This is a genomic window from Jejubacter calystegiae, assembly GCF_005671395.1.
GTDB lineage: Bacteria > Pseudomonadota > Gammaproteobacteria > Enterobacterales > Enterobacteriaceae > Jejubacter > Jejubacter calystegiae.
Window position 1 is genome coordinate 683,029 of the sequence record NZ_CP040428.1, and the last position, 53,747, is coordinate 736,775.

The window sequence follows — 53,747 nt, forward strand, 5'->3', positions numbered from 1 at the left end:
TGGAGGCATACTTCGAAAATTTTGCGTAACCAGAAATAAAAGAGCTGACAGAACTATGTTCGAACAACGCGTAAATTCTGACGTACTGACCGTTTCTACCGTTAACTCTCAGGACCAGGTGACTCAAAAGCCCCTGCGTGACTCGGTAAAACAGGCACTGAAGAACTATTTTGCTCAACTGAATGGTCAGGACGTTAATGACCTGTATGAGCTGGTACTGGCTGAAGTAGAGCAGCCCCTGTTGGACATGGTGATGCAATACACCCGCGGTAACCAGACCCGCGCAGCCCTGATGATGGGTATCAACCGCGGCACGCTGCGTAAGAAACTGAAAAAATACGGCATGAACTGATTATCCGTTACATGTTGATAAAAGGCGCTGACCGGCATGGGAAAGCGCCTTTTTTATTGCCTGTATCCCTCGCTCCCCGGTCCCCAAAGCCAAAGGCTCCATCCTTACCTGATGCTCGTTAAAACGCTACAGAAGGCACCAGGGCATCACAATACCCAACTTGTCCAGGGACCCTGCTACCCGCAGGAAAGCACAAGCAGCCTGACACATTACCTCCGCAGTTCCGTCTGAGCGTGGTCCAATGCCACGTTAAGGTCTTTATAGGCCTTTAGCTATTGTCCTGCCGCATGGCCTGATAAACCGTCACACCGGGTATGAGGGAGCTCAATGACAGAGCGGGAATATGATAAGAGGTTTTACGGTAGATGACGTGGAAGAATTTCAACGTCAGTAACGAAAAAGGCCCGGTCAGATGACCGGGCCTTTTTCTTAATTGATGTCTGGCAGTTCCCTACTCTCGCATGGGGAGACCCCACACTACCATCGGCGCTACGGCGTTTCACTTCTGAGTTCGGCATGGGGTCAGGTGGGACCACCGCGCTCTCGCCGCCAGACAAATTCTTTTCTTAAGCGCCGAACTTTAACCGAATAAAGTGGTGCTGATACCCAGAGTCGAACTGGGGACCTCACCCTTACCAAGGGTGCGCTCTACCAACTGAGCCATATCAGCACACTAAATTTGATGCCTGGCAGTTCCCTACTCTCGCATGGGGAGACCCCACACTACCATCGGCGCTACGGCGTTTCACTTCTGAGTTCGGCATGGGGTCAGGTGGGACCACCGCGCTCTCGCCGCCAGGCAAATTCTGTTCCGCTTACCGCCACACACGGCCATAAACGTTTATCCGTCACAAGCTGATTTGATTCTGTCTCTCAACATCACACCAAAACATCTTTGGCGTTGTAAGGTTAAGCCTCTCGGGTCATTAGTACCGGTTAGCTCAACGCATCGCTGCGCTTACACACCCGGCCTATCAACGTCGTCGTCTTCAACGTCCCTTCAGGAGACTCAGGGTCTCAGGGAAGACTCATCTCGGGGCAAGTTTCGTGCTTAGATGCTTTCAGCACTTATCTTTTCCGCACTTAGCTACCGGGCAATGCAATTGGCATCACAACCCGAACACCAGTGGTGCGTCCACTCCGGTCCTCTCGTACTAGGAGCAGCCCCCCTCAGTCTTCCAGCGCCCACGGCAGATAGGGACCGAACTGTCTCACGACGTTCTAAACCCAGCTCGCGTACCACTTTAAATGGCGAACAGCCATACCCTTGGGACCTACTTCAGCCCCAGGATGTGATGAGCCGACATCGAGGTGCCAAACACCGCCGTCGATATGAACTCTTGGGCGGTATCAGCCTGTTATCCCCGGAGTACCTTTTATCCGTTGAGCGATGGCCCTTCCATTCAGAACCACCGGATCACTATGACCTGCTTTCGCACCTGCTCGCGCCGTCACGCTCGCAGTCAAGCTGGCTTATGCCATTGCACTAACCTCCTGATGTCCGACCAGGATTAGCCAACCTTCGTGCTCCTCCGTTACTCTTTGGGAGGAGACCGCCCCAGTCAAACTACCCACCAGACACTGTCCCCACGCCAGATAATGGCGCCAGGTTAGAACATCAAACATTAAAGGGTGGTATTTCAAGGTTGGCTCCACGTGTACTTGCGTCCACGCTTCAAAGCCTCCCACCTATCCTACACATCAAGGCTCAATGTTCAGTGTCAAGCTATAGTAAAGGTTCACGGGGTCTTTCCGTCTTGCCGCGGGTACACTGCATCTTCACAGCGAGTTCAATTTCACTGAGTCCCGGGTGGAGACAGCCTGGCCATCATTACGCCATTCGTGCAGGTCGGAACTTACCCGACAAGGAATTTCGCTACCTTAGGACCGTTATAGTTACGGCCGCCGTTTACCGGGGCTTCGATCAGGAGCTTCTGGTTACCCATAACCCCATCAATTAACCTTCCGGCACCGGGCAGGCGTCACACCCTATACGTCCACTTTCGTGTTTGCAGAGTGCTGTGTTTTTAATAAACAGTTGCAGCCAGCTGGTATCTTCGACTGACTTCAGCTCCACCCGCAGGGGCTTCACCTACATGTCAGCGTGCCTTCTCCCGAAGTTACGGCACCATTTTGCCTAGTTCCTTCACCCGGGTTCTCTCAAGCGCCTTGGTATTCTCTACCTGACCACCTGTGTCGGTTTCGGGTACGATTCGTTGTTACCTGAAGCTTAGAGGCTTTTCCTGGAAGCAGGGCATTTGTCACTTCAGCACCGTGGTGCCTCGTCATCACGCCTCAGCCTTAACTCTCCGGATTTGCCTGGAAAGTCAGCCTACACGCTTAAACCGGGACGACCGTCGCCCGGATGACATAGCCTTCTCCGTTCCCCCATCGCAGTAACACCGAGTACGGGAATATTAACCCGTTTCCCATCGACTACGCCTTTCGGCCTCGCCTTAGGGGTCGACTCACCCTGCCCCGATTAACGTTGGACAGGAACCCTTGGTCTTCCGGCGAGCGGGCTTTTCACCCGCTTTATCGTTACTCATGTCAGCATTCGCACTTCTGATACCTCCAGCATACCTCACAGTACACCTTCAACGGCTTACAGAACGCTCCCCTACCCAACAACACCTAGTGTCGCTGCCGCAGCTTCGGTGCATGGTTTAGCCCCGTTACATCTTCCGCGCAGGCCGACTCGACCAGTGAGCTATTACGCTTTCTTTAAATGATGGCTGCTTCTAAGCCAACATCCTGGCTGTCTGGGCCTTCCCACATCGTTTCCCACTTAACCATGACTTTGGGACCTTAGCTGGCGGTCTGGGTTGTTTCCCTCTTCACGACGGACGTTAGCACCCGCCGTGTGTCTCCCGTGATAACATTCTCCGGTATTCGTAGTTTGCATCGGGTTGGTAAGCCGGGATGGCCCCCTAGCCGAAACAGTGCTCTACCCCCGGAGATGAATTCACGAGGCGCTACCTAAATAGCTTTCGGGGAGAACCAGCTATCTCCCGGTTTGATTGGCCTTTCACCCCCAGCCACAGGTCATCCGCTAATTTTTCAACATTAGTCGGTTCGGTCCTCCAGTTAGTGTTACCCAACCTTCAACCTGCCCATGGCTAGATCACCGGGTTTCGGGTCTATACCCTGCAACTTAACGCCCGGTTAAGACTCGGTTTCCCTTCGGCTCCCCTATTCGGTTAACCTTGCTACAGAATATAAGTCGCTGACCCATTATACAAAAGGTACGCAGTCACACCCATAAAGAGTGCTCCCACTGCTTGTACGTACACGGTTTCAGGTTCTGTTTCACTCCCCTCGCCGGGGTTCTTTTCGCCTTTCCCTCACGGTACTGGTTCACTATCGGTCAGTCAGGAGTATTTAGCCTTGGAGGATGGTCCCCCCATATTCAGACAGGATAACACGTGTCCCGCCCTACTCATCGAGCTCACAGCATGTGCATTTTCGTGTACGGGGCTGTCACCCTGTATCGCCGGACTTTCCAGACCGTTCCACTAATACACACGCTGATTCAGACTCTGGGCTCTTCCCCGTTCGCTCGCCGCTACTCAGGGAATCTCGGTTGATTTCTTTTCCTCGGGGTACTTAGATGTTTCAGTTCTCCCGGTTCGCCTCATTAACCTATGGATTCAGTTAATGATAGTGTGACGAATCACACTGGGTTTCCCCATTCGGACATCGTCGGTTATAACGCCTCATATCAGCTTACCGACGCTTTTCGCAGATTAGCACGTCCTTCATCGCCTCTGACTGCCAGGGCATCCACCGTGTACGCTTATTCGCTTAACCTCACAACCCGAAGATGTCTTCGCGTTGTAAGCTTGAGAGACCCATTAAACGGTTTTCCCGTTTATGGATTATCAATTTTCAGCTTGTTCCGGATTGTTAAAGAGCAAATATCTCAAACGTGACTCACTGAGCCAGTTTTGAGATATATTAAGGTTGGCGACTTTCACTCACACTAACCAGCAAGTGGCGTCCCCTAGGGGATTCGAACCCCTGTTACCGCCGTGAAAGGGCGGTGTCCTGGGCCTCTAGACGAAGGGGACACTAAAGTCGGCTTCGCAGACGCCTTGCTTCTTTACTTTCATCAGACAATCTGTGTGGACACTGCGAAACCTGTATCCAAAGGTAAGGAGGTGATCCAACCGCAGGTTCCCCTACGGTTACCTTGTTACGACTTCACCCCAGTCATGAATCACAAAGTGGTAAGCGCCCTCCCGAAGGTTAAGCTACCTACTTCTTTTGCAACCCACTCCCATGGTGTGACGGGCGGTGTGTACAAGGCCCGGGAACGTATTCACCGTGACATTCTGATTCACGATTACTAGCGATTCCGACTTCATGGAGTCGAGTTGCAGACTCCAATCCGGACTACGACGCACTTTATGAGGTCCGCTTGCTCTCGCGAGGTCGCTTCTCTTTGTATGCGCCATTGTAGCACGTGTGTAGCCCTGGTCGTAAGGGCCATGATGACTTGACGTCATCCCCACCTTCCTCCGGTTTATCACCGGCAGTCTCCTTTGAGTTCCCGACCGAATCGCTGGCAACAAAGGATAAGGGTTGCGCTCGTTGCGGGACTTAACCCAACATTTCACAACACGAGCTGACGACAGCCATGCAGCACCTGTCTCACGGCTCCCGAAGGCACAGTCTCATCTCTGAGACCTTCCGTGGATGTCAAGACCAGGTAAGGTTCTTCGCGTTGCATCGAATTAAACCACATGCTCCACCGCTTGTGCGGGCCCCCGTCAATTCATTTGAGTTTTAACCTTGCGGCCGTACTCCCCAGGCGGTCGACTTAACGCGTTAGCTCCGGAAGCCACGAGTCAAGCTCACAGCCTCCAAGTCGACATCGTTTACGGCGTGGACTACCAGGGTATCTAATCCTGTTTGCTCCCCACGCTTTCGCACCTGAGCGTCAGTCTTCGTCCAGGAGGCCGCCTTCGCCACCGGTATTCCTCCAGATCTCTACGCATTTCACCGCTACACCTGGAATTCTACCTCCCTCTACGAGACTCCAGCTGGCCAGTTTCAAATGCAGTTCCCGGGTTGAGCCCGGGGATTTCACATCTGACTTAACCAACCGCCTGCGTGCGCTTTACGCCCAGTAATTCCGATTAACGCTTGCACCCTCCGTATTACCGCGGCTGCTGGCACGGAGTTAGCCGGTGCTTCTTCTGTCAGTAACGTCAATGTATGAGCGTATTAAGCTCACACCCTTCCTCCTGACTGAAAGTACTTTACAACCCGAAGGCCTTCTTCATACACGCGGCATGGCTGCATCAGGCTTGCGCCCATTGTGCAATATTCCCCACTGCTGCCTCCCGTAGGAGTCTGGACCGTGTCTCAGTTCCAGTGTGGCTGGTCATCCTCTCAGACCAGCTAGGGATCGTCGCCCAGGTAGGCCATTACCCTACCTGCTAGCTAATCCCATCTGGGTTCATCTGATGGCGTGAGGCCCGAAGGTCCCCCACTTTGCTCTTTCGAGATTATGCGGTATTAGCCACCGTTTCCAGTGGTTATCCCCCTCCATCAGGCAGATCCCCAGACATTACTCACCCGTCCGCCGCTCGTCAGCAGAGAAGCAAGCTTCTCCCTGTTACCGCCCGACTTGCATGTGTTAGGCCTGCCGCCAGCGTTCAATCTGAGCCATGATCAAACTCTTCAATTAAAGTTTGATGCTCAAAGAATTAAACTTCGTAATGAATTACGTGTTCACTCTTGAGACTTGATATTCATTTAGCGTCTTTCGACGTTCAGGATATCAGTGCTTTCGAGTGCCCACACAGATTGTCTGATAAATTGTTAAAGAGCAGTTGCGACAAGGCGTTAAGCTCACCATCGCGAGGTGGCGTATATTACGCTTTCCTCTTTCAGAGTCAACCCTGATTTTCAGGATTTTCTCTTTCTGACCGGTGCGCCGTAAGGCGTTGTTCCGTGTCAGTGGTGGCGCATTATAGGGATCCCATTTTTTAGCACAAGCCTTTTTTCGATCTTTTCTTTCAACTGATGTTTTTTCAGCCTTTCCGTAGAGATCCTGAACGATCTGCCGCAGATTTGTCACTTTTCATCCTTGCGGTGCACCAGAAATGCGCCCAAAGTCTTGATGAAGTTTGTTTAACAAAGAGGTAGCTATGGCTGAGGTTCTCCGCCCTTATAAGGATCTTATTCCCCGGATTGGTCAGCGTGTCATGCTGGACGCATCCAGCGTGGTGATCGGCGATGTCCGGCTGGCCGACGATGTCAGCATCTGGCCACTGGTCGCAATCCGCGGTGACGTCAACACTGTTTCAATAGGCGCGCGTACCAATATTCAGGATGGCAGTGTATTGCATGTGACTCATAAATCTTCCAGGAATCCCGAAGGCAATCCATTAGTCGTAGGAGAAGATGTTACCGTCGGACATAAAGTGATGCTGCATGGCTGCATCATAGGTAACCGGGTTCTGGTGGGAATGGGATCAATTCTACTGGATGGCGCCACCATTGAGGATGATGTCATGATCGGCGCTGGCAGCCTGGTACCGCAGAACAAGCGACTGGAGAGTGGTTATCTCTATCTGGGAAGTCCGGTAAAGCAGATCCGTCCGTTGAAGCCGGAAGAGCGCGAGGGACTGAAGTATTCCGCCAACAACTACGTCAAATGGAAAGATGATTATCTGGCTCAGGAGAGCCAGAGCCACCCGGACTCATCCTCTTCCTGATCCTGTATGCGCTGTTCCGCCTCCTCTTCAAGATCCCAACGCCGGGTCCGGAACAGCGCAAGTGGCTCATCCACATTTCCATAGCGTGCCGCCAGCGTTGCGCCGCGAATGGCGCAGGTGAGTTGCATCCCCCCCACCAGCGCAGGGAAACAGACGGCCTGACGCGCTTCATCCCAGGTTTCACGATCCGGAAACTGGATAGACTGGTTCATTGCGCTAATTCCAGTTTCAGTGCTGCGATAACCGACTCTATCTCTGGCAATTTACCATGCCATAACAGGAAAGCATGCGCCGCCTGGCCCACCAGCATGCCCAGACCGTCGGCATACTGCTGTACACCGCCATCCACGCACCAGTGCAGGAAAGGCGTTAATCCCTGCTGGTAAAACATATCGTAGCCGCGAACGTGATGGCTCAGTATTGATGTCGGCAGTGCCGGTACCTCACCGCTTAAGCCGCTGGAAGTGGCGTTGATAATGAGATCGAACTCATGGCCTTCAAGTGCAGACATCTCCAGCGCGCTAACGCTACCAGTATGACTGAAAAGCCGGGCCAGCTCCTGGGCTCGGACAAAGGTTCGGTTAACGATCGTGACCGGGCAGCCCAGCGACAGCAGCGGCAGAAGCGCGCCCCGCGCCGCACCTCCGGCCCCCACCAGCAGGATTCGGTCGCCCGGGCGGATCAGTTGCAGACGTTCCAGATCGCTGAGCAGCCCCACACCGTCAGTGTTATCCCCCAACAGTCGCCCATCGTCCAGACGCTTAAACGTATTGACGGCACCGGCCAGCGAAGCGCGCTCGGTCAGTTCATCGGAGCGAGCAAATGCCTGCTCTTTAAAGGGTACAGTGACGTTAGCCCCGCGACCGCCAGTCATAAAAAAGCGCTCCAGCGTCGACACAAAGTCGTCCATCGGGGCCAGTACCCGACCATAGGGATGCGTGATGCTCAGCTGTTCGGCAAACTGGCGCTGAATAAATGGCGATTTGCTGTGTGCAATCGGATTACCGAAGACGGCATAGGTTTCCATGCTATTACCCCTGACGAATGAGTTCGCCGGTTAAGGCATCACGAATTTCAGAAGGGTTCAGACGGCCACCGGTTTCCCCTGCCAGTACGGGGAAGTCCACCCCGAACTGCGCGATAACCTCCTGCGCGTTACGGCACGGCGGCTGCCCGCTAAGATTCGCACTGGTTGAAACCAGTGGCTTACCGTATGTCTGACACAGTTTCACCACCAGCGGGTGATCGGTAACCCGTACCGCCAGCGAGTCGAAACGGCCCGTCAGCCAGCGCGGTGTCGTGGATTTTGCCGGGAAAACGAAAGTCACCGGTCCCGGCCAGCGGGAAAATACAGACTCACGCTGCGATGCATCAAGCCGACTGTCATCGATATACGGCATAAGCTGCTGATAGTTTGCCGCTATCAGAATCAGCCCTTTCTCTACCGGACGCTGTTTCAGGGTCAGCAGGCGGTTAACCGCTTCTTCACTATCGGGATCGCAGCCAACGCCAAACACGGCTTCCGTCGGGTAGGCGATGACCTGCTGTTGATTAAGGAGAGCGATAATCTCCTCAGGGGTCATTTCAGGGGGGTTATTCTTCACAGGTTGATTGGGCCGGAACCGGCTTTCCACATTGTTTGCTCGCACAATAGCGTTTGACGCCATGCGCGGTCTTCTTCTCGATAAGCAGCGGGTAGTGACATTCAGGGCACTCCCCCACTACCGGTTTAAAATTGGTGGCGAACTGGCAGGCTGGATAACGATCGCAGGAATGAAAGGTTTTGCCATAGCGAGAACGCCGCTGCACCAGATGTCCCTCACCGCACTGAGGACAGGGAATCGCAGTGTCATCGGGTTTATCGATAAGCTCAGTATGGCCACAGGCAGGATAGCTGGCGCAGCCAATAAACATCCCGAAACGCCCCTGGCGCAAAACCAGCTCGCTACCGCAGGCCGGGCACTGCTGCCCCTCCAGTACCTTAATGACATGTCCGTCCGTCTGATTCTTCAGCGGTCGGATATAGTCACAGTCCGGATAGTGGGAACAGCCAAGAAACGGACCATGTTTCCCGGAGCGTATAACTAACTCTGCCCCGCAGCGGGGGCAGGGTTCCTGATGACTAACATCAAATAATGCCGGTTTGGCCATATGGACTTATCAGACCGCCGCGTTAGTGCAGCTGGCCTTCGCTGGTTTCAAACAGTAACTCTTCCATTTGCTGATAGGCGTTTTCACACCCCGGGAGGTTAAACAGCACCATCAGCACCACCCATTTAAGATCTTCGAGATCGAACTCGTCGGCATCCAGCGCCATAATGCGCTCAATCACCATTTCACGCGTTTCGAGGTTCAGCACCTGAATCTGCTCAAGAAACAGCAGGAAACCCCGGCAGTCGGCATCTAAGCGACGGCTCTCATCCTCAGTGTAGATACGCATGGAGAGCGGATCGGCAGCCAGTTGCATCGGCTCTGCCAGTCCGTCCTGATAGTCGGCCAGTTTTTCAAGCCACATCAGGGCGTTATAAATATCTTCCCGCTCAAAACCGACATCCGTCAGATCACGGGTCAGTTTGTCCTGATCCACGCGCGCTTCCGGCTCAGTATGGATATAGGTTTCAAACAAATACATTAGTACGTCGAACATGGCCTGCCCTCCTCAATCGGACATAGCCGCCGGGTACAGCTGCGATCCATCCTGCTAACTCCAGTTCAAGTAATTGAGCCACTGTCACTGGCACAGGTTGGCCGGCACGTTCAGCGACGACGTCAACAGGTGTAACCTCATCTCCTACGTTAGCCAGGAGGTGGGCAAATGGCAATGGGGGGACTTCGCGATCTGTGGGATTATTGCCCGCATTCGTTAAAGAAGGGAGCCAGCATAGCTCATTTTGTAAATGATCGATAATATCCTGAGGCTCGGTGACCGCCACCGCGCCCTGCTTGATCAGCCAGTGGGTTCCTTCGCTACCGGGGCTACCGATAGCACCGGGCAGTGCGAACAGCTCTCTTCCCTGCTCCAGTGCGTAACGCGCCGTCGTTAAAGATCCGCTACGCAACGATGCCTCAACCACCAGCACGCCGCGGCTAAGCCCGCTGATAATTCGGTTACGCCGTGGAAAATGATAAGGCAGCGCAGGTGCATCCAGCGGGAACTCCGAAATAATCGCACCGCCCTGTTCGATAATCTGCTCCGCCAGGTGCCTGTGGCGGCGCGGATAGAATGTCCCCAGTCCGTTACCCAGTACCGCCAGCGTTTTGCCTTTCACCGCAAGCGTAGCCCGATGGGCAACGGCATCAATACCTAATGCCAGTCCACTCACAATAGAGAAACCAGCCGCCGCCAGCGCACGGGCGAAGTGCTCTCCCCAGCGAGCGCCATACCAGGAGTGGTTGCGGCTGCCAACGATTGCCAGCTGTTCACTTTGCAGCAGCGCCGTGTTGCCTGTGACCATCAAAGCGCCAGGGAACCAGTCAATCGCCCGTAACTGTACCGGATATTCCGGCGCCAGCGCCGTCACCAGATGATTTTCCGGCAGGGCAAGCCAGCAATGAGCTCGCTCCAGTATAACAGACGTCACGCCATCGAACTGCACGCGCTGTAACGGCGTCAGCCCATGCCGCCACTCGTCCCCCCGGGGCGATGCAATAAACCGGGTTGCCACCGCCACCATCTTTTCTCCGCTTAAATTTTGTACGGCCATTAAGCGCAACCAGAACTCCGTCTCATCCATGTCCGCCCCCCTGACACAGGCCGCCAGACAATCCCTGTGATTGGTGACTGATGCTGTCAATCAGGGGGCGATTTGTCTAGAATAAAGGACATAATCCTTTCAATCATTGAATACAGATCCGGATAGTTATGTCAGTTTTGCAGGTATTACATGTTCCCGACGAGCGTCTGCGCAAAGTTGCCGAGCCCGTTAAAGAAGTGAATGCGGAAATTCAGCGTATCGTCGATGATATGTTCGATACGATGTACGCCGAAGAAGGCATTGGCCTGGCCGCAACCCAGGTCAACATTCACCAGCGTATTATCGTTATCGACGTTTCAGAAAATCGCGACGAACGCCTGGTGCTGATAAACCCTGAGCTACTGGAAAAAAGCGGCGAAACCGGGATCGAAGAAGGCTGTCTTTCCATCCCTGAGCAGCGTGCCCTGGTGCCGCGTGCCGAGCAGGTAAAGATTCGCGCGCTCGACCGCGACGGCAAGGAATACGAACTGGAAGCCGATGGCCTGCTGGCGATCTGCATTCAGCACGAGATGGATCATCTGATGGGTAAACTGTTCATTGATTATCTGTCAAAGATGAAACGCGATCGCATCGTGCAGAAAGTCGAGAAACTGGATCGCATGAAAGCCCGCGCCGCCAGCTAAGCAGACAGGAAATAACGTGTCCGAATCACTACGTATTATTTTTGCCGGAACGCCGGACTTCGCAGCGCGTCACCTGGACGCGTTGCTCGCGTCTGAGCACCAGGTGGTCGGCGTTTTCACGCAGCCAGACCGCCCGGCGGGCCGTGGTAAAAAACTAATGCCCAGCCCGGTGAAGATGCTGGCCCAGGAAAAAGCCGTCCCCGTTTTCCAACCCGTTTCGCTACGCCCGGAAGAAAACCAGCAACTGGTCGCCGATTTAAATGCCGATGTCATGGTGGTAGTCGCCTATGGCCTGATCCTGCCAAAAGCCGTGCTGGCCATGCCGCGTCTGGGCTGCATTAACATCCATGGCTCGCTGCTGCCGCGCTGGCGCGGCGCGGCGCCGATTCAGCGTGCGCTCTGGGCTGGCGATGCCGAAACCGGCGTGACCATTATGCAGATGGATGTGGGTCTGGATACTGGCGATATGCTGTATAAGCTCGCCTGCCCTATCACGGCCCAGGACACCAGCGCTACGCTGTATAACACGCTTGCTGAGCTCGGCCCCAAAGGCCTGCTGGAAACCCTTGCACAGCTGGCCAGCGGTCAGGCCAGCCCGGAAAAACAGGACGAAACGCGAGTCACCTGGGCCGAAAAGTTAAGTAAGGAAGAGGCTCGTCTCGACTGGTCACTGTCCGCGACTCAGCTCGAACGCTGCATCCGCGCCTTTAACCCCTGGCCGGTGAGCTACTTCACCATCGATGAGCAGCCGGTCAAGGTATGGCAGGCTTCAGTCATCGACGGCCCTGCTGGCGCCGAGCCAGGAACTATTCTCGATGCCGACAAGCAGGGCATCCGAATCGCCACCGCCGATGGCGTGCTGAATCTGGAAATTCTGCAACCGGCGGGTAAAAAGCCCATGGCGGCCCGCGACCTGCTGAACTCGCGCCGCGAATGGTTCGAGCCTGGCAGTCGCCTGGCCTGACAACCTGTCTGACTCACGCCCGGAACTCCCCCTCCGGGCATTTTTGTTTTTAACGCGGGCACAGAACCGATCCAGTCTATGAAAAAAAACGTAAACCTCCGCAGCCTGGCGGCCCAGGCCATCGAACAGGTGGTGGAAAAGGGGCAGTCCCTGAGCAATGTGCTGCCTGCCATGCAGAATAAGGTCCAGGATAAAGACCGGGCGCTGCTACAGGAGCTGTGCTTCGGCGTGCTACGTACCCTTCCTCAACTGGAGTGGCTGGCTGCCCAACTGATGGCCCGCCCCATGACCGGGAAGCAGCGCGTCGTCCACTATCTGATCCTGGTAGGCCTCTACCAGCTGATCCACACCCGTATTCCAGCCCATGCGGCGCTGGCGGAAACCGTCGAAGGGAGCGTGGCGCTGCGTAAGATACAGTTTAAGGGGCTTATCAACGGCGTATTACGCAACTTCCAGCGTCGTCAGCAGGAGCTACTGGATCAAGCGACAAAGAATGACTGCCGCTGGCTGCACCCCGAATGGCTGCTGGCCCGATTACGCAAAGCTTACCCCCAGCAGTGGCAGGCGATCGTCGAAGCCAATAACCAGCGCCCTCCCATGTGGTTACGGGTCAACCGTCAACATGGCAGCCGTGATGCCTGGCTTGAGCGCCTGAAAGCTCAGGAGATTAATGGGCATCCACATCCACGCTACCGCGATGCGGTGCGGCTGGACTCCCCTCTGCCGGTGCAGGCACTGCCGGGATTTGAACAAGGCGATGTTACCGTTCAGGACGCCTCGGCCCAGGGTTGTGTCGATCTGCTGGATCCCCGTAACGGCGAGGTTATCCTCGATCTCTGCGCGGCGCCGGGCGGTAAGACTACTCATATTCTGGAAGCGGCCCCCGGCGCCACGGTGATGGCGGTGGACGTTGACGACCAGCGTCTGAAGCGCGTGCACGAAAATCTGGCGCGTCTGGGGATGAAGGCTGAGGTAAAATGCGGCGATGGGCGCTTCCCCGCGCAGTGGTGTGACGAACAACAGTTCGATCGTATTTTGCTGGATGCGCCCTGCTCGGCAACCGGCGTTATTCGCCGTCATCCCGATATCAAATGGTTACGCCGCGATCGGGATATCGACGAGCTGGTACGACTCCAGGCAGAGATCCTCAACGCCATCTGGCCGCACCTGAAGCCCGGCGGTACCATGGTTTATGCGACCTGTTCCATCCTGCCGCAGGAAAACAGCGAACAGATTGCCGCGTTTCTTAGCCGACATCCGGATGCCCGTCTGGTGGAAACCGGTACGCCGGAACAGCCCGGCATACAGAATCTGCCTGCGGCGGATGAAGGCGATGGCTTCTTTTACGCTAAGCTAATCAGGGGCTAATCCACATAGTGGATTGGGTTTACAGCATCAACGAAGCGATATGCGATGAAGATAATTATTCTTGGCGCGGGCCAGGTCGGCGGTACGCTGGCGGAAAACCTGGTAGGCGAAAATAACGATATTACCGTAGTCGACACCAACGGGGATCGACTACACAGCCTGCAGGATAAGTTCGACCTGCGCGTGGTACAGGGCCATGGTTCACACCCCAGAGTACTGCGCGACGCCGGCGCTGATGACGCCGATATGCTGGTCGCGGTCACCAGTTCCGACGAAACCAATATGATCGCCTGCCAGGTGGCCTATTCGCTGTTTAATACGCCAAATCGTATCGCCCGTATCCGCGCGCCGGAGTACGTTCGGGACGCCGAACGGCTGTTTACCCCGGAAGCCGTGCCCATCGATCACCTGATAGCCCCCGAGCAGTTGGTCATCGACAGTATTTACCGACTGATCGAATATCCCGGTGCTCTGCAGGTGGTGAACTTCGCCGAAGGCAAGGTGGCGCTGGCGGTCGTGAAAGCCTACTACGGTGGTCCGCTGGTCGGTAATGCGCTGTCGACGATGCGCGAACATATGCCGCATATCGATACCCGCGTTGCCGCCATTTTCCGCCACGATCGGCCAATTCGCCCGCAGGGATCAACCATCGTCGAGGCCGGTGATGAGGTGTTCTTTATCGCCGCATCCCAGCATATCCGTGCAGTAATGAGCGAACTTCAGCGCCTGGAAAAGCCCTACAAGCGCATTATGCTGGTCGGCGGCGGTAATATCGGCGCCGGTCTGGCCCAGCGGCTGGAAAAAGATTACAGCGTGAAGCTGATCGAGCGCGATCAGCAGCGTGCCGCCGAGCTGGCAGAAATGCTACAGGATACCATCGTATTCTATGGCGATGCGTCGGATCAGGAACTGCTGTCCGAAGAGCATATCGAACAGGTGGATCTGTTTATCGCCGTGACCAATGACGACGAAGCCAATATTATGTCGGCCATGCTGGCCAAACGTCTGGGCGCCAAGAAAGTGATGGTGCTAATCCAGCGACGCGCCTATGTCGACCTGGTTCAGGGGAGCGTGATTGATATTGCAATCTCGCCTCAGCAGGCGACCATTTCGGCGCTGCTCAGCCACGTGCGCAAAGCGGATATCGTCGGGGTTTCTTCCCTGCGTCGCGGCGTCGCGGAAGCCATTGAAGCCGTAGCCCACGGCGACGAGAGCACCTCGCGCGTCGTTGGTCGGGTTATCAGTGAAATCAAGCTGCCGCCCGGCACCATTATCGGCGCGGTCGTGCGCGGTAACGACGTCATGATCGCCAATGACGATCTGCGTATCGAACAGGGCGATCACGTGATTATGTTCCTGACGGATAAGAAGTTTGTTTCTGATGTGGAACGCCTGTTCCAGCCCAGTCCCTTCTTCCTGTAAAACCGGGGCGGTAGCTACCGCCCTGATAAAATCCCTTTTATTTCAGTGGATAACCCTCTCTATTCCCCGAGCGCACAAATGGCAAAGCAGGCGGCTTCTGTTAAACTTAGCCGTGTCGGCATATACATGGAGTAATAACAATGAGCTTTTTTAAAGAATTCCGCGAATTCGCGATGCGTGGAAACGTGGTGGATTTGGCAGTGGGTGTCATTATTGGTGCAGCCTTCGGCAAGATCGTTTCGTCACTGGTTGCGGATATTATTATGCCGCCGCTGGGGCTGTTAATTGGCGGTATCGACTTTAAGCAGTTTGCCTGGACGCTTAAAGAAGCGGTCGGGGATACCCCCGCCGTAGTGATCAATTACGGTGCCTTCCTGCAGAACGTGTTTGATTTTGTGATTGTCGCACTGGCGATCTTTATGATGATCAAACTGATCAACAACCTGCATAAGAAAAAAGAAGAGGCCCCGGCAGCGCCGCCAGAACCGACCAAAGAAGAAGTTCTGCTGGGCGAGATCCGCGATCTGCTGAAAGAGCGTAACAGTAAACCCTGATTCCGCTGGCGGCTACCCGACCGTAGCCGCCAGACTTTCACATATTATCCCGGTAAATAACTAAAATAATCGAAGTCAGCGTGACAGCCATCGCCGCTAATATCTTCGCAGTGCAGCCCGACAAAGGCGCCGGTAAAGAATCCTCGCCCTCCGATATAATCATCTGACAGCTTCCAGGCTTCAAAACTCAGCGCGACCCGCTGCCAGTTTTCACCATCGAACGAGTAGCTATAGTGATAGCTGAGGTGATCAACCTCCACTCTCAGCCAGACGGCGGAAACCTCCTCCGGCACCGGGATCGGTTCTTCATACAGGTGCCAGCACGGAACATTACGATCCAGCTGAATAATCTTCAGCGTTCGACCCCGGCCTTCTTCCCGATCCATAAAGAAGTAGCTCCAGTTTTTGGTGTTGTAATAACAGGTCACTCCCGCGCTCTGCTGAAAATGGGCAGGATCGAACTGCATGCAGGTTTCAGCCTGAAAGCGAAAGTGCTGCCAGCGCCGGGCGACGGTAGACTGAGCGAAGGTTGAGACCAGGGAGTCATTACCGTATAGACGCAGAAAGCCCTTACGGGCACTCAGCGACCCCAGGCGATCGTCAAATGGAATGCGCAAGGTCTGGAGTGCAGGATCGAGTGTCGAATCGATAAAGTCATCACGCCACGCTTCGTCTGGAGATGCATCACGGTTTGCCGTTTCCGGCCCCTGGATTTGCACACCGCCATGTTTTCCCCCTTCTACATAAGGCCAGCCATCCTGCCAGGCGATCCGGGCAATGCCGGTTTCACGCCCCAGTGGGCAGTAGCCGCGGCCTCCGACAGCCAGTAGCGGAACCCCTGGCAAGCGTAAGGGTCGACTGGTCAGATAGGCCATAAACCACTCGCCGTTGGGCGTATCGACCAGCGAGCCGTGGCCGCTTTTCTGCAATGGATGTTCGGGCTGGTCCCAGGTCGTCATAATGACGGTATCAGGATGCAGTTCATAAGGGCCTTCCGGCGCTCTGGCCCGTAATACCACCACAGCATGCTCATAACTGGTTCCGCCTTCCGCCACCACCAGATAGTAATAGCCATCACGCTGGTACAGATGCGGGCCTTCGGTATAGCGCAGCGTCGTACCGGTAAACAATGTTCGACGTTCCGGGGATAACCGCTGCTCCTGCGGAAAATATTCCTGCATCACGATCGTGCAGTGGGGATCGCTATGATGGCGCGGTCCCCAGGGGCGATACAGGTAATATTTACGCCCGTTGCTATCGTGAAACAGAGAAGGGTCGAAACCGCCGTTACCCATTGGAATCGGTTCGCTCCATGGCCCCTCGATTGAGGGGGCAGTCACCAGGTAGTTTCGTCCGTTTTTCCAGGGCGAATCGACCACCTTAACGTCGGTATATACCAGCCAGAACAGACCATCCGCGTAGCTCAGACAGGGTGCCCAGATACCTCCAGAATCGGGGTTACCCCGCATATCGAGCTGCGATGCGCGATCCAGAGGGCAGGCTGCAAGCGTCCAGTTGTTGAGATCCCTGGAGTGATAGATCCGTACGCCGGGGAACCATTCGAACGTGGAAGTGGCAATGTAGTAATCCTCTCCGCACCGGCAAATGGACGGATCGGGATGAAAGCCTTTCAGTACAGGATTGGTAATAGTGGACATCATTTCTCCCGGTAATCGTTAACTGGAAACTGCAACCGCAGAGGAGGCTGGCGCTTCCGACTGCTGCTGGCGTTTTTTCTCTAACTGGCGGCTAATCTCTTCCACTCTGCGGCTGTCCAGTTTGTAGAGATGCAACATAACGAACATACCGGCATAGAGAATGACGGGGACAATGCAGAACAGTAACCTGATTGAGGTCACTACGTTCTCCGGCTGGGTCACAGCGCTGGAAGAGTAATTGGCAGCGGCCAGGATCCAGCCAATAAGCGCGCCGCCAATCGCAAGACCGATCTTGAGGCTGAAGAGATAGGTGGAAAACACCAGACCGTCCAGACGACGACCACTGCGGCTCTCTTCATAATCAACCACATCAGAGGCCATCAGCCACTGCAGAGGCGTGGTGGTATTAAAGATAAACAGGAACAGAATATTCAGGGCAAAAAGCATGGCAATGCTCTCGGCCGGAATAAAGAAAATCAGCAGACTAATCAATGAATAGATACCGATGATCCACCGGAATGCCACAAGGCGATCGAAACGCCCGAGTAAGCGGGAGGAGCAAAGAGAGCCAAACATAGTGGCAATACTGCCATAGAGCAGAAACTGCGTTGCCAGCGCAGGATGATCCATCACATATTTCACAAAATAGAGGGTGGCACCACCGCGAACCACTGTTGAGCAAGTCGCCATCATCTTGAAAGCGCACATAATTCTCCACTGACCATTGCCCAACAGCAATCGAAGATCGCGCGTCACCGAAGCCCCTGGCTGAGGAGCAAACTGATAGCGTTCGCGGGTAGTGAAAAAGCAGATATACAGCAGAACTACACCAGTAATACCGAGCACACACATCGCGCCAAAATACCCCAGCCGCTCATCGCCTTTGCCAATCAGGCCAACCAACGGCAAGGCGATACCGCTAATCGCTAACGCGCCCGCCGCCGCCAGAAAAAAGCGCCAGGACTGCAGCGCATGGCGCTGTTTGGGATCGTTGGTAAGCGTGCCGGGCATCGCGCAGTAGGGAACATTGATAAAGGTATAGACCAGGGTCAGCAGGATATAGGTCACGCTGGCATAAACTATCTTGCCGGTCTGCGAAAAATCGGGCGTGTAGAAGGTCATGACGCAGACGATACCAAACGGGATCGCGCCCCAGAGCAGATAAGGGCGGAACTGCCCATAGCGGGTTCGGGTACGGTCAACCAGCAGTCCCATCAGCGGATCGGTGACAGCATCCAGGATCCGCGAGATCAGAAATAACGTGCCCATCACTCCAGCCGACAGGCCAAAGACATCCGTATAGAAATAGGCCAGCAGAAACATGGTTGCCTGCCAGACAAATCCGCAGGCGGTGTCCCCCAGACCGTAACCAATCTTATCTTTCAGCGTTAACGCCATTTCGGCCCCCAACCAGAAGTAAGTGGATTAAAGGAATCTACAAAATGGGTGATACAGCGACTGGCATTCTGTAAGAAACGCACCTTTTATGCCGGGCACCTGGGCGCTTCCGGCCAGGGCAGTATGAAAAGAGTTAGCCCGCTGCAACAGCCATCAATTCTGGTTTGGGTATTACGTTTTTTGGTTTTTGTGATAGAGGACAGGGAATAAAACCCTTAAATATCATTGTGTTATTATATGATAACCGGAGATTATCGGAACGTGGGATCAGAAAGAAGGGATAAGAAGAAGCTGGGACCGAAGGGGGAGAAGACCAGTGGTAAAAAAGCGCATCGCTTGCTTGCCACTGGCCTCCTGCCAACCCTTACCGCCATGTTTAGCCTTACGTTTATAGCTCCCCTTGCCCTTGCTGTTCTTTTCTATCCGCTGGCGAAAGAGCGGATCGTGCAACAAAGCCTCCAGGGCATTGTCCTGAATCTTGCCGCGTTTATGCTGATAGCGACTCATAGAATAAACCTCATCATGATGGTATTACGGAATCGGCGCTATTATGCGCCGCGGTATCGAGTGCCGCAACAGGCGTCAGCATTACTCTTCAGGCAAGCGCTGTCGTAGTTTATCGGCGTAGTTGCCATAAAGGAAATCGGTGCTAATGCCAGCCTGCCGCAGACGCAGTTCCAGCAGGGAAAGACGTTTACTCACCGCCTTATAGTCCGGGTGTAACTGATGGATCCCCTTCAGTAAATCAGCAAGTTCGATAGCTTCTTTACGCATTTCCAGTTCTGGTGGCAGACAGCCGGCATTCTTTAATAACCGGTAACCGGCACGTAGCTCAGAGGGAACATGAGAGTCATCATCAAGCTCAAGCGGTTCACCGCTGCCTGGCAGGGAGTCCAGTTCGCCCTTACGTTGCGCTTCCTGGATATGGCGCTCGGCCCATTCATCAATCAGCCACATCGCGAATCTCCGTGGGAGTTATGAAATAAGGATACGAGGATTCAGGGGCGGAGGAAAACGCCAGATATAAAAAAACCCGCCGGGGCGGGTTTTTTTACATGCGGCAGATTACTCTGCAGCAGCTTCTGCTTGCGGCTCAGGGCGATCCAGCAGCTCGATGTATGCCATCGGTGCGTTATCACCTGCGCGGAAGCCACACTTCAGAATGCGAGTGTAACCACCTGCACGGCTCGCGAAACGCGGGCCCAGCTCGTTAAACAGTTTTGCCACGATCTCGTTATCACGAGTACGGGCGAATGCCAGACGACGATTAGCTACGCTGTCGGTCTTGGCAAGAGTAATCAGCGGCTCAACTACGCGACGCAGCTCTTTCGCTTTCGGCAGGGTCGTCTTGATGATCTCATGACGAACCAGAGAGCCTGCCATATTGCGGAACATAGCCTGGCGATGGCTGCTGTTGCGGTTCAGTTGACGACCACTCTTACGATGGCGCATGACCTTATCCTTCTCAGTAAAACCTTAACCTGCGATCCGGTTATTCGTCAGCAATGCTTGCCGGCGGCCAGTTTTCCAGGCGCATGCCCAGAGACAGACCACGAGAGGCCAGCACGTCTTTAATCTCGGTAAGAGATTTTTTACCCAGGTTAGGCGTTTTAAGCAGCTCAACCTCGGTACGCTGTACCAGATCACCGATGTAGTGGATAGCTTCTGCCTTAAGGCAGTTAGCAGAGCGGACAGTCAATTCCAGATCGTCAACAGGGCGCAGCAGGATCGGATCGAATTCTGGTTTCTCTTCTTTCACTTCCGGCTGACGTACATCACGCAGGTCAACGAAAGCTTCCAGTTGTTCGGCCAGGATGGTTGCCGCACGACGAATCGCCTCTTCAGGATCGATAGTGCCGTTGGTTTCCATTTCGATGACCAGCTTGTCCAGGTCGGTACGCTGCTCAACACGCGCTGCTTCAACATTGTAGGCAATACGCTCTACAGGGCTGTAGCAGGCGTCGACCAGCAGACGACCGATCGGGCGCTCATCTTCTTCCGAATGAATTCGGGCAGACGCCGGAACATAACCACGGCCGCGCTGAACTTTGATACGCATGCTAATAGATGCGTTTTCATCGGTCAGGTGGCAGATCACATGCTGCGGCTTGACGATTTCGACATCACCGTCATGGGTGATATCGGCTGCGGTTACAGGGCCAATGCCAGATTTATTCAGAGAAAGAATAACTTCATCTTTGCCCTGAACTTTCACCGCCAGCCCTTTCAGGTTGAGCAGGATCTCCAGGATATCTTCCTGAACGCCTTCTTTGGTGCTGTACTCATGAAGTACACCATCAATCTCAACCTCGGTCACCGCGCAACCCGGCATCGATGAAAGCAGAATACGGCGCAGTGCGTTACCCAGAGTATGGCCAAAGCCACGCTCTAAAGGCTCAAGGGTCACCTTGGCGTGCGTCGAACTCACTTGCTCGATATCTACCAGGCGCGGTTTTAGAAACTCTGTCACAGAACCCTGCATTGTGTCCTCTCTTTGGTACTAAGCTTTACTTGGAGTAAAGCTCGACGATCAGGTGTTCGTTAATGTCCGCAGACAGATCAGAACGCTCCGGCTTACGCTTGAACGTGCCTTCCATCTTGCCAGCATCAACTTCCAGCCAGGTAGGCTTTTCACGCTGCTCGGCCAGCTCCAGAGCGGCCTTAACGCGAGACTGCTTTTTAGCTTTCTCACGTACGCATACAACGTCGCTCGGTCTAACCTGATAAGAAGCGATGTTAACAACACGACCGTTTACCATGATAGCTTTGTGGCTTACCAGCTGACGTGCTTCTGCACGAGTGGCACCAAAACCCATACGGTATACAACGTTGTCCAGACGACCTTCCAGCAGAGCCAGCAGGTTTTCACCGGTGTTGCCTTTCAGACGCGCTGCTTCTTTGTAGTAGTTACGGAACTGACGTTCCAGAACGCCATACATACGGCGAACTTTCTGCTTCTCACGTAACTGTACACCATAGTCAGACAGACGCGGTTTACGCGCACCGTGCTGGCCAGGAGCCTGTTCAATTTTACACTTGGTATCGATCGCGCGAACGCCAGACTTAAGGAACAGGTCTGTGCCCTCGCGACGGCTCAGCTTGAGCTTAGGACCCAAATATCTTGCCATTTTCTTTCTCCAACATTCCTAAAAACGGGCGTTATACGCGACGTTTTTTCGGCGGACGACAACCGTTGTGAGGGATCGGAGTCACATCAGTAATGTTCGTGATGCGGAAACCAGCGGCGTTCAGAGCACGAATGGTAGATTCGCGGCCCGGACCCGGTCCCTTAACCATAACTTCCAGGTTCTTGATACCGTAATCTTTCACGGCTTCTGCGCAACGCTCTGCTGCTACCTGAGCTGCGAACGGCGTAGATTTACGAGAACCACGGAAACCGGAACCACCGGCAGTTGCCCAACCCAGAGCGTTACCCTGACGATCAGTAATGGTAACGATGGTGTTGTTGAAAGAAGCATGGATATGAGCCACGCCGTCAGAGACTTGCTTTCTTACACGCTTACGTGCACGAATAGGTGCCTTTGCCATTATTCAATCACCCCGATTATTTCTTGATCGGTTTACGCGGACCCTTACGGGTACGTGCGTTGGTCTTGGTACGCTGACCGCGAACCGGCAGACCACGACGATGACGCAAACCACGGTAGCAACCAAGGTCCATCAGACGCTTGATGCTCAGGGTTACTTCACGGCGCAAATCACCTTCTACGACGAAATTACCTACTTCGTTACGCAGCGTGTCGATCTGTTCTTCAGACAGCTCACTGATCTTAACATCTTCAGCGATGCCCGCAGCGGCACAGATGGCCTTGGAGCGGGTTTTGCCGACGCCATAAATAGCGGTTAACGCGATTACAGCATGTTTGTGATCAGGAATGTTAATGCCTGCTATACGGGCCACTATGCACTCCTACTATTAGATTTGTACGTCCCATGCTGAAAAGCCCGTTTTCAGGATACTCAAATGGAAACGTACAGACATACAAAAGATTGGCTGGCTAATCTAGCCAGCTCAACCCAACTTTGCAAGAAAAATATGCGAGATAATCAGCCTTGACGCTGTTTATGCTTCGGCTCGGCACTGCAAATCACGCGGATGACACCATCACGCTTAACGATTTTGCAGTTACGGCATAATTTCTTGACGGAAGCACGAACTTTCATTTTTACTCTCCGTAACTTCTCAGGCGCCTTAACGACCGTAGCCTTTCAGGTTCGCCTTCTTCAATGCAGACTCGTACTGACTGGACATCATCAGAGTTTGCACTTGAGCCATAAAGTCCATGATGACCACGACGACAATAAGCAGTGAGGTCCCACCGAAGTAGAACGGCACTTTCATCGCATCACGCATGAACTCCGGGATCAGGCAGATAAAGGTAATGTAAAGCGCGCCGACCAGGGTCAAGCGGGTCATTACTTTATCGATATACTTCGCCGTTTGCTCTCCCGGACGAATTCCTGGTACAAATGCACCGGACTTCTTCAGGTTATCTGCTGTTTCACGCGGGTTGAAAACCAACGCCGTGTAGAAGAAACAGAAGAAGATGATTGCAGACGCATAGAGTAACACATAAAGCGGTTGCCCAGGCTGCAAATACAGCGAAATTGTTGTCAGCCAGTTCCAACCCGTTCCGCCCCCGAACCACGACGCGATGGTCGCCGGGAACAGAATAATACTGGAAGCGAAGATTGCCGGGATGACCCCTGCCATATTCACTTTCAGCGGTAAATGTGTGCTCTGTGCAGCATAGACGCGGCGGCCCTGCTGGCGTTTGGCGTAGTTCACCACAATGCGGCGTTGACCACGTTCAACAAACACCACGAAGAAGGTCACGGCGAATACCAATACTGCAACCAACAGCAACAGGAGGAAGTGCAGGTCGCCCTGCCGCGCCTGCTCGATAGTGTGGGCGATCGCCGGCGGAAGACCCGCGACAATACCCGCGAAGATTATGATTGAGATACCGTTACCGATACCCCGCTCTGTAATCTGTTCGCCAAGCCACATCAGGAACATGGTTCCCGTGACCAGACTAACAACAGCGGTGAAATAGAACGCAAAGCCCGGATTAATCACCAGACCCTGCATCCCAGGCATATTCGGCAGACCGGTCGCAATACCGACCGACTGGAATATCGCTAACACCAACGTTCCGTAACGGGTGTACTGGCTAATCTTACGACGGCCAGCCTCCCCTTCTTTCTTCAGCTCAGCCAGGGCGGGATGAACCACCGTCAGCAGTTGGATAATAATCGATGCCGAAATATACGGCATGATACCCAGCGCGAAGATAGAAGCACGGCTCAGGGCACCACCAGAGAACATGTTGAACATTTCAATGATGGTGCCACGCTGTTGATCGAGCAGTTTGGCAAGTACAGCGGCATCAATACCAGGGATCGGAATAAAAGAGCCAATACGGAACACGATCAGCGCACCGATAACAAACAGAAGTCTGCGTTTCAGCTCGCCGAGGCCGCCTTTAGCACTTTGAAAATCTAATCCCGGTTGCTTTGCCATCTGCTACTTATTCCTCGATTTTACCGCCAGCAGCTTCGATAGCAGCACGCGCACCTTTGGTGACACGCAGACCGCGAACGGTTACCGGACGAGTTACCTCACCAGCCAGGATCACTTTCGCGAACTCGATCTGGATGCCGATAATGTTAGCTGCTTTCAGCGTGTTCAGGTCAACTACGTCGCCTTCCACTTTAGCCAGGTCAGACAGACGAACTTCTGCGGTAACCATAGCTTTGCGAGAGGTGAAGCCGAACTTCGGCAGACGACGGTACAGCGGCATCTGGCCACCCTCGAAACCGCGACGTACGCCACCGCCAGAACGAGACTTCTGACCTTTGTGACCACGACCACTGGTTTTACCGAGGCCTGAACCGATACCACGACCCAGACGCTTACCTTCGCGCTTGGAGCCCTCGGCCGGAGACAGAGTATTTAAACGCATCTCTTACTCCTCAACTTTAACCATGAAGGAAACCGCGTTGACCATACCGCGTACAGCAGGAGTATCCTCACGCTCTACGGTGTGACCAATACGACGCAGACCCAGGCCAAGCAGCGTTGCCTTATGTTTCGGCAAACGACCGATAGCGCTGCGGGTTTGAGTGATTTTAATAGTCTTTGCCATGGTCAATTACCCCAGAATTTCTTCAACGGATTTACCACGCTTGGCAGCGACCATTTCCGGGGAATTCATGTTCTCCAGACCATCGATGGTTGCACGAACCACGTTGATCGGGTTAGTGGAACCATAGGCCTTAGCCAGAACGTTATGAACCCCAGCGACTTCCAGGACGGCGCGCATTGCACCACCGGCGATGATACCGGTACCTTCAGAAGCCGGCTGCATGAACACGCGAGAACCCGTGTGAACACCTTTAACCGGGTGCTGCAGGGTAGCGTTGTTCAGCGCGACGTTAATCATGTTGCGACGGGCTTTTTCCATCGCTTTCTGGATCGCTGCCGGAACTTCACGGGCTTTACCGTAACCAAAACCTACGCGACCGTTACCATCACCCACTACAGTCAGAGCGGTGAAGGAGAAAATACGGCCACCTTTAACAGTCTTAGATACGCGGTTCACCGCGATCAGCTTTTCCTGCAGTTCGCCAGCTTGTTTTTCGATGTGAGCCATCTTACACCTCTACCTTAGAACTGAAGGCCAGCTTCACGGGCAGCATCTGCCAGTGCCTGGACACGACCATGATATTGGAAACCAGAGCGGTCGAAAGAAACATCTTTGATGCCTTTTTCCAGAGCGCGCTCAGCGACAGCTTTACCGACAGCGGCGGCAGCGTCTTTGTTTCCGGTGTACTTCAGTTGCTCAGAGATAGCTTTTTCTACAGTAGAAGCGGCTACCAAAACTTCAGAACCGTTCGGTGCGATTACCTGGGCGTAAATATGACGCGGGGTACGATGTACCACCAGGCGAGTCGCACCCAGCTCATTGAGCTTGCGGCGTGCGCGGGTCGCACGACGGATACGAGCAGATTTCTTATCCATAGTGTTACCTTACTTCTTCTTAGCCTCTTTGGTACGCACGACTTCGTCGGCGTAACGAACACCCTTGCCTTTATACGGCTCAGGACGACGGTAGGCGCGCACGTCAGCAGCAACCTGGCCGATCACCTGCTTATCAGCGCCTTTCAGCACGATTTCAGTCTGAGTCGGACATTCAGCAGTAACGCCTGCCGGCAGCTGATGGTCAATCGGATGTGAGTAACCCAGAGACAGGTTCAGCACATTGCCTTTAACCGCTGCACGATAACCTACACCAACCAGCTGCAGCTTCTTAGTGAAGCCTTCGGTAACACCGATAACCATTGAGTTCAGCAGTGCACGAGCGGTACCCGCCTGTGCCCAGCCATCAGTGAAGCCGTCACGCGGACCGAAGGTCAGCGCATTGTCGGCATTCTTCACTTCAACAGCATCGTTGATAGTACGAGTCAGCTCGCCGTTTTTACCTTTGATCGTAATAACCTGACCGTTGATTTTAACGTCAACGCCGGCAGGAATAACGACCGGTGCTTTAGCAACACGAGACATTTTTTCCTCCGATTAGGCTACGTAGCAGATAATTTCGCCACCAAGACCAGCCTGGCGCGCTGCACGATCGGTCATAACACCTTTAGAGGTAGAAACGACAGCAATACCCAGACCGGCCATAACTTTCGGCAGCTCATCTTTTCGCTTATAGATGCGCAGGCCCGGGCGGCTGACACGCTGAATGCTCTCTACCACAGCCTTGCCCTGGAAATACTTAAGAGTCAGTTCCAGTTCAGGCTTAGTGTCGCCTTCAGTTTTAAAATCTTCGATATAACCTTCTTCCTTCAGCACTTTGGCAATTGCCACTTTCAGCTTGGAGGAAGGCATGGTGACCGCAACTTTGTTCGCGGCCTGACCGTTACGGATACGGGTCAGCATATCCGCGATCGGATCTTGCATGCTCATCTGTCTTTACTCCCGTGATTCAATTGGTGACAATTACCAGCTAGCCTTTTTCAGACCCGGGATTTCACCGCGCATAGCGGCTTCACGGACCTTAATACGGCTCAACCCGAACTTCCGCAGGAATGCGTGCGGACGACCTGTTTGACGGCAGCGATTACGCTGACGGGACGGGCTGGAATCACGCGGCAGAGTCTGCAGCTTGAGAACGGCATTCCAACGATCTTCGTCGGAAGCGTTCACGTCTGAAATGATTGCTTTCAGTTCAGCGCGTTTAGCGAAGTATTTATCGGCCAGTGCGGCACGCTTAACTTCGCGAGCTTTCATTGATTGCTTAGCCATGAACGTAACCCTGGTTTACTTGCGGAACGGGAAGTCAAAGGCTGCCAGCAGAGCGCGGCCTTCATCATCGGATTTCGCAGTGGTGGTAATGGTGATATCCAGACCACGAACGCGATCGACCTTGTCATAGTCGATTTCCGGGAAGATGATCTGCTCACGGACACCCATGCTGTAGTTGCCACGACCGTCGAAAGACTTCGCGGACAGGCCACGGAAGTCACGGATACGCGGTACAGCAATGGTGATCAGGCGCTCAAGGAACTCCCACATGCGTTCGCCACGCAGAGTTACTTTACAGCCGATCGGATAGCCCTGACGGATTTTGAAGCCTGCAACAGATTTGCGTGCTTTGGTGACTAACGGCTTTTGACCGGAGATAGCTGCCAGATCCGCTGCTGCATTATCCAGCAGTTTCTTGTCAGCGATCGCTTCACCAACACCCATGTTCAGGGTAATCTTCTCGACCCGAGGGACTTGCATGACAGAATTGTAGTTAAACTCTGTCATGAGTTTTTTAACTACTTCGTCTTTGTAGTAATCATGCAGTTTCGCCATCGTACTACTCCAAATTACTTGATTGTTTCGCCATTAGACTTAAAGAAACGGACTTTTTTGCCGTCTTCAAATCTAAAGCCTACACGGTCCGCTTTACCGGTTGCCGCATTGAAGATCGCAACGTTGGAAAGCTGGATTGCAGCTTCTTTTTCAACGATGCCACCCGGCTGGTTCAGAGCCGGAACCGGCTTCTGGTGTTTCTTAACCAGGTTGATACCTTCAACGATGACCTTACCAGAAGTCAGGACATTTTTTACTTTACCGCGCTTACCTTTATCTTTGCCGGTCAGCACGATAATTTCGTCATCACGACGGATTTTCGCTGCCATGTTCGCTCCTTAGAGTACTTCTGGTGCCAGAGAGATGATTTTCATAAACTTCTCAGAACGAAGTTCACGAGTAACCGGCCCAAAAATACGCGTACCGATCGGCTGCTCGCTGTTATTGTTCAGAAGAACACAAGCATTGCCATCGAAGCGAACGACAGAACCGTCAGGGCGACGAACACCCTTCCTGGTGCGCACCACTACCGCCTTCAGCACATCGCCTTTCTTCACCTTGCCACGAGGAATTGCTTCCTTGATGGTGATTTTGATGATGTCGCCGACGCCTGCGTAGCGACGGTGCGAGCCACCCAGAACCTTGATACACATTACGCGACGCGCGCCGGAGTTGTCGGCGACGTTCAGCATAGTCTGTTCTTGGATCATTTCAGTGCTCCGCTAATGTCAACTACTACTACTTCGGGACCTAATATAAACAGGTCGTTAGAAAGCCCCATAATCAAGGGCGCGGCATTATAACACCACCGGCCTGCTATGGGTAGAAAAAATAAACGGCCCATCGCTGGGCCGTTTATCTTGTATGAAAGAGGTACTGTATTACAGAACCGCTTTCTCTACAACGCGAACGAGAGTCCAGGACTTGGTCTTGGAAATCGGACGGCACTCGTGGATTTCTACCACGTCGCCGATACCGCATTCGTTATTCTCGTCGTGTACGTGCAGTTTAGTCGTACGTTTAATGAATTTACCGTAGATCGGGTGCTTCACGAAACGTTCGATAGCAACAACGGCAGATTTCTGCATTTTGTTGCTAACAACACGACCCTGCAGAGTACGGATTTTATCGGTCATTACGCACCCGCCTTCTCAGTCAGTAAAGTCTTAACGCGTGCGACATCACGACGCACTTGCTTCAACAGGTGAGTCTGTTGCAGCTGGCCACTTGCCGCCTGCATACGCAGGTTGAACTGCTCGCGCAGCAGGTTAAGCAGCTCGGTGTTCAGCTCTTCAACGCTCTTTTCACGCAGCTCTTTTGCTTTCATTACATCACCGTCTTAGTTACAAAGGTGGTTTTGATGGGCAGTTTCGCTGCTGCCAGCTTGAATGCTTCACGGGCCAGCTCTTCCGGCACACCGTCCATCTCGTACAGGACTTTACCCGGCTGAATCAAGGCAACCCAATACTCCACGTTGCCTTTACCTTTACCCATACGCACTTCCAGCGGCTTCTCGGTGATCGGTTTGTCCGGGAATACACGGATCCAGATCTTACCCTGACGCTTAACTGCACGGGTCATTGCACGACGTGCTGCTTCGATCTGACGGGCAGTCAGACGACCACGGCCAACAGCTTTGAGACCGAAAGTGCCGAAGCTAACATCCGTACCGGCAGCCAGACCACGGTTGCGGCCTTTGTGCACTTTACGGAATTTTGTACGCTTTGGTTGTAACATCAGCGACGCTCCTTATTTACGGCCTTTACGCTGCTGCTTCTTGGGTTGAGCAGCCGGTTTTTCCGCCTGTTCAACAGCAGCCATACCACCAAGGATCTCACCTTTGAAGATCCATACCTTAACGCCGATTACACCGTAAGTGGTGTGCGCTTCGGAAGTGTTGTAGTCGATATCAGCACGCAGGGTGTGCAGCGGAACACGACCTTCACGGTACCATTCGGTACGTGCGATCTCCGCGCCGCCCAGACGGCCGCTAACTTCAACTTTGATACCTTTAGCGCCCAGACGCATAGCGTTCTGAACAGCACGCTTCATCGCGCGACGGAACATCACACGACGCTCCAGCTGAGAAGTGATGCTGTCAGCTACCAGTTTAGCGTCCAGTTCAGGCTTACGAACTTCGGCGATATTGATCTGAGCAGGTACGCCAGCCAGATCGGCTACGGCCTTGCGCAGTTTCTCTACGTCTTCACCTTTTTTACCGATAACGATACCCGGGCGAGCGGTGTGAATGGTCACACGGATGCTCTTAGCCGGACGCTCGATAACGATGCGGGATACGGACGCTTTAGCCAGTTCCTTAGTCAGGTACTGGCGTACTTTAAAATCGCTGTCCAGGTTGTCAGCGAATTCTTTGGTGTTCGCGAACCAGGTAGAGTTCCAGGGTTTTACAATACCCAGGCGAATACCATTAGGATGTACTTTCTGACCCATTGCTAGTCTCCAGAGTCTCAGCGATCGGACACAACCACAGTAATGTGGCTGGTGCGCTTCAGGATGCGATCTGCACGACCTTTGGCACGCGGCATAATGCGTTTCATGGTCGGACCTTCGTCGACGAAGATTTTCGTGACTTTCAGATCGTCGATATCAGCGCCATCGTTGTGTTCAGCGTTAGCAATGGCAGATTCCAGAACTTTCTTGACCAGTACAGCCGCTTTCTTATTGGTGTAGGTCAGAACTTCAAGAGCCTGCGACACTTTCTTACCGCGGATCAGGTCAGCCACCAGGCGAACCTTCTGAGCAGAAGAACGAGCATGGCGATGTTTAGCGATAGTTTCCATCTCTTCCTCCTCTCTTAACGTTTCTTGGCTTTCTTATCAGCCGCGTGGCCGCGATAAGTACGGGTCGGCGCGAATTCACCCAGTTTGTGACCGACCATTTCATCGGTTACGAATACCGGAACGTGCTGACGACCATTATGGACAGCGATGGTCAAACCGATCATGTTAGGAAAGATCGTTGAACGACGGGACCAGGTGCGCAGGGGCTTCTTGTCACCGCTTTCCACCGCTTTCTCTACCTTCTTCAGCAAGTGCAGGTCAATAAAAGGACCTTTCTTGAGAGAACGTGGCATGGCTTATCCTCTAAAATTATTTTTTGCTACGGCGACGTACGATGAACTTATCAGTACGCTTGTTGCTACGGGTCTTCTTACCTTTGGTCTGAACGCCCCACGGGGATACCGGGTGCTTACCAAAGTTACGACCTTCACCACCACCGTGCGGGTGATCTACCGGGTTCATCGCAGTACCGCGAACGGTCGGACGAACACCACGCCAGCGGCTGGCACCAGCTTTACCCAGTACGCGCAGCATATGTTCTGCGTTACCGACTTCGCCCAGTGTCGCGCGGCATTCGGCTTCAACCTTACGCATCTCGCCAGAGCGCAGACGCAGGGTAACGTATGCACCGTCGCGAGCAACGATCTGCACGTATGCGCCTGCAGAGCGAGCCAGCTGGCCGCCTTTACCCGGCTTCATTTCTACGTTATGAACGGTAGAACCAACCGGGATGTTGCGCATCGGCAGGGTGTTGCCGGTTTTGATAGCAGCATCAACGCCAGACTGAATCTGGTCGCCAGCTTTCAGGCCTTTAGGGGCCAGGATGTAACGGCGCTCGCCATCTTTGTACAGAACCAGCGCGATGTTCGCGGAACGGTTCGGATCGTACTCAAGACGCTCAACAACTGCCGGGATACCATCTTTGTTGCGCTTGAAGTCAACAATACGGTAAGCCTGCTTGTGACCACCACCGATGTGACGGGTAGTGATACGGCCATTGTTGTTACGGCCACCGGACTTGCTGTTTTTCTCCAGCAACGGAGCAAAAGGTTTGCCCTTGTGCAGCTCAGGGTTCACCACTTTAACGACGTGGCGACGACCCGGAGATGTCGGTTTACACTTAACAATTGCCATTGTTCTTTACTCCTCCGACTTACTCAGCGCCGCCAATGAAGTCCAGATTCTGGCCTTCTTTCAGGGTGACGTAAGCTTTTTTCCAGTCGCTACGACGACCGATACGCTGTCCATGACGCTTAACCTTACCCTTAACGATCAGGGTACGTACGTCATTGACTTCGACTTCAAACAGTTTCTGCACAGCAGCTTTGATTTCTGCTTTGGTCGCGTCTTTAGCAACTTTGAGAACGATGGTGTTGTTTTTTTCCATCGCAGTAGACGCTTTTTCAGAAACGTGCGGTGCACGCAGCACTTTCAGCAGACGTTCTTCACGGATCATGCCAGCATCTCCTCAACTTGCTTAACAGCGTCAGCAGTCATGACGACTTTGTCGAAGGCGATCAGGCTAACCGGGTCGATACCCGTTGCGTCGCGAACGTCAACCTTGTGCAGGTTACGTGCGGCCAGGAACAGGTTCTCGTCCAGCTCACCAGTGATGATCAGCACATCTTCCAGCGCCATGTCTTTCAGTTTCTGCGCCAGCAGTTTGGTCTTCGGCGCATCGACTGCAAACTTCTCGACGACGATCAGACGATCCTGACGTACCAGCTCGGACAGAATGCTTTTCAGCGCGCCGCGGTACATCTTTTTGTTAACTTTTTGACTGTGGTCCTGCGGACGTGCAGCGAAGGTTACGCCACCAGAGCGCCAGATCGGGCTCTTGATGGAACCGGAACGTGCACGACCAGTACCTTTCTGGCGCCACGGTTTTTTACCGGAGCCAGTCACTTCAGCACGGGTTTTCTGCGCACGGGTACCCTGACGAGCACCTGCAGCGTATGCAACTACAACCTGGTGTACCAGCGCTTCGTTGAAATCACGACCGAAGGTAGTTTCGGAAACAGTCAGCGCGCTCTGCGCGTCTTTCAGTACTAATTCCATTGCTATCTCCTCACGCCTTCACAGCCGGTTTAACGATCAGGTCGCAGCCGGTTGCACCCGGAACAGCACCCTTAACCAGCAGCAGGTTGCGCTCAGCGTCAACGCGTACTACGTCCAGGCTCTGAACGGTTACACGCTCATTACCCATCTGACCTGCCATTTTCTTGCCTTTGAATACTTTGCCCGGAGTCTGGTTCTGACCGATAGAACCCGGAACGCGGTGAGACAAGGAGTTACCGTGAGTCGCGTCCTGGGTACGGAAGTTCCAGCGCTTAACGGTACCGGCGAAACCTTTACCTTTAGAGGTGCCAGTTACGTCAACTTTCTTAACTTCAGCAAACAGCTCAACGCTAATGTCCTGACCTACGGTGAACTCTTCGCCTTCAGCCAGGCGGAATTCCCACAGACCACGGCCAGCTTCAACGCCAGCTTTAGCGAAGTGACCCGCTTCCGGCTTGGTTACGCGGTTTGCTTTTTTAGCACCGGTGGTAACCTGAACTGCACGGTAGCCATCGCTAGCCAGATCTTTAACCTGGGTAACGCGGTTTGCTTCTACTTCGATAACGGTTACGGGGATAGAAACGCCTTCTTCAGTGAAGATGCGGGTCATGCCCACTTTTTTACCGACTAAACCAATCATTGTTTCAACCTCTCAATCGCTCAATGACCCTGATTAACCCAGGCTGATCTGCACGTCTACACCGGCAGCCAGATCCAGACGCATCAGAGCATCAACGGTTTTCTCGGTTGGCTCAACGATGTCAACCAGACGCTTGTGAGTGCGGATTTCGTACTGATCGCGCGCGTCTTTGTTAACGTGCGGAGAGATCAGAACGGTGAAGCGCTCTTTGCGGGTCGGCAGCGGGATCGGACCACGTACCTGCGCACCAGTGCGCTTGGCAGTCTCGACGATTTCCGCGGTTGATTGATCGATCAGGCGATGATCAAACGCTTTCAGGCGGATACGGATTCTTTGGTTCTGCATGAGACCAGAGCTCCAATTATTTATAGACGAAAAGAATTACTCCTCACACCCATTACGATTGATGGGGGAGTGTAATCGTTCTTGCGTAGCTCCCCGATTGGGAGCATTGTCGGCAATCCAAAAAAGAGAAGATTACCACAGGGTTCCGTCGAACCCGCCGTCAATAATGACAAGCCCGCGCATTATACGTGAATATCGCACTTAAGCAAGCGCTGTTTAGAAAAGCGTCACTGTCAACGGCATTCGGCGGAGAAGCCCCTCCCCCGCCGGTGACTGAATCAGGAAGAGGGTTACTCCTCTTCCTTAATCTGGGACTGTATATAGTTCTGCAGGCCAATCTTATCTATCAGCCCCAGCTCCGTTTCCAGCCAGTCAATGTGATGCTCCTCTTCTTCAAGAATCTTGATCATCATGTCCCGGCTGACGTAGTCATGGATGCTGTCAGCATAGGCAATGGCCTCCCGCAGGTCTTTAGCGCCTTCCATCTCCAGTTGCAGATCGGAACGCAGCATCTCTTCCACATCTTCGCCGATGCGTAACTTACCCAGATCCTGGAGATTAGGAATGCCTTCAAGAAACAAGATGCGCTCGATGTATTTATCGGCGTGTTTCATTTCATCAATGGACTCGTGGTATTCAACGTCATTCAGACGCATCAACCCCCAGTCCTTGAACATTCTGGCATGAAGAAAGTACTGATTGATTGCGACAAGCTCATTTCCCAATAATTTATTGAGATAATTTATTATCTTAACGTCACCTTTCATTTTTAACCCTCCGCTTCCACTACAAAAAAGCGTAGAAGGGCTACGGGGTAAGTCAAACTATCCCCGCTAAACCTGAGGTTACCAACAGCGTCGGCAGCACTCAGTGATCAATTGCGGACTCAGGCGATCTCTTTGAATTCCGGCATCTGGATCATCTCTTCCTGCATGATCTCACGGGCAGCTCTCACGCACTTACCACACTGATTGCCAATGGGGATAAATTTACGCAACTGCTGAAAAGACTGGGGATGAAACTGGCGCACGGCCTGGCGGATTTTTTTATCACTCACGCCGTTACATAAGCAAACGTACATAACAACTCCCGTTCAAAAACTGCGCAAATTCTAAATGAGAATAGTTATGATTACAATAGCGCATCGCGGGAAGAAGATCATGTGAGTACTACAATTCACTTACAACAGATAGCAAAAAGGCGCCCGAAGGCGCCTTTTTCGTTCAGCTTAAAAGAAATTAAGCTTCAACTTTAGCAACAACGCCCGCGCCAACGGTACGGCCGCCTTCGCGGATTGCGAAGCGCAGACCCTGGTCCATTGCGATCGGGTGAATCAGCTCAACATTCATTTTGATGTTGTCGCCCGGCATTACCATCTCTACGCCTTCCGGCAGAGTGATGGAACCCGTCACGTCAGTAGTACGGAAGTAGAACTGCGGACGGTAGCCTTTGAAGAACGGAGTGTGACGGCCGCCTTCGTCTTTGGACAGAACGTAAACTTCTGCTTCGAACTTGGTGTGCGGCTTGATGGAGCCCGGCTTAGCCAGAACCTGGCCACGCTGGATCTCATCACGCTTGGTACCACGCAGCAGAACGCCACAGTTCTCACCAGCACGGCCTTCGTCCAGCAGTTTGCGGAACATTTCAACGCCAGTACAGGTGGTCTTCGCAGTATCTTTGATACCAACGATTTCTACTTCGTCGCCCACTTTGATGATACCGGTTTCTACACGACCGGTAACAACGGTACCACGACCGGAGATGGAGAATACGTCTTCGATCGGCAGCAGGAACGGCTTGTCGGTGTCGCGCTCCGGCTCAGGGATGTAGGTATCCAGAGCGTTAGCCAGTTCGATGATTTTCTCTTCCCACTGAGCTTCGCCTTCCAGCGCTTTCAGTGCGGAACCGCGGATAACCGGGCAGTCGTCGCCCGGGAAGTCGTACTGAGACAGCAGCTCACGAACTTCCATCTCAACCAGTTCCAGCAGCTCTTCGTCATCAACCATGTCGCACTTGTTCATGAACACGATGATGCACGGTACGCCTACCTGGCGGCCCAGCAGGATGTGCTCACGGGTCTGCGGCATCGGGCCGTCAGTTGCAGCAACAACCAGGATAGCGCCGTCCATCTGAGCAGCACCGGTGATCATGTTTTTCACGTAGTCGGCGTGCCCGGGGCAGTCAACGTGCGCGTAGTGGCGAGTCGGGGTGTCATACTCAACGTGAGAGGTGTTGATGGTGATACCACGAGCTTTCTCTTCCGGCGCGTTATCGATCTGGTCGAATGCGCGAGCAGCACCGCCGTAGGTCTTAGCCAGTACGGTGGTGATAGCAGCGGTCAGAGTGGTTTTACCATGGTCAACGTGGCCGATAGTACCGACGTTGACGTGGGGTTTTGTACGTTCAAATTTTTCTTTAGCCACGACTATATTCCTTACTTTCTGTGCTCTCCCTGTGGAAAGGAGAGCACGGGATCATTGTATTAAAACCCTGGGCTTATTTACCGCGGGCTTCGATAACGGCCTGAGCAACGTTGTTCGGTGCATCATCATACTTCAGGAATTCCATGGAGTAAGATGCGCGACCCTTGGTCAGAGAACGCAGGTCGGTTGCATAACCAAACATTTCAGACAACGGAACTTCAGCATGAATAACAACGCCAGTTACGTTGGATTCCTGACCGCGCAGCATGCCGCGACGACGGCTCAGGTCACCGATAACGTCACCAGTGTTCTCTTCCGGAGTCTCAACTTCAACCTTCATGATCGGCTCAAGCAGAACCGGCTTCGCCTTCTTAAAGCCCTCTTTAAAGGCGATAGAAGCGGCCAGTTTAAACGCCAGCTCGGAGGAGTCAACGTCGTGGTAGGAACCGAAGTGCAGACGCACGCCGAGGTCAACTACCGGGTAACCCGCCAGCGGTCCAGACTTGAGCTGCTCCTGGATACCTTTATCAACAGCCGGGATGTATTCGCCAGGAATAACACCACCTTTGATCTCGTTGATAAATTCGTAGCCTTTCGGGTTTGAACCCGGCTCCAGCGGATACATGTCGATCACAACGTGACCGTACTGACCACGACCACCAGACTGCTTCGCATGCTTACCTTCGATATCGGTAACTTTCTGGCGAATCGCTTCGCGGTAAGCAACCTGAGGTTTACCCACGTTCGCTTCAACGTTGAATTCACGCTTCATACGGTCAACGATGATGTCGAGGTGCAGCTCACCCATACCGGCGATAATGGTCTGGTTAGACTCTTCGTCAGTCCATACGCGGAAAGACGGGTCTTCCTTGGCCAGACGACCCAGTGCCAGACCCATTTTTTCCTGGTCAGACTTGGTCTTCGGCTCAACGGCGATGGAGATTACCGGCTCAGGGAATTCCATACGCTCCAGGATGATCGGCGCGTCCGGATCGCACAGGGTGTCACCGGTAGTCACGTCTTTCAGACCGATCGCAGCAGCGATGTCGCCCGCACGAACTTCTTTGATCTCTTCACGCTTGTTAGCGTGCATCTGAACGATACGACCAAAGCGCTCACGAGCAGACTTCACGGAGTTCAGCACGGTATCACCGGAGTTAACCACACCAGAGTACACGCGGAAGAAGGTCAGGTTACCCACAAACGGGTCGGTGGCGATTTTGAACGCCAGCGCCGCAAACGGCTCTTTGTCGTCAGAGTGACGCTCAGCCGGGGTATCTTTACCGTCGTCCAGCATACCTTTGATCGCCGGAACGTCAGTCGGTGCCGGCAGGTAGTCGATGACCGCATCCAGCATCGCCTGCACACCTTTGTTCTTAAATGCAGAACCACAGGTGACCAGGATGATCTCGTTGTCCAGAACGCGCTGACGCAGAGCCTTTTTGATCTCTTCTTCAGTCAGTTCTTCACCGCCGAGGTATTTCTCCATCAGCTCTTCAGAAGCTTCTGCAGCAGACTCGATCAGGAACTGGTGCCATTCTTCAGCCAAGTCCTGCATGTCAGCCGGAATATCTTCATAGGTGAAGGTTGCGCCGTGATCTTCATCGTTCCAGTTGATGGCCTTCATTTTCACCAGGTCAACAACACCGGTGAAAGCGTCTTCGGCACCGATCGCCAGCTGCAGCGGGACCGGGGTAGCCGCCAGACGGGTTTTGATCTGGTCAACAACTTTCAGGAAGTTCGCACCCATGCGGTCCATTTTGTTAACGAACGCGATACGCGGAACTTTATATTTGTTTGCCTGACGCCATACGGTTTCAGACTGCGGCTGAACACCACCGACTGCACAGTAAACCATGACCGCACCGTCGAGCACACGCATGGAACGTTCTACTTCGATGGTGAAGTCAACGTGCCCTGGGGTGTCGATGATGTTGATGCGATGCGGTTCATACTGCTTCGCCATACCCTGCCAGAACGTAGTGGTCGCAGCAGAGGTGATGGTGATACCACGCTCCTGCTCCTGAGCCATCCAGTCCATAGTGGCAGCGCCGTCATGAACTTCACCGATCTTATGGTTGATACCGGTGTAGAACAGAATACGTTCGGTAGTCGTGGTTTTACCGGCGTCGATGTGTGCGCTGATACCGATGTTACGGTAGCGCTCAATAGGTGTTGTACGAGCCATTTGATTCCTCTATTGCCTTAGGCGTTCAAGTGAGTTACCCAGCGCGGGCAGCTTCTTAAAGCGCCCGCCTGGTGACTTACACTGTCGTGGGATTACCAGCGATAGTGTGCGAACGCCTTGTTGGCTTCTGCCATACGGTGAACGTCTTCACGTTTCTTAACTGCAGTACCTTTGTTTTCTGCAGCGTCAGAAAGTTCGTTCGCCAGGCGCAGAGCCATGGATTTATCACCGCGTTTACGAGCAGCTTCAACGATCCAGCGCATTGCCAGAGCATTACGACGAACCGGACGAACTTCAACCGGAACCTGGTAGGTAGAACCACCTACGCGGCGCGACTTAACTTCGACAGTCGGGCGCACGTTTTCAAGGGCGATTTCAAACGCTTCCAGTTCGGCTTTACCAGAGCGCTGAGCCAGGGTCTCAAGCGCGCTGTATACGATTGCTTCAGCGGTAGACTTCTTACCGTCTACCATCAGGATGTTCACAAATTTAGCCAGCAGTTCAGATCCGAACTTCGGATCCGGCAGAATTTTACGCTGACCAATGACGCGACGACGTGGCATGGAAATACTCCGTTGTTAATTCAGGATTGTCCAAAACTCTACGAGTTTAGTTTGACATTTAAGTTAAAACGTTTGGCCTTACTTAACGGAGATCCATTAAGCCTTAGGACGCTTCACGCCGTACTTGGAACGAGCCTGCTTACGGTCTTTAACACCAGAGCAGTCCAGCGCGCCACGAACGGTGTGGTAACGAACACCCGGAAGGTCTTTAACACGACCGCCACGGATCAGGACGACGGAGTGTTCCTGCAGGTTGTGGCCTTCACCACCGATGTAGGAGGTCACTTCGTAACCGTTAGTCAGACGAACACGGCAAACTTTACGCAGTGCGGAGTTCGGTTTTTTCGGAGTGGTGGTATATACGCGAGTACATACACCACGTTTTTGCGGGCAGGCTTCCAGCGCCGGCACGTTGCTTTTCGCAACTTTGCGTGCGCGTGGTTTGCGTACCAGCTGGTTAACTGTTGCCATTAAATAGCTCCTGGTTTTAGCTTTTGCTTCGTAAACACGTAATAAAACGGCCTCATACAATATGAGGACGCAGAATTTTAGGGCCGGGCCGAAAGGGTGTCAAGAAATATACAGCGGAACGCAGCTTACCAGGCCATCTGGCTACGCTGGTTTACCGCTAGTCTGACGAAGTCAGTATAGCTTACGCGCTCAATTTCGGTCGAAATTTGCGCAGAAAGCCCGCGCGCTTCGACATCTTCCTGCAAGGCGTAGACTGATATGGGGGCGGAACGCAATAACCCAAGGGCCGCCCCGCCTTCCAGCGCGGCGATAACCCCATCCTGCAGCAGCAGCAGATCGTCGCCGGCGCGGGTCGTGCGCAACAGAGCGGCGAGATCGCAATGGAATGGGGAGTGACTGAGCGTAAACAGCATGAAGGCCTCAGAAAGTGAAAATAACGTCGTACTCATCCAGCCGGGCGCGTAAGGCATCCGGCTCCAGCGGCGCGGCCTCCATCACCAGCGGACAACCCGGCTCCAGACCGCGCTCACGCATCGAGGCGCTGCATATCCAGCACTGATCGATATCATAGAGTTCCAGAACGCCGAAGGTGGCGATGTAGTCGCGCGCCAGGATTTTCTGGGGCTGCTGGTCAGGCAGCAGTTGCAGTACGCCATCGCTCAGAAAGAACACGCCGATCTCATCGCTCAACGCCGAAGTCGCCAACAGTGCATCCAGCCCTTCACGGCCAGCAGCAGAGCCATGGGGAGCCCGGCTAAAAACAAAGGCAATACGTTTCATCAGAACTGCACCATCCGCTCGCAGGTCAGCGCCGCTTCGGCAAGCTGTCCCAGGCCACTTAACGTAAAGCCGGACTGCATATTGGCGGCGTTAAGCCCCAGGCGCTGTGCTTCTGTCTCATCTACCACACCGCGACGCAGTGCGGCCGCCACACAGATATGAAGCTGAACGCCATGGTCTTCATTTAGCGCCTGCCAGGCGCGCACGATATCAAACTCATCGTTGGCCGGGGCAGTTAGCTGATTGGCGTTATAAACGCCTTCACGATAGAAAAACACACGCTCCAGTTGATGGCCTTCGGCAATCAGCGCCCTGGCAAACTGCAACGCGCTGCTGGCCTGCTGAGTACCATAGGCGGGGCCGGTCACCGTCAGGGCAAAATGCATTACTTCTCCTGCCCCTGGAAATCACCGCTTTTAAACTGGCGGATATAGAGATAGACGGTGTGCTTGGAAATATTCAGACGATCCGCAACCTGGTTAATGGCATCTTTAATATCAAAGATCCCTTTTTCATAAAGATTCAGGACAATCTGACGATTCTTGGCGTTATTGGAAACGCTACGGTCGGCATTAACCTCTTCAATCGTAAACTCCAGTGTCTGGGTCACCAGATCGTCCACGGATGAAGCGAAGTTAACCGAAGAGGGAACTTCCTCCTGACTTTCCGGCGGAATGAAGGTGCTCATAATCTGCGAGAACGGCACATCGAGATTCATATTGATGCATAACAGACCAATCACCCGCTGTTCCCGATTACGGATAGCAATGGTCACCGACTTCATCAGAACCCCGCTTTTGGCGCGGGTGAAATAGCACTTTGATACGCTGCTGTCGGCACCGGTCATATCGTGCAGCATGCGCAGCGCCAGGTCAGTAATGGGAGACCCAATCTTACGCCCGGTATGTTCCCCGTTGGCGATACGAATTGCCGAACATTTCAGATCCTGTAATGAGTGCAAAACGATTTCACAGTGGGGGCCAATTAACATTGCCAGGCCATCCACTACCGCTTCGTAGGATTTTAGAATATCGAAGTCGGTCTGAACAAAGGGACGCTGATCCAGTAAATCAAGTTCACTGGTTTCATTGGTTAAAAGCGACCTGGACATGAAGAAAATCACTCCTTTACGGCAGCCTGTTGCCATTACGCAGATGCAGGCTCGTTATATAACGTGTGAAGCTTAAGGTAATACAGCCCAGCCAGCGCTTTCCAGTTTTAATTCCAAATAAAAACGCCGCCCCGAAGGGCGGCGCTTAAACTGAAGCGGATTACTGTTTCTTTCCTGCTTCCTGCTTAGCCTTATCGGCATCAGCTTTAGCGTCTTCTTTCGGTGCCGGTTTAATATCCAGCAGCTCAACGTCGAACACCAGGGTGGAGTTCGCCGGAATCCCCGGAACGCCAGCCTTACCATAAGCCAGACCCGGCGGGATAACCAGTTTGATCTTGCCGCCTTTCTTAATGTGCTTCAGACCTTCGGTCCAGCCTGGAATAACGCCGTCCAGACGGAAAGAGAGCGGCTCGCCGCGGGTGTAGGAGTTATCGAACTCTTTACCGTCGATAAGCGTACCTTTGTAGTTCACCACCACGGTATCGCTGTCTTTCGGTGCGTCGCCGCTACCCTCTTTCTCTACTTTATACAGCAGACCGCTCTTGGTGTTTTTCACACCTTTCTCGGCAGCGAAGTCGGTACGGAACTTCTTACCTTTGGTTTCGTTTTCCGTCGCTTCTTTTTCCATACGTTCCTGAGCGGCGGTCTTCACACGGGTTTCAAACGCCTGGAGCGTTTTCTGAATTTCCTCATCGGAAAGCTTGCTCTTATCAGCAAAAGCATCCTGAACACCGGAAATCAGCTGGTCTTTATCCAGTTTAATCCCCAGTTTTTCCTGCTCTTTCAGTGAGTTTTCCATGTAGCTGCCCAGAGATGCACCCAGGGCATAAGCGGATTTCTGATCGTCATTTTTGAAATTCGCTTTGCTGTCGCTCGCAGCGGCAGCCGGTTTAGCTGCATCAGCAGCGGACGCCAGCGGTGCATTCAGCGCCACAGCCATCGTGGTCGCAAGCAGCGTTACTTTAAACAGTGATTTCATCCATTATCTCCAGCCCGAAGTCTCTCGCCCCGGGTTTGTATGAACCGAATTGTGTACTATACCGTCTGTGAGAAAAGCAACACAATCTCACCCGGTCTGATCCCGAGTCAAGTTAAGACTATTTTTGTTTAAATAAGTTTCCTCAACGGCAATAAGCCACTGTCAGACCCGGGGAATTCCAGTAAAATCCCGGAGCCGTACAGGGGCTGCGGCAAATCCCAGGAGGAATCATGCACGACAAATCGACCGAACAGCGCCTGGCCGAACTGGAAAGCCGCCTGGCATTCCAGGAGCTGACCATCGAAGAACTGAACCAGACGGTCACCGCCCATGAGCTGGAAATGGCCAGGCTACGCGAACATCTGAAAATACTGGTAGAGAAGATCAAGTCCAGCCAGGAGTCGCTGGTCGCACACCAGTCAGAAGAAACGCCACCGCCGCACTACTGAAATACAGACATAAAAAAAGCTTCCGGATGGAAGCTTTTTTTGCATTTATAGCGCGCTTAGTGGCAACCGCAACCGCCGTTACCGCAACCGCCTTTGCCATGCTCGTGGTCGTGGCCGTGACCGCCGCAGCAGCCGTCGCCTTCACCGTGATGATGGTCGTGCTCGCCGTGAACGTGGCCGTGAGCCAGCTCTTCCGCCGTCGCTTCACGAATCGCCACCACTTCAACGTTAAAGTTCAGGTTCTGACCCGCCAGCATGTGGTTACCGTCAACCACAACGTAGTCATCGCCGACTTCGGTAATTTCTACCGGTACCGGACCCTGATCGGTTTCAGCAAGGAAACGCATCCCCACCTGCAGCTCATCAACGCCCATGAAGACGTCTTTCGGTACGCGCTGAACCAGGTTTTCGTCGTACTGACCGTAGGCATCGTTGGCGCCAACGCTAACGTCGAATTTATCGCCAACGCTGCGGCCATCCAGTGCTTTTTCCAGGCCTGAAATCAGGGAGCCGTGACCGTGCAGATAGTCCAGCGGCGCACTCACCGGAGACTCATCAACCATTACACCGTCTTCTGTACGTACCTGATAGGCCAGACTGACCACCAGGTCTTTTGCTACTTTCATGATATCTCCTGAGCGTGAGAAAGTGACGGGCGCCGATTGTAGCGGAAATCGACGCCGCTGTACCCCTTAGCTTAAAAAAACCTGCCGCATCTCGCTAGTCCGGATGGAAAATCCCGATAACCTGTTCACGATCGCGCACGCTACCGCGCGCCTCTTTATCGGCTTCACGCATCTGGTGACCGCACTTCACGCACTCAACAATATCTACGCCGTTTTCGCGCCACATCGCCATGGAATCCTGCGCCTGACAGTGTGGACACACTGCACCGGCGATAAATCTTTTACGCACTGTCATTACTCAGTCCTCTATTCGAACTCATCCCAGCCGTTGATCTGACGTCGCTCCTGCTGCATCTCTCGCTCAAAAATCTCTTCCAGCTCGCGCCGGGCTTCACGCACCCGGGAAATTTGCGCATTGTCGCTGTGAAGCGGCATCAGCTCGCGCAGCATGCTCATATCCAGACGACGGAAGTGATGCTGGGCACGTAACGCCTGATGAGGATGCATCCCCAGCGACATCAGCGCCTTGCGCCCCAGCTCCAGAGCACTGGAGAAGGTTTCACGACTGAACAGACTGACCCCGGCCTGCAATAACTCATGGGCCTCTACCCTGCCCCTTGCCCGGGCCAGAATCGCCAGGTGGGGGAAATGATGCTGGCACAGATGGACGATCTTCATCGTATCTTCCGGCTCATTGCAGGTGATGACTATCGAGCGGGCACGATCCGCGCCTGCCGAACGCAACAGTTCCAGCTCCGCGGCATCGCCGTAATACACCTTGTAGCCATATTTACGCATCAGATTGACTGCGGCGATATCACGCTCCAGCACCGTAATACGCTTCTTATTGGCCATCAGCAAACGGCCAATCACCTGACCGAAGCGGCCGAAGCCCACCACAATCACCTCCGGCTGATCGTCTTCCACCCAGGGCTTTTCATTACTCTCTTCCGTACTGTTGATTCGTCGGGCCAGCAGTTTGTCGATAAGCTTCATCAGCAGCGGCGTAGTCATCATCGACAGCGTGACCGTCACCAGCAGTAGCGCCATCTGATCGCTATCGAACAGCTTCTGGGCAGAAGCGGCGGAAAACAGCACGAAGGCGAACTCACCGCCCTGACTCAGTACGCCCGCAAACTGAAGCCGCTCGTCGGCGCGCAGGCCATGCAGGCGAGCCAGCCCCCAAAGCACTAACACTTTCACCGCCACCAGCACCAGTACGCTGACCGCCACCCACAGCAGATGGGTGTAGAGCACGCCCAGGTTCAGCGCCATCCCAACCGAGATGAAAAACAGCCCCAGCAGCAGCCCCTTAAAGGGCTCAATCGCAATCTCAAGCTCGTGTCGGTATTCGCTTTCCGCCAGCAGTACCCCGGCAATAAAGGTGCCCAGCGCCATCGAGAAGCCCAGCGCATCCATAAACAGCGCAGAACCCAGCACCAGTAGCAGCGCCGCCGCGGTAAACACCTCGCGCACGCCGGAGCCAGCAATAAAGCGGAACACCGGGCGCAGCAGATAGCGACCAAACAGCAGCATACCGGCAAAGGCCAGTACCTTCAGACCAATACGGATCCAGTCCGGATGATCGTCGCCATTGCCCGCCAGCAGTGGCACCAACGCCAGCGCCGGAATGACAGCCAAATCCTGAAACAGCAGTACCGAAAAGCCCAGTTGCCCGGATTCGCTGCGATTCATCCCCTTATCGCGCATCAGCTGCAGCGCCATTGCCGTTGACGACATCGCCAGCCCGATACCGCCGACCAGCGCGGCCTGCCAGCTGAAATTGGTCAGCATCAGCAGCCCCGCCAGCACCCCGGCGCTAATCAGCACCTGACCGGTACCGACGCCGAAAATCGGGCGCCGCAGTTGCCAGAGCCGGGACGGATTGAGCTCCAGTCCGATGATAAACATCAGGAACACCACGCCCAGTTCGGAGAAGTGCAGAATTTCGTCGACATCGCTGATAAACGCCAGCCCCCAAGGGCCAATGGCGATCCCCGCCAGCAGGTAGCCCAGCACGGCGCCAATGCCCAACCGGGCAGCGATCGGCACCGCCACCACGGCGGCAAACAGAAACAGCAGCCCCGCCAGCAGTAAATCACTTCCTTCCATCAGTGTCCTCCCGGCGGCAGCGGCTCGGCCAGCCATTCGCCGTAAGCGCTGGCGTAGTGAGCCAGCGCGGTGGCGGACTGGCGGCGAGCCTGGTAAATAATCATCGGATTCATCCAGTGCATCCGGCACATGGCGGCGGTCAACTCAAAAGGGCGCAGCACCTCATTCAGGGTGTAGTGATTCAGGCCGTCACGGCGCCATGCCGCCTGCGGCTCACCGGTAGTAATCACGTTACGCCAGTACTTTCCGGCCAGCACATCACCGCCCGGGCCACTGGCAAAACCGCGACTCAACACGCGATCCAGCCACTCTTTCAGTAGCGCCGGGCAGCTGTAGGTATAGAGGGGATGCTGAAACACCACGATCTCATGCTGCTCAAGCAGCTCCTGCTCATGGCGGATATCAATAAAAAAGTCCGGGTAGTGCGCGTAAAGGTCGTGCACGGTGACATTGCTTAACTGCCGAGCCGGTTGGAGCAAAACCCGGTTGGCTACCGAGTCCTGGGATTCCGGATGGGCATACAGCAGCAAAACTTTAGGCGGCTGCGACATCATTACCCTCCAGGGCGTCGTCTTCGATTCTGTTTTGGGCTACCATGCAGCCCGGGCGGGCATACCACCATGCTACGCCTTCGTCACGACAATTTAACATACTCTGAACATACGGCGCCTTATGATTGTTTTCTCATCTCTCCAGATCCGCCGCGGCGCTCAGCTTTTGCTGGATAACGCGACCGCCACCATCAACCCCGGTCAAAAAGCAGGGCTGGTGGGCAAGAACGGCTGTGGCAAATCGACGCTGCTGGCACTGCTGAAACATGAGATCGCCGCCGACGGCGGCAGCGCCACCTTCCCCGGCAACTGGCAGCTCGCCTGGGTGAATCAGGAAACTCCGGCGCTCGCCATGCCGGCCATCGAGTATGTTATCGATGGCGATCGCGAATATCGCCAGCTCGAACAGCAGCTTGCCAGCGCCAACGAGAAAAACGACGGCCACGCCATCGCCACGCTCCACGGCAAGCTCGACGCCATCGACGCCTGGACCATCCACGCCCGCGCCGCCAGTCTGTTGCACGGACTGGGCTTCAGCAACGCCCAGTTGGAGCGCCCGGTCAGCGACTTTTCCGGGGGCTGGCGTATGCGTCTTAACCTGGCCCAGGCGCTGATCTGCCGTTCCGATCTGCTGTTGCTTGACGAACCCACCAACCACCTGGATCTGGATGCGGTGATCTGGCTGGAAAAATGGCTGAAAAGCTATCAGGGAACGCTGATTTTGATCTCTCACGATCGCGACTTTCTCGATCCCATCGTGGACAAAATTATTCATATCGAGCAGCAACAGCTGTTCGAATACACCGGCAATTACAGCAACTTCGAGCGCCAGCGCGCTACGCGTCTGGCCCAGCAGCAGGCGACTTACGAAAGCCAGCAACTGAAGGTCGCGCATCTGCAAAGCTATATCGATCGTTTCCGCGCCAAAGCGACCAAGGCCAAACAGGCCCAGAGCCGTATTAAGATGCTGGAACGCATGGAGCTCATCGCCCCGGCCCACGTCGATAACCCGTTCCACTTTAGCTTCCGGGCGCCGGAAAGCCTGCCGAATCCACTGCTGAAGATGGAACACGTCAGCGCCGGTTATGGCGATAAAGTCGTGCTGAAGTCGATTAAGCTCAACCTGGTTCCGGGTTCACGCATCGGTCTGCTGGGGCGTAACGGCGCCGGTAAATCCACGCTGATCAAGCTGCTGGCGGACGAACTGGCGCCGCTTAACGGCGAAGTGGCGTTAGCCAAAGGCATTAAGCTGGGCTATTTCGCCCAGCATCAGCTGGAGTTTCTGCGTGCCGATGAGTCTCCGCTCCAGCACATGGCGCGTCTGGCACCAAAAGAGACCGAACAGGCGCTGCGCGACTATCTGGGCGGTTTCGACTTCCGCGGCGATAAGGTCAGCGCTCCCACGCAGCACTTTTCCGGCGGCGAAAAGGCCCGGTTGGTGCTGGCGCTCATCGTCTGGCAGCGCCCCAACCTGCTGCTGCTGGACGAACCGACCAACCACCTGGATCTCGATATGCGTCAGGCGCTCACCGAAGCCCTGATCGGCTTTGACGGCGCGCTGGTGGTGGTTTCGCACGACAGGCACCTGCTGCGCTCCACCACCGACGACCTCTATCTGGTGCATGACGGGCTGGTAGAACCCTTCGACGGCGATCTTGACGACTACCAGCAGTGGTTGAGTGACCAGCAGAAGCAGGAGAGTCGCCAGGATACGGCAGCAAAGCCGGATAGCACCAACAGCGCCCAGGCGCGTAAAGATCAGAAGCGGCGCGAAGCGGAATTCCGCAACCAGACCCAACCGCTGCGTAAACGGATAGCGACTCTTGAGAAGCAGATGGAAAAACTGGGCGATACGCTGGCGGCAGCCGAGGAGAAGCTGTCGGACCAGGGGCTGTACGATCCCGATCGTAAAGCCGAGCTAACCGAATGCCTGCAGGCCCAGAGCCAGGCTAAATCCGCTCTGGAAGAGACGGAAATGGCCTGGCTGGAAGCGCAGGAACAGCTGGAGCAACTGACTCAGGTATTCGAGGAGCAGTAACGCCCGGACCATGGCTGTGCGTCGGCGAGACAAGGCGCAAGGAGCCGAGGGAACGGAGCATACAAATAGTATGTGAGTATCCCGAGGCGACGCAGCAACGCCGTCACAGCCACGCACAGCCATTACCCCCGATAAAAAGGCTTATCGCCCAGTATCGTCGCCCGATGCATCACCCGCCGCTGAGGCAGGTAGTCGGCGTTGGCGTAATGCTGCGTTACCCGATTGTCCCAGATAGCGACATCATTTTCCTGCCAGCGCCAGCGCACCTGAAATTCTGGCTTCGTGATATGGGCAAACAGAAAGCCCAGTAGCGCGTCGCTCTCTTTGGGCGCCAGATCGACAATTCGGGTGGTGAATCCTTCATTAACGAACAACGCCTGACGTCCGCTGACCGGATGGGTACGCACTACCGGATGTAGCAACGGCGGGTTATTCTCCACCGCCCGCTTCCAGCGTTCATGACTCTCCTTGCTGTCTCGGTGCCGGTACTCCGGAAAGGATTTGGTGAAGTCGTGCTCCGCCCGCAGCCCGCACAACAGCTGTTTCAGCGGCGCGGAAAGCGCTTCATAAGCCGCGATACCGCTAGCCCACAGGGTATCGCCACCGCTGGCGGGCAACTGCTTCGCCGCCAGAATAGCGCCCAGCGGCGGGTTTTCGATAAAGGTCACGTCGGTATGCCAGTTATCGTTATCCGGCGGATTATCGTTATGGGTATCCAGCACGATAATCTCATCAGCCTCACGAGCGTGAGGATAGACCGGGTGAATATGTAGATCGCCAAAGCGCCGTGCCAGGTCGCGCTGCTGCGTCGGCACAATCGGCTGATTGCGGAAAAACAGTACCTGGTGCTTCATCAGCGCGTGATAAAGCTGCTCAAACTGCACATCGCTCAACGGTTTTGCCAGCGACAGATTATCAACCAGAGCCCCAATAGCGGGCCCCAGCGGGGTAATGCTCAGACGTTCGTTCATCGTTGTACTCCATGCCAGGGAGTCAGCCGCCGCGTCAGTATGCGCAACCCCAGCTCCAGACCAAATGCGATTATCGCAATCACGCCAATACCGGCCAGCACCACATCGGTCGCCATAAACTCACCGGCGGACTGCACCATAAACCCCAGACCACGGGTGGCGGCGATCAGCTCAGCCGCGACCAGCGTGGACCAGCCAACGCCCAGCCCGATACGCAGGCCGGTTAAAATTTCCGGTAGCGCCCCGGGCAGAATCACATAGCGCAACACCTGCCAGCGGCTGGCGCCCAACGACTGCGCGGCGCGCACTCGCACCGGATCGACGCTGCGAACTCCCGCCACGGCGGAAAGCGTGACGGGGGCGAAAATCGCCAGATAAATCAGCAGAATCTTCGGTGTTTCACCAATGCCGAACCAGATCACCATCAGCGGCAGCCAGGCCAGCGGCGGAACTGGCCGGTACAGTTCAATGAGCGGATCGAACACCGCACGGACTTTATCGTTCAACCCCATCGCAATACCGACGGGAACGCCGATAACCGCCGCCGCCAGCAGCGCCACCAGAATGCGCCCCAGACTGGCCGCCAGATGCTGCCACAGCGTGGCATCCATAAAGCCCTGAGATCCGCCAATAACCATAAGTTGATGCAGTACCTGCTGCGGCGCAGGCAGAAACAGCGGATCGATAAGCTCCAGCGTTGTCACCAGCCACCAAACTGCCAGTACGGTCAACAGCGTAGCGGCGCTCAGCCAGAGTCGCCCCGGTATCCGCCACCGGTAGCGCGTTCCTGGACGGGTTGCGGCTTTTAACGTGGCATGCAGGCTCATAGCAGGGCCTCCCGCTGGTGAAAAACGCTGCCCAATACATACTCGCGGTAGCGGATGAATTCAGGATCCGACTTAATGCTGCGGCAGGATTCGCCCTCCACGTAGCGACGCCCGAAGTCGAGGTTCAGGCGATCCACAACCCTGCCAGGCCCCGGCGACAGAATCAGTAGCTCGCTGGCCAGCAGAACCGCCTCTTCAATATCGTGGGTAATCAGCAGAATCTGCTTGCCGGTATCGCGCCAGATGGTCAGCAGCAGCTCCTGCATCTGCTCGCGGGTGAAGGCATCCAGCGCGCCAAAGGGCTCATCCAGCAACAGCAGGCGCGGGTCCGCCGCCAGGGCTCTGGCAATCCCCACCCGCTGGCGCATACCGCCAGACAGTTGCCAGATAAAGTGCCGCTCATAGCCTTCCAGCCCCACACGCCGAAGCATGCGCTGCGCTATATCATGCCGTCGGGGCTGCTCCACCCCGGCCAGTTGCAGGCCAAAGCTCACGTTATCCAGCACGTTGCGCCACGGCAGTAGCCCTTCATTCTGAAATACCACGCCGCGATCGGCCCCCGGCCCGGTCACCAGCTGACCATCATGGGTAATCTTCCCCGAGGAAGGCGCCGTAAATCCGGCAATCAGGTTGAGCAGCGTGGTTTTACCGCAACCCGAAGGGCCAAGTACCACCACCAGAGAGCCGCTGTCTATCTGCAACGAAATATCGCGCAGTACCTGATGCCCCTGGTAACCGGCGCTGAGATGACTGACCTTCAGCATATGCCCTCCTTAGGGTTGAACCTGTTTCACAAAGCGATCGGTCACCCAGTCGCTGTAATCGTCACTAACCCGGGCAACCTTGCCCTGCTGTTTCAGGAATTGCGCGGTATCGTGAATCGTATGCGCCACCGGTCCGCCCTGAGCGAGCTGCTCTATTTGCTGCGCCACCGGCAGATAGCGATTTCCCTTAACCAGTCCCGGAATCTGTTCCTGCGGCACGCCGCTCAGACGCGACAGAACGCTGAGGTGCTCCTTATCTTTCAGCCAGGCATCTGGCGCCTTCAGGTATTCCCCCTGAGCGGTCAGCGCGCTGGCTGCAAACGCGGTAACAACTTCCGGATGCGCTTCGGCGAAATCCTTGCGTACCACCCAGACATCCAGCGTCGGTTTTCCCCACTGCCCTACCTGCCCGGAATCGGTCAGCACCCGGCCCTGTTTCGCCATGGCGTTAACCACCGGAGCCCAGACATAAGCACCGTCGATATCGCCGCGCTGCCATGCCGCGGCAATAGCAGGCGGCTGCAGATTGACAATAGTCAGTTGATCGGGACGAATGCCCCAGTGCTGTAACGCCGATAGCAGGCTGTAATGAGCCGTGGAGATAAAAGGCACGGCAATACGTTTACCGATAAGATCCTGCGGCGAGCGGATTTTCTGGTTCACCACCAGCGCTTCCGAACTGCCGAGCTGCGACGCAACAAGGAAAACTTCAACCGGCAGACGCTGGCTGGCGGCTACCGCCAGGGGGCTGGAGCCAATATTGCCGATTTGCACATCTCCAGAGGCCATCGCCCGCAGCACGCCGGCACCGCTGTCGAACTTACGCCAGTCAACCTCTGCTCCGGACTGCTTCGCAAAGCGATTCTCTGCCTGAGCCACTTTGGCCGGTTCCGCCGAGGTCTGATACGCTACGGTCACCTCTACCGCCTGGGCAGCTCCTGCCGTCAGCACCAGTGCCAGCAGCGTCGCTGCCCGAAATAAAGGAAATCTGCCCGCCATCATTCGCTCCGTTATTCACTCTCTGTTAGCGACAGTTGTATCCGGACGCGAAGACTATAAAAAGAAATAAAAAATTATCTTTTATTTCTTAAAGGAATATAAAGAAAATACCGCCCCTGGAGTCCATATATTTCTCATGGCCTTGTTGGCTCGCCTCTGCGCGTGAAGTACCATTACGCCCATTGTTTCCGTGGCCAGCCTCACGTCATTTTGCTGCAGACGGACTGTTCTCTTATTTAAGGAATGCATTAATGACGGAAAGCACCTCAGTCACCGTTTCCGCCTCTCAGGCCCCCCTGGATATTACCGACGCGCTCCCTTCTGATGAGCGGCTAACCCAGGAACAACAGCAGGAAGTTCAGCAACTCATCGAGCAGATAGATATTAACGATCCGGTGCTTTCCCTGTCTTACGGCGCCAAAACCATGAATGGCATTTCACGCTTTTCCGACGCCCTGATGGAGCAAGTGCGCGCCAAAGATGCCGGCGCTATAGGTGAACAACTGACCGACATGTTGGGTAAGGTAAAGTCCGTCGATCTGACCGCCTTCGACAAAAAGCCCGGCATGCTGGCCTCGATCCCCTTGATCGGCAAGCTGTTTAACCGCGTCGAACGCTCGCTCATGGAGTATCAAACGCTGGCGCAGCAGGTGGAAGGTATTACCCGTAAGCTGGATGAAGCGATGGTCGATCTACTCCGCAATATCTCTACGCTGGAGCAATTGTTTACCCGCAACCGCGACTTCTTCCAGCAGATCAACCTGCATATCATCGCCGGTAAGCGCAAGCTGGAGCAGCTCCAGCAACACGATCTGCCTCAGGCCCAGGCGCAGCTTTCCGATAACCCCATGAATGCCCAGGTTGTCCGGGATATGATTGACGGGATGCAGCGCTTTGAGCGCCGCCTGCATGACCTGATGCTGTCACGCACCATTGCGATACAAACTGCACCGCAGATTCGCCTGATGCAGGGGAACAGCCAGGCGCTGGCGGAAAAAATACAGAGCAGCATTCTGTCCACCATTCCCATCTGGAAAAGCCAGATTGTGCTGGCGCTGTCGCTGCATTCACAGCGTCAGGCCACAAAGCTGCAGAAAGAGGTTTCAGATACCACCAACGAGATGCTGCGTCGCAATGCAGAGCTGCTGCAGACCGGCACTCTGGAAACCGCCCGCGAAGTGGAGCGGTCGGTAGTGGATATCGAAACCCTGCGTGATGTGCAGTCCCGTCTGCTGAACACTATTGAAGAGTCGGTCAATATCGCCAGCGACGCCCGCAAGCGTCGCAGCGAAGTGGAAAAAGAGCTGTCATCCATGGAAAACGACCTGCGCCTTCGCCTTGCGAATATCGCCAACGGCGGCGCGGGAAAAGTAGAGCAGGCATAACATGAGCAGTCTTGAGCAACGCCTTGCCGAAAGGTTGACCGATAAACGCTGGAAACGCGCTACGCTTGTATTTTTGCTGTTCGTCCTGGCAAGAGGATTCATGAATAACTTCCAGCCACTGGCTACGGAACTCCATCCCCCGCTCCCGGAAGATGAGGGCTCCCTTGATGGCGCCATCCTGGTATTCTGCTGGGCAGGATTCACGATTCTGTTCCGGACTCTGCTTTTTGACCGTAGGGCTCTTGCGATGGGAATAGCCGCCGGTCTGCTCTGGATCCCCACTGGCGATATTCTGGCGCTCCCGTTCTGGGCTGGCAGTATGGCGCTGCTGGTGTATCTGCTGAACAGTCTGGGAAAATGGCGCGGCATCCATTACTGGTATATGGCGCTGTGGAGCTTCGTTATCGGTAGTTATATAGAAGCCTATACGCTTCTCAACAGCCCCTTCTATACTGGTGCGATTATTGCCCTTTTCGTCACTTACTGTAAGTACTGGTATCCGCGGTTTATCCAGGAGCGGCAAGCCGCGCAAGAAGAGGATGAAGACGACGAAGAGGAAGCGTTTGACGAAGACAAGGAGCCTGATAACAGCGAGGACGAACCGGAACTGGCGCCGTTTGAAACGGAAATAGCCCGCCTGGAGAGTCTGGAAAATCTGGAAGGCGCTGTTCACAGCGAACTTAAAGGCATTATTAAGTATGCGCGGCTTATCCAGCACTGCATGCTGACCGACCCGCGGGATATGCAGCCCGGCCAGGATTTCCTGAACCGCTATCTGCCGTCAGTCGAGGAGATCATCACCAAAAGCCAGAACCTGTCCAGTCAGCTTGCCGGACATGGGAATGAACATCAGGTCACGGCCCGCAGCGTGGAAATATTGAAAGCGCTACGTTCCGCTTTCCGCCAGAAGCACGCCCAGTTGCTGGAAAACGACGAAACGGAACTGAACACCGAAGT

Annotated in this window: 69 protein-coding genes, 2 tRNA genes and 4 rRNA genes (2 of these 75 only partly in view); 12 read left to right on the forward strand and 63 right to left on the reverse strand. The window is 54.4% G+C overall.

Going from position 1 to position 53,747, the window contains the following annotated elements:
* A protein-coding gene (gene dusB, locus FEM41_RS03125; RefSeq protein WP_138094363.1) for a tRNA dihydrouridine synthase DusB crosses the window boundary here: on the forward strand, positions 1–29 show its final stretch. 937 nt of this gene lie to the left of the window's left edge; only the last 29 of its 966 coding nucleotides appear in the window; its start codon lies off the left edge, out of view; the stop codon is at positions 27–29.
* Positions 30–55: 26 nt separating this feature from the next.
* The gene (fis, locus tag FEM41_RS03130) at positions 56–352 is read left to right on the forward strand and encodes a DNA-binding transcriptional regulator Fis (RefSeq protein WP_000462905.1); all 297 of its coding nucleotides are present in this window, start codon (positions 56–58) and stop codon (positions 350–352) included.
* A 438-nt stretch (positions 353–790) separates the two neighbouring features.
* Here the strand turns inward: fis and rrf (FEM41_RS03135) are convergent.
* From rrf (FEM41_RS03135) to FEM41_RS03160, 6 genes are all read right to left on the reverse strand, one after another.
* Positions 791–906: ribosomal RNA gene (gene rrf / locus FEM41_RS03135) — 5S ribosomal RNA — on the reverse strand.
* A gap of 40 nt (positions 907–946) precedes the next feature.
* A tRNA-Thr gene (locus FEM41_RS03140) sits at positions 947–1,022 on the reverse strand.
* Between the two features lie 14 nt (positions 1,023–1,036).
* Positions 1,037–1,152 (reverse strand): 5S ribosomal RNA (gene rrf / locus FEM41_RS03145).
* 105 nt (positions 1,153–1,257) lie between these two features.
* A 23S ribosomal RNA gene (locus FEM41_RS03150) occupies positions 1,258–4,162 on the reverse strand.
* A gap of 184 nt (positions 4,163–4,346) precedes the next feature.
* Positions 4,347–4,422, reverse strand: a tRNA-Glu gene (locus FEM41_RS03155).
* Positions 4,423–4,505: 83 nt separating this feature from the next.
* Positions 4,506–6,047: ribosomal RNA gene (locus FEM41_RS03160) — 16S ribosomal RNA — on the reverse strand.
* Together the 16S, 23S and 5S rRNA genes with 2 tRNA genes alongside form the textbook arrangement of a ribosomal RNA operon.
* A 463-nt stretch (positions 6,048–6,510) precedes the next feature.
* On the opposite strand from FEM41_RS03160, the gene FEM41_RS03165 reads away from it, so the two are divergent.
* Positions 6,511–7,080: a gamma carbonic anhydrase family protein gene (locus tag FEM41_RS03165; protein WP_138094365.1), complete on the forward strand. Its 570-nt coding sequence runs from the start codon at positions 6,511–6,513 to the stop codon at positions 7,078–7,080.
* Here FEM41_RS03165 and FEM41_RS03170 read toward each other — a convergent pair.
* The 6 genes from FEM41_RS03170 to dprA are packed head-to-tail and all read right to left on the reverse strand — an operon-like array spanning position 7,041 to position 10,814.
* Positions 7,041–7,292 (reverse strand): DUF1488 family protein, encoded by a 252-nt coding sequence (locus tag FEM41_RS03170; protein ID WP_138094367.1) that lies wholly within the window; start codon positions 7,290–7,292, stop codon positions 7,041–7,043. The genes FEM41_RS03165 and FEM41_RS03170 overlap by 40 nt on opposite strands.
* Positions 7,289–8,107 carry a shikimate dehydrogenase gene (gene aroE / locus FEM41_RS03175; protein WP_138094369.1) on the reverse strand — a complete coding sequence of 273 codons (819 nt, stop codon included), beginning with the start codon at positions 8,105–8,107 and terminating at the stop codon, positions 7,289–7,291. Before aroE ends, FEM41_RS03170 begins: the two co-directional genes overlap by 4 nt.
* Positions 8,108–8,111: 4 nt before the next feature.
* Positions 8,112–8,663 carry an L-threonylcarbamoyladenylate synthase type 1 TsaC gene (gene tsaC, locus FEM41_RS03180; protein WP_241666567.1) on the reverse strand — a complete coding sequence of 184 codons (552 nt, stop codon included), beginning with the start codon at positions 8,661–8,663 and terminating at the stop codon, positions 8,112–8,114.
* A 10-nt stretch (positions 8,664–8,673) separates the two neighbouring features.
* On the reverse strand, positions 8,674–9,231 hold the full coding sequence (locus FEM41_RS03185; RefSeq protein WP_138094374.1) for a DNA topoisomerase family protein: 558 nt from the start codon (positions 9,229–9,231) through the stop codon (positions 8,674–8,676).
* A 22-nt stretch (positions 9,232–9,253) separates the two neighbouring features.
* A complete protein-coding gene (smg, locus tag FEM41_RS03190; RefSeq protein ID WP_138094376.1) occupies positions 9,254–9,727 on the reverse strand; it encodes a DUF494 family protein Smg in 474 nt (157 codons plus the stop codon).
* Entirely contained in the window at positions 9,699–10,814 is a 1,116-nt protein-coding gene (dprA, locus tag FEM41_RS03195; RefSeq protein WP_138094378.1) for a DNA-protecting protein DprA, read from the reverse strand. Before dprA ends, smg begins: the two co-directional genes overlap by 29 nt.
* A gap of 128 nt (positions 10,815–10,942) precedes the next feature.
* Between dprA and def the strand changes: the two genes are divergently transcribed.
* The 5 genes from def (at position 10,943) to mscL (ending at position 15,766) form a co-directional block, all read left to right on the forward strand.
* A complete protein-coding gene (gene def, locus FEM41_RS03200; protein ID WP_138094380.1) occupies positions 10,943–11,458 on the forward strand; it encodes a peptide deformylase in 516 nt (171 codons plus the stop codon).
* A gap of 16 nt (positions 11,459–11,474) precedes the next feature.
* A complete protein-coding gene (fmt, locus tag FEM41_RS03205; protein WP_138094382.1) occupies positions 11,475–12,422 on the forward strand; it encodes a methionyl-tRNA formyltransferase in 948 nt (315 codons plus the stop codon).
* Positions 12,423–12,500: 78 nt separating this feature from the next.
* Positions 12,501–13,790, forward strand: a complete 1,290-nt coding sequence (rsmB, locus tag FEM41_RS03210) for a 16S rRNA (cytosine(967)-C(5))-methyltransferase RsmB (protein ID WP_138094384.1) — start codon at positions 12,501–12,503, stop codon at positions 13,788–13,790.
* A gap of 45 nt (positions 13,791–13,835) precedes the next feature.
* The gene (gene trkA, locus FEM41_RS03215) at positions 13,836–15,212 is read left to right on the forward strand and encodes a Trk system potassium transporter TrkA (RefSeq protein WP_138094386.1); all 1,377 of its coding nucleotides are present in this window, start codon (positions 13,836–13,838) and stop codon (positions 15,210–15,212) included.
* 140 nt (positions 15,213–15,352) lie between these two features.
* The gene (mscL, locus tag FEM41_RS03220; protein ID WP_138094388.1) at positions 15,353–15,766 is read left to right on the forward strand and encodes a large-conductance mechanosensitive channel protein MscL; all 414 of its coding nucleotides are present in this window, start codon (positions 15,353–15,355) and stop codon (positions 15,764–15,766) included.
* Positions 15,767–15,810: 44 nt separating this feature from the next.
* On the opposite strand, the gene FEM41_RS03225 is transcribed toward mscL, so the two are convergent.
* The 43 genes from FEM41_RS03225 to fkpA all read right to left on the reverse strand — a co-directional run bounded on the left by FEM41_RS03225 (position 15,811) and on the right by fkpA (position 42,068).
* Complete coding sequence (locus FEM41_RS03225) at positions 15,811–17,424, reverse strand: glycoside hydrolase family 43 protein (RefSeq protein ID WP_138099096.1); 1,614 nt, start codon at positions 17,422–17,424, stop codon at positions 15,811–15,813.
* Positions 17,425–17,442: 18 nt separating this feature from the next.
* Positions 17,443–18,822, reverse strand: a complete 1,380-nt coding sequence (locus FEM41_RS03230) for a glycoside-pentoside-hexuronide (GPH):cation symporter (RefSeq protein WP_138094390.1) — start codon at positions 18,820–18,822, stop codon at positions 17,443–17,445.
* A 267-nt stretch (positions 18,823–19,089) separates the two neighbouring features.
* A complete protein-coding gene (locus FEM41_RS03235) occupies positions 19,090–19,329 on the reverse strand; it encodes an alternative ribosome-rescue factor A (protein WP_138094392.1) in 240 nt (79 codons plus the stop codon).
* An 81-nt stretch (positions 19,330–19,410) separates the two neighbouring features.
* Complete coding sequence (locus FEM41_RS03240; RefSeq protein ID WP_138094394.1) at positions 19,411–19,779, reverse strand: DnaJ family domain-containing protein; 369 nt, start codon at positions 19,777–19,779, stop codon at positions 19,411–19,413.
* Between the two features lie 108 nt (positions 19,780–19,887).
* Positions 19,888–20,274 carry a 50S ribosomal protein L17 gene (gene rplQ, locus FEM41_RS03245; protein WP_138094396.1) on the reverse strand — a complete coding sequence of 129 codons (387 nt, stop codon included), beginning with the start codon at positions 20,272–20,274 and terminating at the stop codon, positions 19,888–19,890.
* A 40-nt stretch (positions 20,275–20,314) separates the two neighbouring features.
* Entirely contained in the window at positions 20,315–21,304 is a 990-nt protein-coding gene (locus FEM41_RS03250) for a DNA-directed RNA polymerase subunit alpha (protein WP_138094398.1), read from the reverse strand.
* Between the two features lie 25 nt (positions 21,305–21,329).
* Positions 21,330–21,950, reverse strand: coding sequence for a 30S ribosomal protein S4 (gene rpsD / locus FEM41_RS03255; RefSeq protein WP_138094400.1), 621 nt, complete (start codon positions 21,948–21,950; stop codon positions 21,330–21,332).
* Between the two features lie 31 nt (positions 21,951–21,981).
* The gene (rpsK, locus tag FEM41_RS03260; RefSeq protein ID WP_116938351.1) at positions 21,982–22,371 is read right to left on the reverse strand and encodes a 30S ribosomal protein S11; all 390 of its coding nucleotides are present in this window, start codon (positions 22,369–22,371) and stop codon (positions 21,982–21,984) included.
* Between the two features lie 16 nt (positions 22,372–22,387).
* Entirely contained in the window at positions 22,388–22,744 is a 357-nt protein-coding gene (gene rpsM, locus FEM41_RS03265; RefSeq protein WP_138094402.1) for a 30S ribosomal protein S13, read from the reverse strand.
* A 146-nt stretch (positions 22,745–22,890) separates the two neighbouring features.
* Complete coding sequence (rpmJ, locus tag FEM41_RS03270; protein ID WP_000868187.1) at positions 22,891–23,007, reverse strand: 50S ribosomal protein L36; 117 nt, start codon at positions 23,005–23,007, stop codon at positions 22,891–22,893.
* Positions 23,008–23,035: 28 nt separating this feature from the next.
* Positions 23,036–24,367 (reverse strand): preprotein translocase subunit SecY, encoded by a 1,332-nt coding sequence (secY, locus tag FEM41_RS03275; RefSeq protein WP_138094405.1) that lies wholly within the window; start codon positions 24,365–24,367, stop codon positions 23,036–23,038.
* 7 nt (positions 24,368–24,374) lie between these two features.
* Positions 24,375–24,809: a 50S ribosomal protein L15 gene (rplO, locus tag FEM41_RS03280; RefSeq protein WP_138094407.1), complete on the reverse strand. Its 435-nt coding sequence runs from the start codon at positions 24,807–24,809 to the stop codon at positions 24,375–24,377.
* A 3-nt stretch (positions 24,810–24,812) separates the two neighbouring features.
* Positions 24,813–24,992 (reverse strand): 50S ribosomal protein L30, encoded by a 180-nt coding sequence (gene rpmD, locus FEM41_RS03285; protein WP_001140434.1) that lies wholly within the window; start codon positions 24,990–24,992, stop codon positions 24,813–24,815.
* A 6-nt stretch (positions 24,993–24,998) separates the two neighbouring features.
* Positions 24,999–25,499 (reverse strand): 30S ribosomal protein S5, encoded by a 501-nt coding sequence (gene rpsE / locus FEM41_RS03290; protein ID WP_138094409.1) that lies wholly within the window; start codon positions 25,497–25,499, stop codon positions 24,999–25,001.
* A 14-nt stretch (positions 25,500–25,513) separates the two neighbouring features.
* Positions 25,514–25,867, reverse strand: coding sequence for a 50S ribosomal protein L18 (rplR, locus tag FEM41_RS03295; protein ID WP_138094411.1), 354 nt, complete (start codon positions 25,865–25,867; stop codon positions 25,514–25,516).
* A gap of 9 nt (positions 25,868–25,876) precedes the next feature.
* The gene (gene rplF, locus FEM41_RS03300) at positions 25,877–26,410 is read right to left on the reverse strand and encodes a 50S ribosomal protein L6 (RefSeq protein WP_138094413.1); all 534 of its coding nucleotides are present in this window, start codon (positions 26,408–26,410) and stop codon (positions 25,877–25,879) included.
* 12 nt (positions 26,411–26,422) lie between these two features.
* Positions 26,423–26,815: a 30S ribosomal protein S8 gene (gene rpsH / locus FEM41_RS03305; protein ID WP_138094415.1), complete on the reverse strand. Its 393-nt coding sequence runs from the start codon at positions 26,813–26,815 to the stop codon at positions 26,423–26,425.
* Between the two features lie 33 nt (positions 26,816–26,848).
* Positions 26,849–27,154: a 30S ribosomal protein S14 gene (rpsN, locus tag FEM41_RS03310; protein ID WP_138094417.1), complete on the reverse strand. Its 306-nt coding sequence runs from the start codon at positions 27,152–27,154 to the stop codon at positions 26,849–26,851.
* 15 nt (positions 27,155–27,169) lie between these two features.
* Positions 27,170–27,709: a 50S ribosomal protein L5 gene (gene rplE / locus FEM41_RS03315; RefSeq protein ID WP_138094419.1), complete on the reverse strand. Its 540-nt coding sequence runs from the start codon at positions 27,707–27,709 to the stop codon at positions 27,170–27,172.
* A 14-nt stretch (positions 27,710–27,723) separates the two neighbouring features.
* Positions 27,724–28,038: a 50S ribosomal protein L24 gene (gene rplX, locus FEM41_RS03320; protein ID WP_138094421.1), complete on the reverse strand. Its 315-nt coding sequence runs from the start codon at positions 28,036–28,038 to the stop codon at positions 27,724–27,726.
* 9 nt (positions 28,039–28,047) lie between these two features.
* A complete protein-coding gene (gene rplN / locus FEM41_RS03325; protein WP_035344535.1) occupies positions 28,048–28,419 on the reverse strand; it encodes a 50S ribosomal protein L14 in 372 nt (123 codons plus the stop codon).
* A 171-nt stretch (positions 28,420–28,590) separates the two neighbouring features.
* Complete coding sequence (gene rpsQ / locus FEM41_RS03330; RefSeq protein ID WP_138094423.1) at positions 28,591–28,845, reverse strand: 30S ribosomal protein S17; 255 nt, start codon at positions 28,843–28,845, stop codon at positions 28,591–28,593.
* Positions 28,845–29,036: a 50S ribosomal protein L29 gene (rpmC, locus tag FEM41_RS03335; RefSeq protein WP_004388609.1), complete on the reverse strand. Its 192-nt coding sequence runs from the start codon at positions 29,034–29,036 to the stop codon at positions 28,845–28,847. The genes rpsQ and rpmC overlap by 1 nt, the downstream gene beginning before the upstream one ends.
* Positions 29,036–29,446, reverse strand: coding sequence for a 50S ribosomal protein L16 (rplP, locus tag FEM41_RS03340; protein WP_008927134.1), 411 nt, complete (start codon positions 29,444–29,446; stop codon positions 29,036–29,038). The genes rpmC and rplP overlap by 1 nt, the downstream gene beginning before the upstream one ends.
* Positions 29,447–29,458: 12 nt before the next feature.
* Positions 29,459–30,160: a 30S ribosomal protein S3 gene (rpsC, locus tag FEM41_RS03345; protein WP_138094425.1), complete on the reverse strand. Its 702-nt coding sequence runs from the start codon at positions 30,158–30,160 to the stop codon at positions 29,459–29,461.
* A gap of 17 nt (positions 30,161–30,177) precedes the next feature.
* The gene (gene rplV, locus FEM41_RS03350; RefSeq protein ID WP_138094427.1) at positions 30,178–30,510 is read right to left on the reverse strand and encodes a 50S ribosomal protein L22; all 333 of its coding nucleotides are present in this window, start codon (positions 30,508–30,510) and stop codon (positions 30,178–30,180) included.
* 14 nt (positions 30,511–30,524) lie between these two features.
* Positions 30,525–30,803: a 30S ribosomal protein S19 gene (rpsS, locus tag FEM41_RS03355; RefSeq protein ID WP_017374152.1), complete on the reverse strand. Its 279-nt coding sequence runs from the start codon at positions 30,801–30,803 to the stop codon at positions 30,525–30,527.
* Between the two features lie 16 nt (positions 30,804–30,819).
* On the reverse strand, positions 30,820–31,644 hold the full coding sequence (gene rplB, locus FEM41_RS03360) for a 50S ribosomal protein L2 (protein ID WP_138094429.1): 825 nt from the start codon (positions 31,642–31,644) through the stop codon (positions 30,820–30,822).
* A 19-nt stretch (positions 31,645–31,663) separates the two neighbouring features.
* On the reverse strand, positions 31,664–31,966 hold the full coding sequence (gene rplW, locus FEM41_RS03365; protein WP_012768102.1) for a 50S ribosomal protein L23: 303 nt from the start codon (positions 31,964–31,966) through the stop codon (positions 31,664–31,666).
* Positions 31,963–32,568, reverse strand: a complete 606-nt coding sequence (rplD, locus tag FEM41_RS03370; RefSeq protein ID WP_138094431.1) for a 50S ribosomal protein L4 — start codon at positions 32,566–32,568, stop codon at positions 31,963–31,965. Before rplD ends, rplW begins: the two co-directional genes overlap by 4 nt.
* 10 nt (positions 32,569–32,578) lie before the next feature.
* Entirely contained in the window at positions 32,579–33,208 is a 630-nt protein-coding gene (gene rplC / locus FEM41_RS03375; protein WP_138094433.1) for a 50S ribosomal protein L3, read from the reverse strand.
* Between the two features lie 33 nt (positions 33,209–33,241).
* A complete protein-coding gene (rpsJ, locus tag FEM41_RS03380) occupies positions 33,242–33,553 on the reverse strand; it encodes a 30S ribosomal protein S10 (protein ID WP_001181005.1) in 312 nt (103 codons plus the stop codon).
* Between the two features lie 290 nt (positions 33,554–33,843).
* Positions 33,844–34,320: a bacterioferritin gene (bfr, locus tag FEM41_RS03385; RefSeq protein WP_138094435.1), complete on the reverse strand. Its 477-nt coding sequence runs from the start codon at positions 34,318–34,320 to the stop codon at positions 33,844–33,846.
* 119 nt (positions 34,321–34,439) lie between these two features.
* Positions 34,440–34,634, reverse strand: coding sequence for a bacterioferritin-associated ferredoxin (gene bfd / locus FEM41_RS03390; RefSeq protein WP_138094437.1), 195 nt, complete (start codon positions 34,632–34,634; stop codon positions 34,440–34,442).
* Between the two features lie 157 nt (positions 34,635–34,791).
* Positions 34,792–35,976 carry an elongation factor Tu gene (gene tuf, locus FEM41_RS03395; protein WP_138094439.1) on the reverse strand — a complete coding sequence of 395 codons (1,185 nt, stop codon included), beginning with the start codon at positions 35,974–35,976 and terminating at the stop codon, positions 34,792–34,794.
* A gap of 73 nt (positions 35,977–36,049) precedes the next feature.
* A complete protein-coding gene (gene fusA, locus FEM41_RS03400) occupies positions 36,050–38,164 on the reverse strand; it encodes an elongation factor G (RefSeq protein ID WP_138094441.1) in 2,115 nt (704 codons plus the stop codon).
* Positions 38,165–38,256: 92 nt separating this feature from the next.
* The gene (rpsG, locus tag FEM41_RS03405; protein ID WP_138094443.1) at positions 38,257–38,727 is read right to left on the reverse strand and encodes a 30S ribosomal protein S7; all 471 of its coding nucleotides are present in this window, start codon (positions 38,725–38,727) and stop codon (positions 38,257–38,259) included.
* Between the two features lie 96 nt (positions 38,728–38,823).
* Positions 38,824–39,198 (reverse strand): 30S ribosomal protein S12, encoded by a 375-nt coding sequence (gene rpsL / locus FEM41_RS03410; protein WP_138094445.1) that lies wholly within the window; start codon positions 39,196–39,198, stop codon positions 38,824–38,826.
* A gap of 125 nt (positions 39,199–39,323) precedes the next feature.
* Positions 39,324–39,611, reverse strand: coding sequence for a sulfurtransferase complex subunit TusB (tusB, locus tag FEM41_RS03415; RefSeq protein ID WP_138094447.1), 288 nt, complete (start codon positions 39,609–39,611; stop codon positions 39,324–39,326).
* Between the two features lie 7 nt (positions 39,612–39,618).
* Complete coding sequence (gene tusC / locus FEM41_RS03420; RefSeq protein ID WP_138094449.1) at positions 39,619–39,978, reverse strand: sulfurtransferase complex subunit TusC; 360 nt, start codon at positions 39,976–39,978, stop codon at positions 39,619–39,621.
* On the reverse strand, positions 39,978–40,364 hold the full coding sequence (gene tusD, locus FEM41_RS03425; RefSeq protein WP_138094451.1) for a sulfurtransferase complex subunit TusD: 387 nt from the start codon (positions 40,362–40,364) through the stop codon (positions 39,978–39,980). The genes tusC and tusD overlap by 1 nt, the downstream gene beginning before the upstream one ends.
* Positions 40,364–41,089, reverse strand: a complete 726-nt coding sequence (locus FEM41_RS03430; RefSeq protein WP_138094453.1) for a helix-turn-helix transcriptional regulator — start codon at positions 41,087–41,089, stop codon at positions 40,364–40,366. Before FEM41_RS03430 ends, tusD begins: the two co-directional genes overlap by 1 nt.
* Before the next feature lie 160 nt (positions 41,090–41,249).
* Positions 41,250–42,068, reverse strand: coding sequence for an FKBP-type peptidyl-prolyl cis-trans isomerase (gene fkpA / locus FEM41_RS03435; RefSeq protein ID WP_138094455.1), 819 nt, complete (start codon positions 42,066–42,068; stop codon positions 41,250–41,252).
* 230 nt (positions 42,069–42,298) lie between these two features.
* On the opposite strand from fkpA, the gene FEM41_RS03440 reads away from it, so the two are divergent.
* The gene (locus FEM41_RS03440) at positions 42,299–42,517 is read left to right on the forward strand and encodes a SlyX family protein (protein WP_138094457.1); all 219 of its coding nucleotides are present in this window, start codon (positions 42,299–42,301) and stop codon (positions 42,515–42,517) included.
* Between the two features lie 56 nt (positions 42,518–42,573).
* On the opposite strand, the gene slyD is transcribed toward FEM41_RS03440, so the two are convergent.
* The 4 genes from slyD to kefG form a co-directional block, all read right to left on the reverse strand.
* Positions 42,574–43,143, reverse strand: a complete 570-nt coding sequence (slyD, locus tag FEM41_RS03445) for a peptidylprolyl isomerase (protein WP_138094459.1) — start codon at positions 43,141–43,143, stop codon at positions 42,574–42,576.
* A 94-nt stretch (positions 43,144–43,237) separates the two neighbouring features.
* Positions 43,238–43,438, reverse strand: a complete 201-nt coding sequence (locus tag FEM41_RS03450; protein WP_138094461.1) for a YheV family putative zinc ribbon protein — start codon at positions 43,436–43,438, stop codon at positions 43,238–43,240.
* Positions 43,439–43,449: 11 nt separating this feature from the next.
* Positions 43,450–45,255, reverse strand: coding sequence for a glutathione-regulated potassium-efflux system protein KefB (kefB, locus tag FEM41_RS03455; RefSeq protein WP_138094463.1), 1,806 nt, complete (start codon positions 45,253–45,255; stop codon positions 43,450–43,452).
* On the reverse strand, positions 45,255–45,806 hold the full coding sequence (gene kefG, locus FEM41_RS03460; RefSeq protein WP_175340213.1) for a glutathione-regulated potassium-efflux system ancillary protein KefG: 552 nt from the start codon (positions 45,804–45,806) through the stop codon (positions 45,255–45,257). The genes kefB and kefG overlap by 1 nt, the downstream gene beginning before the upstream one ends.
* A gap of 121 nt (positions 45,807–45,927) precedes the next feature.
* Between kefG and FEM41_RS03465 the strand changes: the two genes are divergently transcribed.
* A complete protein-coding gene (locus FEM41_RS03465; RefSeq protein ID WP_138094467.1) occupies positions 45,928–47,844 on the forward strand; it encodes an ABC transporter ATP-binding protein in 1,917 nt (638 codons plus the stop codon).
* A gap of 122 nt (positions 47,845–47,966) precedes the next feature.
* Here FEM41_RS03465 and tauD read toward each other — a convergent pair whose 3' ends face one another.
* Genes tauD through tauA form a run of 4 tightly spaced genes read right to left on the reverse strand, consistent with a single transcriptional unit; the run spans position 47,967 to position 51,405 of the window.
* Complete coding sequence (gene tauD / locus FEM41_RS03470) at positions 47,967–48,815, reverse strand: taurine dioxygenase (RefSeq protein ID WP_138094469.1); 849 nt, start codon at positions 48,813–48,815, stop codon at positions 47,967–47,969.
* The gene (gene tauC, locus FEM41_RS03475; RefSeq protein ID WP_138094471.1) at positions 48,812–49,642 is read right to left on the reverse strand and encodes a taurine ABC transporter permease TauC; all 831 of its coding nucleotides are present in this window, start codon (positions 49,640–49,642) and stop codon (positions 48,812–48,814) included. The genes tauD and tauC overlap by 4 nt, the downstream gene beginning before the upstream one ends.
* Entirely contained in the window at positions 49,639–50,406 is a 768-nt protein-coding gene (gene tauB / locus FEM41_RS03480) for a taurine ABC transporter ATP-binding subunit (protein ID WP_138094473.1), read from the reverse strand. Before tauB ends, tauC begins: the two co-directional genes overlap by 4 nt.
* A gap of 9 nt (positions 50,407–50,415) precedes the next feature.
* Positions 50,416–51,405 carry a taurine ABC transporter substrate-binding protein gene (tauA, locus tag FEM41_RS03485; protein ID WP_168198862.1) on the reverse strand — a complete coding sequence of 330 codons (990 nt, stop codon included), beginning with the start codon at positions 51,403–51,405 and terminating at the stop codon, positions 50,416–50,418.
* Positions 51,406–51,656: 251 nt separating this feature from the next.
* Between tauA and FEM41_RS03490 the strand changes: the two genes are divergently transcribed.
* Both FEM41_RS03490 and FEM41_RS03495 read left to right on the forward strand, forming a co-directional pair.
* Positions 51,657–52,790 carry a toxic anion resistance protein gene (locus tag FEM41_RS03490; protein WP_138094475.1) on the forward strand — a complete coding sequence of 378 codons (1,134 nt, stop codon included), beginning with the start codon at positions 51,657–51,659 and terminating at the stop codon, positions 52,788–52,790.
* A gap of 1 nt (position 52,791) precedes the next feature.
* Positions 52,792–53,747: the 5' portion of a 5-bromo-4-chloroindolyl phosphate hydrolysis family protein gene (locus FEM41_RS03495; RefSeq protein ID WP_138094477.1), read on the forward strand. Its footprint extends 43 nt past the window's final position; the window shows 956 of its 999 coding nt (coding positions 1–956); the start codon lies at positions 52,792–52,794; its stop codon lies off the right edge, out of view.

Bases quoted from the DNA above. Each gene is read 5' to 3' on its own strand.
- fis (WP_000462905.1), top strand. From the start codon at position 56: ATGTTCGAACAACGCGTAAATTCTGACGTACTGACCGTTTCTACCGTT.
- FEM41_RS03165 (WP_138094365.1), top strand. From the start codon at position 6,511: ATGGCTGAGGTTCTCCGCCCTTATAAGGATCTTATTCCCCGGATTGGT.
- FEM41_RS03170 (WP_138094367.1), bottom strand. From the start codon at position 7,292: ATGAACCAGTCTATCCAGTTTCCGGATCGTGAAACCTGGGATGAAGCG.
- aroE (WP_138094369.1), bottom strand. From the start codon at position 8,107: ATGGAAACCTATGCCGTCTTCGGTAATCCGATTGCACACAGCAAATCG.
- tsaC (WP_241666567.1), bottom strand. From the start codon at position 8,663: ATGACCCCTGAGGAGATTATCGCTCTCCTTAATCAACAGCAGGTCATC.
- FEM41_RS03185 (WP_138094374.1), bottom strand. From the start codon at position 9,231: ATGGCCAAACCGGCATTATTTGATGTTAGTCATCAGGAACCCTGCCCC.
- smg (WP_138094376.1), bottom strand. From the start codon at position 9,727: ATGTTCGACGTACTAATGTATTTGTTTGAAACCTATATCCATACTGAG.
- dprA (WP_138094378.1), bottom strand. From the start codon at position 10,814: ATGGATGAGACGGAGTTCTGGTTGCGCTTAATGGCCGTACAAAATTTA.
- def (WP_138094380.1), top strand. From the start codon at position 10,943: ATGTCAGTTTTGCAGGTATTACATGTTCCCGACGAGCGTCTGCGCAAA.
- rsmB (WP_138094384.1), top strand. From the start codon at position 12,501: ATGAAAAAAAACGTAAACCTCCGCAGCCTGGCGGCCCAGGCCATCGAA.
- trkA (WP_138094386.1), top strand. From the start codon at position 13,836: ATGAAGATAATTATTCTTGGCGCGGGCCAGGTCGGCGGTACGCTGGCG.
- mscL (WP_138094388.1), top strand. From the start codon at position 15,353: ATGAGCTTTTTTAAAGAATTCCGCGAATTCGCGATGCGTGGAAACGTG.
- FEM41_RS03225 (WP_138099096.1), bottom strand. From the start codon at position 17,424: ATGTCCACTATTACCAATCCTGTACTGAAAGGCTTTCATCCCGATCCG.
- FEM41_RS03230 (WP_138094390.1), bottom strand. From the start codon at position 18,822: ATGGCGTTAACGCTGAAAGATAAGATTGGTTACGGTCTGGGGGACACC.
- FEM41_RS03235 (WP_138094392.1), bottom strand. From the start codon at position 19,329: ATGAGTCGCTATCAGCATAAACGCGGCAAGATTCAGGACAATGCCCTG.
- FEM41_RS03240 (WP_138094394.1), bottom strand. From the start codon at position 19,779: ATGTGGCTGATTGATGAATGGGCCGAGCGCCATATCCAGGAAGCGCAA.
- rplQ (WP_138094396.1), bottom strand. From the start codon at position 20,274: ATGCGCCATCGTAAGAGTGGTCGTCAACTGAACCGCAACAGCAGCCAT.
- FEM41_RS03250 (WP_138094398.1), bottom strand. From the start codon at position 21,304: ATGCAGGGTTCTGTGACAGAGTTTCTAAAACCGCGCCTGGTAGATATC.
- rpsD (WP_138094400.1), bottom strand. From the start codon at position 21,950: ATGGCAAGATATTTGGGTCCTAAGCTCAAGCTGAGCCGTCGCGAGGGC.
- rpsK (WP_116938351.1), bottom strand. From the start codon at position 22,371: ATGGCAAAGGCACCTATTCGTGCACGTAAGCGTGTAAGAAAGCAAGTC.
- rpmJ (WP_000868187.1), bottom strand. From the start codon at position 23,007: ATGAAAGTTCGTGCTTCCGTCAAGAAATTATGCCGTAACTGCAAAATC.
- secY (WP_138094405.1), bottom strand. From the start codon at position 24,367: ATGGCAAAGCAACCGGGATTAGATTTTCAAAGTGCTAAAGGCGGCCTC.
- rplO (WP_138094407.1), bottom strand. From the start codon at position 24,809: ATGCGTTTAAATACTCTGTCTCCGGCCGAGGGCTCCAAGCGCGAAGGT.
- rpmD (WP_001140434.1), bottom strand. From the start codon at position 24,992: ATGGCAAAGACTATTAAAATCACTCAAACCCGCAGCGCTATCGGTCGT.
- rpsE (WP_138094409.1), bottom strand. From the start codon at position 25,499: ATGGCTCACATCGAAAAACAAGCTGGCGAACTGCAGGAAAAGCTGATC.
- rplR (WP_138094411.1), bottom strand. From the start codon at position 25,867: ATGGATAAGAAATCTGCTCGTATCCGTCGTGCGACCCGCGCACGCCGC.
- rplF (WP_138094413.1), bottom strand. From the start codon at position 26,410: ATGTCTCGTGTTGCTAAAGCACCGGTCGTTATTCCTGCCGGCGTTGAC.
- rpsH (WP_138094415.1), bottom strand. From the start codon at position 26,815: ATGAGCATGCAAGATCCGATCGCGGATATGCTGACCCGTATCCGTAAC.
- rpsN (WP_138094417.1), bottom strand. From the start codon at position 27,154: ATGGCTAAGCAATCAATGAAAGCTCGCGAAGTTAAGCGTGCCGCACTG.
- rplE (WP_138094419.1), bottom strand. From the start codon at position 27,709: ATGGCGAAACTGCATGATTACTACAAAGACGAAGTAGTTAAAAAACTC.
- rplX (WP_138094421.1), bottom strand. From the start codon at position 28,038: ATGGCAGCGAAAATCCGTCGTGATGACGAAATTATCGTGCTGACCGGC.
- rplN (WP_035344535.1), bottom strand. From the start codon at position 28,419: ATGATCCAAGAACAGACTATGCTGAACGTCGCCGACAACTCCGGCGCG.
- rpsQ (WP_138094423.1), bottom strand. From the start codon at position 28,845: ATGACCGATAAAATCCGTACTCTGCAGGGTCGTGTTGTTAGCAACAAA.
- rpmC (WP_004388609.1), bottom strand. From the start codon at position 29,036: ATGAAAGCAAAAGAGCTGCGTGAAAAGAGCGTTGAAGAGCTGAACACC.
- rplP (WP_008927134.1), bottom strand. From the start codon at position 29,446: ATGTTACAACCAAAGCGTACAAAATTCCGTAAAGTGCACAAAGGCCGC.
- rpsC (WP_138094425.1), bottom strand. From the start codon at position 30,160: ATGGGTCAGAAAGTACATCCTAATGGTATTCGCCTGGGTATTGTAAAA.
- rplV (WP_138094427.1), bottom strand. From the start codon at position 30,510: ATGGAAACTATCGCTAAACATCGCCATGCTCGTTCTTCTGCTCAGAAG.
- rpsS (WP_017374152.1), bottom strand. From the start codon at position 30,803: ATGCCACGTTCTCTCAAGAAAGGTCCTTTTATTGACCTGCACTTGCTG.
- rplB (WP_138094429.1), bottom strand. From the start codon at position 31,644: ATGGCAATTGTTAAGTGTAAACCGACATCTCCGGGTCGTCGCCACGTC.
- rplW (WP_012768102.1), bottom strand. From the start codon at position 31,966: ATGATCCGTGAAGAACGTCTGCTGAAAGTGCTGCGTGCACCGCACGTT.
- rplD (WP_138094431.1), bottom strand. From the start codon at position 32,568: ATGGAATTAGTACTGAAAGACGCGCAGAGCGCGCTGACTGTTTCCGAA.
- rplC (WP_138094433.1), bottom strand. From the start codon at position 33,208: ATGATTGGTTTAGTCGGTAAAAAAGTGGGCATGACCCGCATCTTCACT.
- rpsJ (WP_001181005.1), bottom strand. From the start codon at position 33,553: ATGCAGAACCAAAGAATCCGTATCCGCCTGAAAGCGTTTGATCATCGC.
- bfr (WP_138094435.1), bottom strand. From the start codon at position 34,320: ATGAAAGGTGACGTTAAGATAATAAATTATCTCAATAAATTATTGGGA.
- bfd (WP_138094437.1), bottom strand. From the start codon at position 34,634: ATGTACGTTTGCTTATGTAACGGCGTGAGTGATAAAAAAATCCGCCAG.
- fusA (WP_138094441.1), bottom strand. From the start codon at position 38,164: ATGGCTCGTACAACACCTATTGAGCGCTACCGTAACATCGGTATCAGC.
- rpsG (WP_138094443.1), bottom strand. From the start codon at position 38,727: ATGCCACGTCGTCGCGTCATTGGTCAGCGTAAAATTCTGCCGGATCCG.
- rpsL (WP_138094445.1), bottom strand. From the start codon at position 39,198: ATGGCAACAGTTAACCAGCTGGTACGCAAACCACGCGCACGCAAAGTT.
- tusB (WP_138094447.1), bottom strand. From the start codon at position 39,611: ATGCTGTTTACGCTCAGTCACTCCCCATTCCATTGCGATCTCGCCGCT.
- tusC (WP_138094449.1), bottom strand. From the start codon at position 39,978: ATGAAACGTATTGCCTTTGTTTTTAGCCGGGCTCCCCATGGCTCTGCT.
- tusD (WP_138094451.1), bottom strand. From the start codon at position 40,364: ATGCATTTTGCCCTGACGGTGACCGGCCCCGCCTATGGTACTCAGCAG.
- FEM41_RS03430 (WP_138094453.1), bottom strand. From the start codon at position 41,089: ATGTCCAGGTCGCTTTTAACCAATGAAACCAGTGAACTTGATTTACTG.
- fkpA (WP_138094455.1), bottom strand. From the start codon at position 42,068: ATGAAATCACTGTTTAAAGTAACGCTGCTTGCGACCACGATGGCTGTG.
- FEM41_RS03440 (WP_138094457.1), top strand. From the start codon at position 42,299: ATGCACGACAAATCGACCGAACAGCGCCTGGCCGAACTGGAAAGCCGC.
- slyD (WP_138094459.1), bottom strand. From the start codon at position 43,143: ATGAAAGTAGCAAAAGACCTGGTGGTCAGTCTGGCCTATCAGGTACGT.
- FEM41_RS03450 (WP_138094461.1), bottom strand. From the start codon at position 43,438: ATGACAGTGCGTAAAAGATTTATCGCCGGTGCAGTGTGTCCACACTGT.
- kefB (WP_138094463.1), bottom strand. From the start codon at position 45,255: ATGGAAGGAAGTGATTTACTGCTGGCGGGGCTGCTGTTTCTGTTTGCC.
- kefG (WP_175340213.1), bottom strand. From the start codon at position 45,806: ATGTCGCAGCCGCCTAAAGTTTTGCTGCTGTATGCCCATCCGGAATCC.
- FEM41_RS03465 (WP_138094467.1), top strand. From the start codon at position 45,928: ATGATTGTTTTCTCATCTCTCCAGATCCGCCGCGGCGCTCAGCTTTTG.
- tauD (WP_138094469.1), bottom strand. From the start codon at position 48,815: ATGAACGAACGTCTGAGCATTACCCCGCTGGGGCCCGCTATTGGGGCT.
- tauC (WP_138094471.1), bottom strand. From the start codon at position 49,642: ATGAGCCTGCATGCCACGTTAAAAGCCGCAACCCGTCCAGGAACGCGC.
- tauB (WP_138094473.1), bottom strand. From the start codon at position 50,406: ATGCTGAAGGTCAGTCATCTCAGCGCCGGTTACCAGGGGCATCAGGTA.
- tauA (WP_168198862.1), bottom strand. From the start codon at position 51,405: ATGGCGGGCAGATTTCCTTTATTTCGGGCAGCGACGCTGCTGGCACTG.
- FEM41_RS03490 (WP_138094475.1), top strand. From the start codon at position 51,657: ATGACGGAAAGCACCTCAGTCACCGTTTCCGCCTCTCAGGCCCCCCTG.